General features: G+C 60.3%; 42 protein-coding genes, 2 tRNA genes, 1 other RNA gene and 1 riboswitch (1 of these 46 running past the window's edge). Of the genes, 29 read left to right on the top strand and 16 right to left on the bottom strand.

The annotated features are described in order from the left end of the window. The 5 genes from RWZ58_RS04805 to RWZ58_RS04785 all read right to left on the bottom strand — a co-directional run. On the bottom strand, positions 1 to 2,742 hold the 5' portion of the coding sequence (locus tag RWZ58_RS04805) for an S-layer homology domain-containing protein (RefSeq protein ID WP_314657807.1). It extends 600 nt beyond the left edge of the window; the window shows 2,742 of its 3,342 coding nt (coding positions 1–2,742); it begins with the start codon at positions 2,740 to 2,742; the stop codon falls past the left edge of the window. 239 nt (positions 2,743 to 2,981) lie between these two features. Further along, positions 2,982 to 6,254, bottom strand: a complete 3,273-nt coding sequence (locus RWZ58_RS04800) for an S-layer homology domain-containing protein (protein WP_314657805.1) — start codon at positions 6,252 to 6,254, stop codon at positions 2,982 to 2,984. 236 nt (positions 6,255 to 6,490) lie between these two features. Continuing rightward, positions 6,491 to 8,482 (bottom strand): S-layer homology domain-containing protein, encoded by a 1,992-nt coding sequence (locus tag RWZ58_RS04795; protein WP_314657803.1) that lies wholly within the window; start codon positions 8,480 to 8,482, stop codon positions 6,491 to 6,493. 473 nt (positions 8,483 to 8,955) lie between these two features. Then, positions 8,956 to 10,023 carry an S-layer homology domain-containing protein gene (locus RWZ58_RS04790; RefSeq protein WP_314657801.1) on the bottom strand — a complete coding sequence of 356 codons (1,068 nt, stop codon included), beginning with the start codon at positions 10,021 to 10,023 and terminating at the stop codon, positions 8,956 to 8,958. A 377-nt stretch (positions 10,024 to 10,400) separates the two neighbouring features. Further along, positions 10,401 to 11,192 carry a peroxide stress protein YaaA gene (locus tag RWZ58_RS04785; protein WP_314657799.1) on the bottom strand — a complete coding sequence of 264 codons (792 nt, stop codon included), beginning with the start codon at positions 11,190 to 11,192 and terminating at the stop codon, positions 10,401 to 10,403. 132 nt (positions 11,193 to 11,324) lie between these two features. Here RWZ58_RS04785 and rnpB point away from each other — a divergent pair. Continuing rightward, an RNA gene (gene rnpB / locus RWZ58_RS04780) (RNase P RNA component class A) lies at positions 11,325 to 11,717 on the top strand. 133 nt (positions 11,718 to 11,850) lie between these two features. Here the strand turns inward: rnpB and def are convergent. The 3 genes from def to orn form a co-directional block, all read right to left on the bottom strand. Then, positions 11,851 to 12,423 (bottom strand): peptide deformylase, encoded by a 573-nt coding sequence (gene def, locus RWZ58_RS04775; RefSeq protein WP_314657798.1) that lies wholly within the window; start codon positions 12,421 to 12,423, stop codon positions 11,851 to 11,853. A gap of 225 nt (positions 12,424 to 12,648) precedes the next feature. Continuing rightward, positions 12,649 to 12,721 (bottom strand) — tRNA-His (locus RWZ58_RS04770). Between the two features lie 106 nt (positions 12,722 to 12,827). Then, positions 12,828 to 13,514: an oligoribonuclease gene (gene orn, locus RWZ58_RS04765; protein WP_303947705.1), complete on the bottom strand. Its 687-nt coding sequence runs from the start codon at positions 13,512 to 13,514 to the stop codon at positions 12,828 to 12,830. 229 nt (positions 13,515 to 13,743) lie between these two features. Between orn and mptB the strand changes: the two genes are divergently transcribed. Together mptB and RWZ58_RS04755 are read left to right on the top strand one after the other, a co-directional pair. Beyond that, positions 13,744 to 15,417 carry a polyprenol phosphomannose-dependent alpha 1,6 mannosyltransferase MptB gene (gene mptB / locus RWZ58_RS04760; protein WP_314657795.1) on the top strand — a complete coding sequence of 558 codons (1,674 nt, stop codon included), beginning with the start codon at positions 13,744 to 13,746 and terminating at the stop codon, positions 15,415 to 15,417. 120 nt (positions 15,418 to 15,537) lie between these two features. Then, positions 15,538 to 15,613: transfer RNA gene (locus RWZ58_RS04755), tRNA-Arg, on the top strand. Positions 15,614 to 15,727: 114 nt separating this feature from the next. On the opposite strand, the gene RWZ58_RS04750 is transcribed toward RWZ58_RS04755, so the two are convergent. Continuing rightward, a complete protein-coding gene (locus RWZ58_RS04750) occupies positions 15,728 to 16,627 on the bottom strand; it encodes an HNH endonuclease family protein (RefSeq protein ID WP_314657794.1) in 900 nt (299 codons plus the stop codon). Between the two features lie 398 nt (positions 16,628 to 17,025). Between RWZ58_RS04750 and RWZ58_RS04745 the strand changes: the two genes are divergently transcribed. The 21 genes from RWZ58_RS04745 (at position 17,026) to RWZ58_RS04645 (ending at position 41,682) form a co-directional block, all read left to right on the top strand. Then, positions 17,026 to 17,547, top strand: a complete 522-nt coding sequence (locus RWZ58_RS04745; RefSeq protein WP_314657792.1) for a single-stranded DNA-binding protein — start codon at positions 17,026 to 17,028, stop codon at positions 17,545 to 17,547. Between the two features lie 217 nt (positions 17,548 to 17,764). Then, positions 17,765 to 18,112: a 50S ribosomal protein L19 gene (gene rplS, locus RWZ58_RS04740; RefSeq protein WP_005507488.1), complete on the top strand. Its 348-nt coding sequence runs from the start codon at positions 17,765 to 17,767 to the stop codon at positions 18,110 to 18,112. A gap of 194 nt (positions 18,113 to 18,306) precedes the next feature. Next, entirely contained in the window at positions 18,307 to 19,440 is a 1,134-nt protein-coding gene (gene lepB, locus RWZ58_RS04735) for a signal peptidase I (protein WP_314657791.1), read from the top strand. Between the two features lie 15 nt (positions 19,441 to 19,455). Continuing rightward, positions 19,456 to 20,283, top strand: coding sequence for a ribonuclease HII (locus tag RWZ58_RS04730; RefSeq protein ID WP_399549514.1), 828 nt, complete (start codon positions 19,456 to 19,458; stop codon positions 20,281 to 20,283). Positions 20,284 to 20,362: 79 nt separating this feature from the next. Then, positions 20,363 to 20,689, top strand: coding sequence for a DUF2469 domain-containing protein (locus RWZ58_RS04725; RefSeq protein WP_314657788.1), 327 nt, complete (start codon positions 20,363 to 20,365; stop codon positions 20,687 to 20,689). Between the two features lie 307 nt (positions 20,690 to 20,996). Beyond that, positions 20,997 to 21,467 carry a YraN family protein gene (locus tag RWZ58_RS04720; RefSeq protein ID WP_314657785.1) on the top strand — a complete coding sequence of 157 codons (471 nt, stop codon included), beginning with the start codon at positions 20,997 to 20,999 and terminating at the stop codon, positions 21,465 to 21,467. Then, positions 21,467 to 23,005: a YifB family Mg chelatase-like AAA ATPase gene (locus tag RWZ58_RS04715; protein WP_314657783.1), complete on the top strand. Its 1,539-nt coding sequence runs from the start codon at positions 21,467 to 21,469 to the stop codon at positions 23,003 to 23,005. Before RWZ58_RS04720 ends, RWZ58_RS04715 begins: the two co-directional genes overlap by 1 nt. A 105-nt stretch (positions 23,006 to 23,110) precedes the next feature. After that, positions 23,111 to 24,757 (top strand): DNA-processing protein DprA, encoded by a 1,647-nt coding sequence (dprA, locus tag RWZ58_RS04710; protein ID WP_314657781.1) that lies wholly within the window; start codon positions 23,111 to 23,113, stop codon positions 24,755 to 24,757. Positions 24,758 to 24,898: 141 nt separating this feature from the next. Continuing rightward, positions 24,899 to 26,014 (top strand): tyrosine recombinase XerC, encoded by a 1,116-nt coding sequence (locus RWZ58_RS04705; RefSeq protein WP_314657779.1) that lies wholly within the window; start codon positions 24,899 to 24,901, stop codon positions 26,012 to 26,014. A 341-nt stretch (positions 26,015 to 26,355) separates the two neighbouring features. Continuing rightward, positions 26,356 to 27,255, top strand: coding sequence for an ACP S-malonyltransferase (locus RWZ58_RS04700; RefSeq protein WP_005507477.1), 900 nt, complete (start codon positions 26,356 to 26,358; stop codon positions 27,253 to 27,255). A gap of 116 nt (positions 27,256 to 27,371) precedes the next feature. Continuing rightward, positions 27,372 to 28,397 (top strand): beta-ketoacyl-ACP synthase III, encoded by a 1,026-nt coding sequence (locus RWZ58_RS04695; RefSeq protein ID WP_314657777.1) that lies wholly within the window; start codon positions 27,372 to 27,374, stop codon positions 28,395 to 28,397. A gap of 204 nt (positions 28,398 to 28,601) precedes the next feature. Further along, positions 28,602 to 28,844: an acyl carrier protein gene (locus RWZ58_RS04690; RefSeq protein WP_005507475.1), complete on the top strand. Its 243-nt coding sequence runs from the start codon at positions 28,602 to 28,604 to the stop codon at positions 28,842 to 28,844. Positions 28,845 to 29,099: 255 nt separating this feature from the next. After that, complete coding sequence (gene fabF / locus RWZ58_RS04685) at positions 29,100 to 30,371, top strand: beta-ketoacyl-ACP synthase II (RefSeq protein WP_303936819.1); 1,272 nt, start codon at positions 29,100 to 29,102, stop codon at positions 30,369 to 30,371. A 1,098-nt stretch (positions 30,372 to 31,469) separates the two neighbouring features. Then, positions 31,470 to 31,669, top strand: a riboswitch (FMN riboswitch). 433 nt (positions 31,670 to 32,102) lie between these two features. Further along, a complete protein-coding gene (gene pnuC, locus RWZ58_RS04680; protein WP_314074750.1) occupies positions 32,103 to 32,834 on the top strand; it encodes a nicotinamide riboside transporter PnuC in 732 nt (243 codons plus the stop codon). A gap of 1 nt (position 32,835) precedes the next feature. Next, on the top strand, positions 32,836 to 34,146 hold the full coding sequence (gene ribD, locus RWZ58_RS04675) for a bifunctional diaminohydroxyphosphoribosylaminopyrimidine deaminase/5-amino-6-(5-phosphoribosylamino)uracil reductase RibD (RefSeq protein ID WP_314657773.1): 1,311 nt from the start codon (positions 32,836 to 32,838) through the stop codon (positions 34,144 to 34,146). Between the two features lie 196 nt (positions 34,147 to 34,342). Then, on the top strand, positions 34,343 to 35,626 hold the full coding sequence (gene ribB, locus RWZ58_RS04670) for a 3,4-dihydroxy-2-butanone-4-phosphate synthase (protein ID WP_314657772.1): 1,284 nt from the start codon (positions 34,343 to 34,345) through the stop codon (positions 35,624 to 35,626). A gap of 8 nt (positions 35,627 to 35,634) precedes the next feature. Beyond that, positions 35,635 to 36,387, top strand: coding sequence for a GTP cyclohydrolase II (locus RWZ58_RS04665; protein WP_314657770.1), 753 nt, complete (start codon positions 35,635 to 35,637; stop codon positions 36,385 to 36,387). Between the two features lie 67 nt (positions 36,388 to 36,454). Continuing rightward, entirely contained in the window at positions 36,455 to 36,931 is a 477-nt protein-coding gene (gene ribH / locus RWZ58_RS04660; protein ID WP_005506244.1) for a 6,7-dimethyl-8-ribityllumazine synthase, read from the top strand. 165 nt (positions 36,932 to 37,096) lie between these two features. Then, positions 37,097 to 38,707: an anthranilate synthase component I gene (locus RWZ58_RS04655; protein WP_314657768.1), complete on the top strand. Its 1,611-nt coding sequence runs from the start codon at positions 37,097 to 37,099 to the stop codon at positions 38,705 to 38,707. Between the two features lie 14 nt (positions 38,708 to 38,721). Further along, positions 38,722 to 39,537 (top strand): indole-3-glycerol phosphate synthase TrpC, encoded by an 816-nt coding sequence (gene trpC / locus RWZ58_RS04650; protein ID WP_314657766.1) that lies wholly within the window; start codon positions 38,722 to 38,724, stop codon positions 39,535 to 39,537. A 711-nt stretch (positions 39,538 to 40,248) separates the two neighbouring features. Then, the gene (locus RWZ58_RS04645; RefSeq protein WP_314657763.1) at positions 40,249 to 41,682 is read left to right on the top strand and encodes a hypothetical protein; all 1,434 of its coding nucleotides are present in this window, start codon (positions 40,249 to 40,251) and stop codon (positions 41,680 to 41,682) included. Between the two features lie 366 nt (positions 41,683 to 42,048). On the opposite strand, the gene RWZ58_RS04640 is transcribed toward RWZ58_RS04645, so the two are convergent. Continuing rightward, complete coding sequence (locus tag RWZ58_RS04640; protein ID WP_314657761.1) at positions 42,049 to 43,455, bottom strand: MFS transporter; 1,407 nt, start codon at positions 43,453 to 43,455, stop codon at positions 42,049 to 42,051. Positions 43,456 to 43,635: 180 nt separating this feature from the next. On the opposite strand from RWZ58_RS04640, the gene ftsY reads away from it, so the two are divergent. Further along, a complete protein-coding gene (gene ftsY / locus RWZ58_RS04635; protein ID WP_314657759.1) occupies positions 43,636 to 44,745 on the top strand; it encodes a signal recognition particle-docking protein FtsY in 1,110 nt (369 codons plus the stop codon). Positions 44,746 to 44,886: 141 nt separating this feature from the next. Here the strand turns inward: ftsY and RWZ58_RS04630 are convergent, their stop codons facing one another. Further along, positions 44,887 to 45,987: an XRE family transcriptional regulator gene (locus tag RWZ58_RS04630; protein WP_049354758.1), complete on the bottom strand. Its 1,101-nt coding sequence runs from the start codon at positions 45,985 to 45,987 to the stop codon at positions 44,887 to 44,889. A gap of 46 nt (positions 45,988 to 46,033) precedes the next feature. Then, positions 46,034 to 46,825, bottom strand: coding sequence for a hypothetical protein (locus RWZ58_RS04625; RefSeq protein ID WP_314657757.1), 792 nt, complete (start codon positions 46,823 to 46,825; stop codon positions 46,034 to 46,036). 269 nt (positions 46,826 to 47,094) lie between these two features. Here RWZ58_RS04625 and RWZ58_RS04620 point away from each other — a divergent pair, with 269 nt between their 5' ends. Then, positions 47,095 to 48,135 carry a glycosyltransferase gene (locus RWZ58_RS04620; RefSeq protein WP_314657755.1) on the top strand — a complete coding sequence of 347 codons (1,041 nt, stop codon included), beginning with the start codon at positions 47,095 to 47,097 and terminating at the stop codon, positions 48,133 to 48,135. Positions 48,136 to 48,293: 158 nt separating this feature from the next. On the opposite strand, the gene RWZ58_RS04615 is transcribed toward RWZ58_RS04620, so the two are convergent. After that, the gene (locus RWZ58_RS04615) at positions 48,294 to 49,196 is read right to left on the bottom strand and encodes a PIN-like domain-containing protein (RefSeq protein ID WP_314657753.1); all 903 of its coding nucleotides are present in this window, start codon (positions 49,194 to 49,196) and stop codon (positions 48,294 to 48,296) included. A gap of 441 nt (positions 49,197 to 49,637) precedes the next feature. On the opposite strand from RWZ58_RS04615, the gene RWZ58_RS04610 reads away from it, so the two are divergent. Further along, on the top strand, positions 49,638 to 50,249 hold the full coding sequence (locus RWZ58_RS04610; protein WP_049327112.1) for an ANTAR domain-containing response regulator: 612 nt from the start codon (positions 49,638 to 49,640) through the stop codon (positions 50,247 to 50,249). Between the two features lie 271 nt (positions 50,250 to 50,520). On the opposite strand, the gene RWZ58_RS04605 is transcribed toward RWZ58_RS04610, so the two are convergent. The 3 genes from RWZ58_RS04605 to RWZ58_RS04595 form a co-directional block, all read right to left on the bottom strand. Next, positions 50,521 to 50,769 (bottom strand): hypothetical protein, encoded by a 249-nt coding sequence (locus RWZ58_RS04605; RefSeq protein WP_049341350.1) that lies wholly within the window; start codon positions 50,767 to 50,769, stop codon positions 50,521 to 50,523. A gap of 54 nt (positions 50,770 to 50,823) precedes the next feature. Beyond that, positions 50,824 to 51,330: a hotdog fold thioesterase gene (locus RWZ58_RS04600; RefSeq protein WP_314657751.1), complete on the bottom strand. Its 507-nt coding sequence runs from the start codon at positions 51,328 to 51,330 to the stop codon at positions 50,824 to 50,826. Between the two features lie 121 nt (positions 51,331 to 51,451). Further along, positions 51,452 to 52,729 (bottom strand): dicarboxylate/amino acid:cation symporter, encoded by a 1,278-nt coding sequence (locus RWZ58_RS04595; RefSeq protein ID WP_314657749.1) that lies wholly within the window; start codon positions 52,727 to 52,729, stop codon positions 51,452 to 51,454. Between the two features lie 443 nt (positions 52,730 to 53,172). On the opposite strand from RWZ58_RS04595, the gene polA reads away from it, so the two are divergent. Continuing rightward, positions 53,173 to 56,184, top strand: coding sequence for a DNA polymerase I (gene polA / locus RWZ58_RS04590; RefSeq protein WP_314657747.1), 3,012 nt, complete (start codon positions 53,173 to 53,175; stop codon positions 56,182 to 56,184). Positions 56,185 to 56,914: 730 nt separating this feature from the next. Continuing rightward, positions 56,915 to 57,671 (top strand): S1 RNA-binding domain-containing protein (locus tag RWZ58_RS04585; RefSeq protein WP_314657746.1); only part of this gene is annotated, 757 nt, incomplete at its 3' end.

Raw genomic sequence — 57,671 nt, 5'->3', positions numbered from 1 at the left:
ATTCGCCAAGAGGTCAAGATCCTCAGAAGCTACCGGCTCGACTGCATCCGCGGTACCGTTCTTGCCGGGGGTTACCTTCTCCAGAACAACCCTGTACGATCCCTCATAATTCAGCGCGCTACCGGGGACGTTCAGCGTCTCCTCAGCGGCACCATCGTGGATGCGCTCAGCGGGAATAACCTGCTCCAGAGCCTTCTCGCCGGTCAGCTCGCCGAAAATATCCGTTGCCTGAACCGAGAAACGGTAATAGCCCTCGGTAAGCTTCGGAAGATTCGAGACACGCGCGGTGAGAGTATTCATCTCCTGATACGGGTTGACGCGCTTATACGGAATGTACAAATCCGGACGCGCTACAGGCTGATCAGGGTTCGGCTGGTTATCGCTCGGCTGCCCCGACCGCACCGGAAGGAACTGCGCAACACTGGTCAGCAGACTACCGCTATAATCCTCCTCACCCGGGTGAGGCAGATTAGAACCGTAGATACCAATCATGTAGAGCCTACCCGGCTTCAACGTACCTGCCGGAATCGTCATCTTCGTGCCGAAATAGTTATTGCGGAAACCCGTACAGTGATGCAGGCAGTTGCCCGTCAACGGAACAACATGGGAGAAAACAGGGCGTCCCATAATCTTTCCGGTAGCCGGGTCTGCCTCGTATAGAGTGACGTACGCCTGGCTGTCGTATCCACCTACGATATTCGGGGGAAGAATATGGTAGCCCTCAACCGTCAGAGTCGTATCCTGCCACGGCTTATCAATCGCCGAAAGACTGTAGCGGTACGTCGGCTGGTCAGGCTCAGGGTCGCGCACCGTGGGCAAAGGAATTCGTGCCGTAAGACGGTAATCTTCATACGGATAGTCGTGCGGGTCAGGCTTATCGGACGGGTAGTAGGTCAGCACCACATCGAAGAGCGTACCCTCCGGAACCATCATCCACTGCTTCGGAATATCAAGAGTGAACGTGACGCTCCCATCGGGATTATCGTGGGCCTTACCCTCAGCGCGGAGGTCGGCAACCTTGCTGCCGTACTGCGCCTCAGGAAGGGGATTGCCGTAATGTGACTGAAGGTAATTCTCACCGCGCTCCACAATGCCGAACTCATACAGCGTGTACTTCGCACGGAACTCGGCACTCAGCGGCGCGGTGGTCACAGAGACAGTACCGCCCTCAGAAATATTGAGGGTGCCCGAGGTGAGCCTCATGCCAACCGGGTTGTCAGGTTTCTTATCCTCAGCAGGGGTGGGAGGGGTCAACGGGGTAGGGGAATCCGCCAGCCGAACTGGTGCAGTAACCGTAAAATTATGAATCTCTGAACCGTAGTAAGGACTATCTGAGAAATAGACCCTCAGTTCCGCATCGGAACCCAAATACACGCCCTGTAGCTCTTTAATATCCTCAGCATTAATTTCAAGTTCTACGGTTTGAGTGCCGTCGGGGTTACGGACCACAATTTTGTCACGTTCATAGTAATGTTCACTATTAATGCTGAGGTTGGCAATAGTTTTTTGAGCGGTTTTACTATAAACACTGATTGACCCAATGTAGTACCCCAAATCAACTTCCGGGGAAATGTTAGAAATAGTAACTATATATTTCCCTGCATGGTACGGGTCAACCGTCTGAGGAGACAGTGAAACCTTCGGAAGGGTATTGCGGTACGTATTACTCTGGTAAGGCATTTTCATGGGGTTCTTGCCCACAGGAACGAAGGGGAAGGCACGCCTCATAGCAATCGGGCCTGAAGGAGAGTCTCCCTGTACCGACAGATAATAACCCTTGCCTGATTTCAAAAGACCGGCAGGAATCGTAATTTTATGCTGAAAATGACCGTTAGGAATTAGGCCATGAAAAACACGCTTAAAGTACGGAGAATCTGAAGGGTCAAAAGGCTCCAGCTCCTTGAGATATTTATGGGTAACATTTGCAGTCGGGTCGTATTCAACGAGAGTAAAACTTAGCTTATTCATCCCGTCAAAACCCGAACCCGTCATATTGATTTCAATTGGTTTTCCGGAATTAATCTGTTCCTCAGAAATAGAATCCACATCATAGGTAATAGAAGGCAGAACAGATGCCGGAAAATCATTCGTCACAGGGAGCACCGTACGAATATGATCCTCAGTATTCCACTGATAGGGGTGTGCATCATCCAGCGGGCGGTAGGTCAAAATAACTTCGTACTCCATGCCCGCAGGGATGCCGTTGGAGGATACTTCCAAGTCGGCGCTGAAAGTCCCGTCTGCGGCAGGCGCCGGAACGTCAAAGCGCGGCCCCTGGTATGTGGGCTCCTGGTGAGGGCCCACGTAGGTAGAGGAACCCTTGGGGGCAATAACGAGGCTACGTAGCTCGTGATGCGCCAAGAATTCGGGAGTGAAGCCGGTACCCTCAACATGCACCGTGCCTCCGGCATAAATTCTTAGTGCTCCGCTAGTGACGCGCAGAGTCGGTAGCGAACTGGTCTGCTCGCCCTGAGCCGCAGGATTTTGCTGGTTGTCTGCTTGCTTCTGAACTAAAGCTGCGGCGGGGGAGGCGGGGGTCGCCTGTTCCGGGTCTGCCTGAGCAGGCGCAACCTGTGCCGGTTGCACCGGGTTTTCGGGCGCAGCCAGTGCCGCCGGGGTGATACCGGCAAGCGGGCTCAAACCCAACAGTAGCGACAGGCTGAGCACACGGGCGCTCGCCGGGTGGCGCGGAGACGTGGAACAGCGCCGGGCGCCTCGTGGTGTGAAGAATGAAGACATCATTATCCCTTCTACAAAAAACTGTGCGGTGAATGAAGCGAGCGAGTATATGAAGCGAGCGAAGAAGTTGAGCGGATATAGTCTGAAAAGCCAGGCTAGGGGAGAAGAAGCCCCGTAAAGTCTGGTATCAGGCAAGAGAAGCCGCTGAGGAGGGGAGGAACAGAGGCTGCACCGGCGGGCTGAAAAGCCGAACTGCGTCGAGCATCCCAGCCCACCGGTTACCTCCTCACCACGATCGGGCGCTACCTGAGGTGGCTACCGCCGTGCTCCAAGCGGTACAGCATCAACGCAAAATCACCAGAGGAAATGGAAGAATTATCAAAGCCCTCATAGGCGTATTCCCCGTCAACGCTGTAACCCCACATGCGGTAATCAACAGCCCACTGGGCCTCACGCCAGAAAGCGCTACCCTGACGAACCTTATGCTGCCAGCCGCCGGAACTCTGGGGCGCATCCTGGTTACCCGGCAGCGAAGAAGAGGTCGGCGCCTTCGGCGTGACCTGACCCACCGCCTTCTGATACCTGTACAGGAAAGCCACCGTCGACGGGGTCGAAAGGGGCGCATCCGGGTGGAACTTGCCGTCCGCCCAACCGAACGTAATACCCTTCTGACGAGCCCAAATGAACGCGGCGTAGTCCGGGTCGCTCGTTGCCACATCCGCATACGGGCTAAAAGCAGGTAGCTCAACCTTTGGGGAACCAGCCAATCGGTACAGCGCCACCGTCACATCGCGGCGCGTCAGATTGCTATTCCAGGACATCGGCGAAGGACCAGGCAGAATCTCACGATCAGCAAACCAGCGTTCAGCAGCCTGCAACTCACCCTCACGCGTCAGCTTCAGAGGAATATCCTCGACAGCAAGCTGCTCCACCGACTCGCCGGCACCGTCCTTACCGGGGGTGACCTTCTCCAAGACCAGACGATAAGCACCCGAATAGCTCAGCTGCTGAGCGATCGTCAGGTCCATCTCCACCCTGCCATTCTGGATGCGATCGGCGGGAATCGCCTGCTGGAGTACCGTCTGACCGGTCAAACGTCCCTGCTCATCAACATGTTGCACCGAGAGACGGTACGATCCTTCACCCGGCGCAGAGAGCCCGGTAGCGCGTGCCGTAAACGAGTTCGTCTTCGCGTACGGGCTCAGGCCCACCGACCCAAGGTGCAGTGCGGGCCCCGTGGACTCGTGCTCGGGAGAATGCACCGGAAGGAACTCAGCAACATCATTCAGCATAGAACCCGGAGAATCTTCCATGCCGGGGTAAGGCAGCCCGTCCCCATACATGCCAATAAAGTAGAGCTTGCCCGGCTTCAACGTACCCGCAGGAATCTTCATCTCCGTGCTGAAATAGTTATTGCGGAACCACCTGGAGTTAACCCCGTAGTACGTGTAGTCCACCCGCTGAGTGAACACAGGCTCACCCACCATCTTTCCCGTTGCAGGGTCAGCCTCATAGATAGCGATGACCGGAGAATCATTAGAAATCAGTTCCCTGGCCTGCACGAGGACATGGCGTCCCTCAACCCGCAGCGTCGTATCCTTCCACGGGTCATTGATAGCTGATTGACTGAAGGTGTAGGTTCCACGGGTCGGCTGCGCATCCTTAACCACATCAATATGGGCGCGGGCATACAAACGGTCCGCCAGACTCCAAGGCTCCGGCTCAGTTATATCCGACTGGTAGTACGTCATCACAACGTCGAAGAGCTCACCGTCGGCAGCCTCAATGTACTGCGGAGGAACCTCAAACGTGTAGGTGAGGCTACCGTCCGGGTTCTCACGCACCTGATGCTTCAAATCCTTGAGAAACCCGCCGTACTCGTCGAGAGGCGCATAACTATTGTGCTCCGCATACGCGTACAACGATCCGCGCTGCACCAGAACCAGCTCGTAGAAAGTGTACTTCTTACGGAATTCAGCGCTCAACGGAGAAGTCGTCACCGATACCGTGCCACCCTGAGAAATATTGAGGGTTCCCGAATCGACCTTCAACTGAACATTTGCCGGGTTCACCCAATCAAAAGCATCAGCGGCAAGAGGCGCCATCGGAAGCTGGGTGCTCACCGTGAACTTATGGTGATCGTACAAATACTCATAGTCCGAGAACACCACACGCACTTCAGCCACTGAACCGCGAGAAGTCGGCCTATAGCTGGAATAACCGTCAACCTTATACTCAACCTCCACGGTCAGAGTACCGTCAGCATTGCGGGTTACCAGCTCGTCACGCTTATAGTATTGCTCCGCTACATTATTCACCGCAAAAGGTGCCTTCTCACCAGAGGTAGCGTTATAAATCGCCACAGACTCAAGGTAGTACCCCAGGTCCACCTCGGGGGAAATATTAGAAATAGTCACCTTATAGACGCGGTCCTGACCGGGATCAAAATCCTGCGCAGCAACAGATACCTTCGGCAGGGTATTCCTGAACGAATTATCCTGATATGCCATGCGCGCAGGGTTATTGCCCACAGGAACGAAGGGGAACTTACGCGACAGCTTCTTCCACCCGTTCCCCCCGTGGGTTTCTACACCGGAAACATCCAGGGAATACCCCTTACCGGACTTCAGGACTCCCGCAGGGATAGTAACCTTCTTCTGGAAATAGCCGTTAGGAATCAGACCCTTGAAAATGCGCTGATTCTCCTCCGTATCCGGTGCCTTCAGCTCACCAAGCGAAGCCACATCAGAGTTCGTGACCTTTCCCTGCTCATCATGCTCGGATAGGGTGAAGTCCACGGAGCTGACATCCTGAAAACCGGTACCCGTCAGCGTCACCTCAACCGGCTGACCGGAGGCAATTTGCTCCTCAGAAATAGCCGAAACATCATAGGTGATGGAGGGGAGCACCGCCTCCGGAAGGTTATGCTCCACCGGCAACGCCACACGGACGCGATCCTCAGTGTTCCACGCATAGGGGTGCGCATCGTCTACGGGGCGGTAGGTCAGAATGACCTCATACTCCAGATTTGCCGGCAGGCTATTCGCCGGGACCGTCAGGTCAGCGCTGAAACTGCCGTCAGCAGCCGGTTTTGGGGCATCAAAGACGAGGCCGCGGTGATCGATCTTCTGGTAGGGGTTAGCGTAGGTCGAAGAGCCCTTCGGCGCGACCGTGAGGCTACGTAGCTCGTGATGCGCCAAGAACTCGGGGGTCAACCCGGTACCCTCCACGTGGACGGTACCGCCGTGAAGAATGTCGAGGGTTCCGCTGGTCACGCGCAGGGTCGGCAGGGATGCATCCTGCTGATCACCCTGAGCTACGTTCTGGGCGGGTGCCTGCTGCGCGGGCACATTCTGTGCGGTCGTTTCTTGAGGTGCCGGCTGCTGGTTTCCTGCCTGTTGTGTACCTGCCTGCTGGGCGGGGGAGGCGGGCGCCGCCAGTGCCGCCGGGGTGATACCCGCAAGCGGGCTCAAGCCCAGCAGCAGTGACAGGCTGAGTGCGCGGGCGCTCGCCGGGTGGCGCGGGGTATCAGAATGGTGCGGGGCACCTCGTGGGGCGAAAAATGAAGACATCATAATCCCATCTACAAAATTTATACGGTGATTGAAGTGAGTGAGTAGATGAAGTGAGTGAAGAAGTTGAGCGGATATAGTCTGAAAAGCCAGGCTAGGGGAGAAGAAGCCCCATAAAGCCTGGTGTCAGGCAAGAGAGATCGCTGGTGAGGGGAGGAACAGAGGCTGCACCGGCGGGCTGAAAGCCGAACTAGTCCGAGCATTCCAGCCCACCGGTCACCCCTCACCACGATTGGGCGTTACCTGAGGTGGCTGCCGCCGTGCTCCATACGGTATAGCATCACAGCCACCTGACGGTACGACATCTTGAAGCCCTCAAAGCTCTCATAGAAGTAACCTTGATCAGGCATGTAACCCCAGATACGTCGCTCAATAGCCCAACGAGACTCACGTGAAAAAGCAGTCTCCGGGCTGATCCAGAGCCGCCAATGAGAGCTATACGGGAAATGCGTCTGTTTCTTCGGGGTAGAGTCCGGTAGCGAAGGAGACGTCGGCAAGCTTGGCGACACCTCCCCCTGGGATCGTTGATACCTGTAGAGGAACGCAGCCGTGGAACGGTCCGAAAGCGGCTCATTCGGGTGGAAGCGACCATCAACCCAGCCGAACGTAATACCCCGCTGACGAGCCCAAATAATCGCGGTATAGTCAGGGTCATCCGGCGTAATATCCGTGTAAGGGCTGACTGCCGGAAGCTCAACCTGCGGCGCACCCGCTAACCGGTACAGTGCCACCGTCACAGAACGGCGGTTCACTGATTCCCAATCGCGATCAGTGGGGTAGCCCGGCAGAATTTGACGGTTCACAATCCATTTCCTGGCAGCCTCCATTTCCCGTTCCTGGCTGATATCCAAGTCCAGATCTTTGGAAGCAACCTGCTCAACCGAATCGACAGCGTCACCCTGATTTGGGGTTACCTTCTCCACAAAGAGCCTATAGGCCACCTCAAAATTCAGGGCATAGCCGGGAAGAGAAAGCGTCTGCGCCGTACGACCCTTCTGAATGCTCTCGGCAGGAATCACTTTCTCCCAAGACTTCTGCCCGGTCGGACGGCCATGATCATCAATCGGCTGCAAGGAGAAACGGTAGTAGCCCTTGGTCAGCGGCGGCAGACCCAAAACAGTCACCTTCAAAGTATTATTCTCGCGATAAGGGCTCATCTTATCTCCCGAGACGTAGATGCTGGTGGGAGCTGCATCTTGCTCCGGGGTACCTACCGGGATGAAATCTGCCACATCGGTCATCCATGCACCGGGGTATTCCTCGGAACCCGGGCCAGGATAACCACCGCCGTAGAAACCAATCCTGTACAGCCTGCCCGCTTTGAGAGTACCCCCGGGAATCGTGATAGCCGTACTGAAATGGTCGTTCAAGAAACTATCACAGTACTGATCGCACCTGGTGTAATTCAGATTCTGAGTAAACACAGGCGAACCAATACCCTGCCCGGTCACCGGATCAACCTCATAGAGGGTCAGGACCGCCGGGCCTTCTGGACCCCAAAAGGTGCTTTTCGAGAGGATATGGAAACCCTCAACCGTCAGGGTTGTATCCTCTTCCGGATGCTCGATAGAAGATGAACTGAAAAGGTAGGTGGTCTTCGTAGGTTTAGCGTCCTGCACCACATCGGTAGGAGTGCGGACTACCCGGCGATTCGACCACGTCAACGGATCCGGCGCATACTCATTCGACGGGTAATACGTCAGTACCGTATCGAAGAGAGTCCCCTCTTTAGCCTCAACAATATGGGCGGGAACAACGAGCGTGAAAGTGAGGCTACCATCCGGGTTCTCTCGCACATTACCCTGCTGCTTGAGGTCCTCAACCATCCCACCGTACTGAGTGAGGGGAACATAATTATGATGCCCGACATGGACGTACGTGGAACCACGTTCCACCAACGCGAGCTCGTGGAACGTGTACTTCTGCCTAAACTCGGCGCTCAACGGAGAGGTTGTCACCGACACAATACCGCCCTGAGAAATGTTGAGGGGGCCTGTCGTGACCTTCAAATCAATGTTCTCCAGCTCAGAGGCAGGACCGCCACCCTGCACTTGAGGCATCTGACGGGCCGGTGTTTCTTGAGTAGTTGCCTGCTGCGTGTTCACAGGGGAGGCGGGCGCCGGCTGAGCCGCCACCGGCGTCAAAGCCAGCAGCGGAGACAAACCCAAAACCAGGGAAGCACCAACAGCTTTTCGGTGCGCACCGCGAGGCGGCTTAAAGAACGAGGACATCATTATCCAATCTGATTTTTCTGCATGAATAAGGGTGAGTGAGAAAAGAAGTTGAGAGGATTAATGAGTGACAGTCCACCGCGCTGAGCCTACACCGAATCCACATCGTAGAGGACCTGTAGCGGCAGCATGCTGAAGTGCAATCTCAGCCTACCAACCCGTACCTTAAACATTCAATGAAAACACGAGAAAAACATGCCAAAGAGAGACATAAAACAGGGGAAAACCCTAAAACTAAAAACACTCCACCACGGAAAATGCGTGTAAAAAATATACTCCCCAAAATCTGCCCACAGAATTCAGTCGACAGAACACATCGCAAAGGATAAAAGATATATCCGGGCACAGAAAAAGGGGCGGTAAGAAAAACTCTCACCGCCCCTTCCGCAGGTCGCTATCTTCAGCTGTTATTCTCAGCGGCTAACCCTCGCAATATCGGGCTCAACCGCCCGGTTCACGGCACCAGCCGAATCTTAATCATCGAGATAAGGACTACGGCTGATGTCAGTCATGCCCAGCATCGACAGGACACGAGCCAGCTCCTCGCGGGTAGCAGTCTTGGTCGGGCGGAAATCCTTGCTCTTATAGATAAAGCTCACATCAACATTCACCGACGAGTGCAGCCACACCGACTCGGTGTAGAACGGGGCACCCGGCTTCATATCCTGCGGGATAGTGAGATTGAACCACGAAGGACGGCGGCCGGGGGTCAGCATAAAGTAACGGTAGAAGAACGCAGCCATCGTAGCGCGGCTAGCCACCGCCTCCGGGTGCATCTTACCGTCAGACCAGCCCGAAGTCAGACCATTCTGGTACGCCCAAATGTACGCCGCGTAACGCTCATCCTTCGGGGACAGATCCGGGAACGGGGAACGTGCCGGAAGCTTAACCTTCGGCGAGTGGGCGCCTCGGTAGATTGCATCCATCAGATCGCCACGGGTCACCGCACGCTGGGGGTGGAAACAACGGTCCTTATCAATCAGCAGAATCTTTGCGCGGCATGCCCTGTAGATATCGGGGGCGTACTCGCCATCCAGATCAATGTCCACAATGAACGGTGCCCACGCGAACTCAGTGTTAATCGTCGGGCGAACCTCAATAGTACGCAGGATGGTGTACTGCTGACGGCGCGGACGAAGAGACAGGCGAATCCCGTAGTCCGCATTCGGGCCGCCGGTGACCTCGCGAGAAACAACGTGGTGCCTCACGTAGACGTCATTTTCAATGCGCTTCTTCGGCTCAAGAGAGAAGAAATAGAACTGCTTGAAGCCCTTCTCCTTGGTGTAGTAGCCAGCCTCAATGTACGGGGTGTACAGGCCAGTATCAAGCACAGCCTGCAGGCCGGTAATCTCGTAGCTGAGGTTGAAGCCGCTAATATCAAACGACGCCTCGGTAATCTTGAACGTCAGCGGGGTGGTCTTAACGTCCAAGGTGGCAGCCTGGGCGTTCTGCTCGCTGGCGTGGTATGCGCCCAAAGCGCCAGCGACTGTTAGTGCTGCTGCACCCTTAAAAAGGGCGCGACGAGAGGAAAAAGTAGACATAACGTTGTCCCATCGATGTGTTTCTGAGTGGTTATTTTTACGCTAGCAAACCTATAGCCAGGGGAGTGAACCGCTGACTATCTGCTTTACGTATGTGGTGTTTCGTGTTCCATGTGTGTTGAGTTGCAAGTGTGAATGGTAGTGAGTGAATCGCCCGCCACCAGTGGCGAGTCATTAAATACTATAAGCACTTCTGTGCATAAAAAGAAGGCGGATAGATAGACACCATCCGCCTTCTTGATGCGTTAAAACTAGCCCAAAAAATGTGGGAAAAAGTGGTTTTACAGGGGGAAATACATTAAAAATCCCCGAAAAAATAGTTAAAAAATCTTCACTCTGACACATAAAAAATAGGCAGAAATACCAAGAAACAGCCGCTACTGCTCATGCACCAGTAGGGTCAAAACACCCGCCTTACGAGCCGTCGGCAGGGTGCACTCCACCGACCAGTCCTCGCTGACCGCCTCCAAAAATTCGGCAATACCAGCCGTGGAACCGTCAATAGGACGAGCCGCCAAGCCCGACTGAATCAGGTAGCGTGCAAACAGGCCGCGGTAATGCTTCGCCATGTGCGAGACGACCTTACGCGAACCATCAGCCGCCACACGCTCCACCCGAACCGCCAGAGTCTGCGACGGGGGAGTCACCCACGACTTCGCGTAGGCAGCGGAACGGCAATCCAGAATCAGCTGGTCCTTCGCAGTTGCCTCCAGGGCGGTGCCCAGCGCACCCTTCCAGAAGGAGGCGAGCGCACCAATCGACCCCAGCTTCACGCCCATGGACAGGCGGTAGGCGGGGATTGCGTCCTCGGGGCGAAGCACGCCCCACAGTGCCGAAGAAATCAGTAGCGACCAGTGTGCGGCGTCGCGTTCGGCGGGGGAGAAGCTTGCATAATCCAGCGCCTCAAAGAGAACACCCGTGTAGGTGCGGATTGCCGGCTGTGCAGGTTCGGTGAGCAGGCGCGTGTTGCGTTCCACCTCTGCTTCGAGGGATGCGCCCACCTTGAGCTCTGCCAGGGCGTCGGGTCCCGAGCTGACCGCGGTCAGCTCCTCCAGGACGCTCTCACGCTCGGAAGTGAGCTCAGGGAACGAGAGGTCAGCGAAAGAAACCGGCGCATTGCCAGCCGGGGCGGGGGTCTTACCTTCGGAAGGGGGAAGAAGAATCAGCATCTCTCCAGTGTACCCGCGAGGCCGCTAGGACATCCGCGAGACGCAGCGTAGCTACGAGGCCCCGGCATGCCCGCGAGACGAACCCGCGAAATAGCCACCGCCAGGGGTATGCGTATAATGGGTGAGGTGAAACGGGCCGTCCGGGCAATCGCGAGGCACACATGCTTCGAGGAAAGTCCGGGCTCCACAGCACAGGATGGTGGATAACATCCACTCGGGGTAACCCGCAGGCCAGTGCCACAGAAAGTAAACCGCCGCGGTTCGCCGCGGTAAGGGTGAAAGGGTGGTGTAAGAGACCACCAGCGGGCGCGGTGACGTGCCCGGCTAGGTAAACCCCATTCGGAGCAAGGTCAAACAGAATACGCCATGGTAGGGTAGTGCGCCCGATCCCCGCTTTATCGGGGTGCGTATTCGGGTAGGCTGCTTGAGACGTGCGGCAACGTACGTTCTAGATAGATGATTGCCTCGAAACGCCCTTTCGGGCGGCGTTTTAGACAGAACCCGGCTCATAGGATGACCCGTTTCACGCTACCGTTGGCTGATGGAAAACATCATTGGCTGATGGGAAAACGAAGACCGCGAATGCGCTCGAGAGTGCATTCGCGGTCTTCGTTTTAAGTTCTCGGGAGGTCGGTCCGACCTTCAGAAGAGCTCATGATTAGTGGCCGAACGGATCCGGATCCACGCCGGGCATCCACAAGTTACCGTCGACGGTCCAGCCTTCCTTCTTCACGACCTTCTTCATCTTGCTGGTCCACTTCTTGTTCAGACGGTTCACGTACAGCTTGCCGTCCAGGTGGTCGGTTTCGTGCTGCATGCAGCGTGCGAACCAGCCGGTCGCCTCAAAGTGGACGGGGTTGCCGTGCTCATCAAGACCGTTCACGGTGACCCACTCGGCGCGCTTGAGGGGGAAGCCGTAACCGGGGAAAGACAGGCAGCCCTCTTCCTCCTCGTACGGGTCCGGGTCAGCGGTAGAAATCTTGCCCAGGGTCAGCACCGGGTTGATGATGCAGCCGCGCGGGGGCACGCCGTCCTCGTTCTCCATCTTGTAGGTGAAGATGCGCAGGCCCACACCAATCTGCGGTGCCGCCAGGCCCACACCGTTGGATGCGTCCATGGTCTCGTACATGTCAGCCACGAGTTCCTTGAGCTCATCATTAAACTCGGTGACGGGTGCCGCGGGGCGGTGCAGAACGGGGTTGCCGTGAATAACGATGGGGCGAATAGCCACGGAATTATCCTTTGCTTGTGTTGAACGGGAACTTACCGGATGCGCCTGCCTCGTGAAGATATACCCGTGAAGATGTACCTCGTGAAGATGCGGTGCGCCCTGTTCCCGCTCGCTGGTTAAAGTGCGGGTGTAAAAGCTCTGATCCGGTAAACCTCGTATGAGGTAACCGAATCGAGGGTAAGCGAAAGGGCCGTTACGGATAACCATAACGACCCTTTCCATCGGGGTGATCGACGGGGGTTGAACCCGCGACCTCCTGGACCACAACCAGGCGCTCTGCCAACTGAGCTACGACCACCATGTGCTTCGCTTGGTTTCCCTTGCGATATGCAACGGATACTACTGTACAGGAGATTCAGAAACCTGCCAAGTTGAAAAGCCGTGATGCTCGTTACATGCTGTGCTTACGCCTTGGATGCCTCAGTCGCCTCAGAAGCGGACGACTCAGCCTCACGCTCAGCCGCCTCGCGTGCGGCACGCTCCGCCTCCACCTCACGCGCAATCTGCGCCGAAGCAATCGCATCCGGGCCCTGCGGCACAAAAATGGCGCGGCGGTAATACTTCAACTCATCAATCGAGTCCTTGATATCGCCCAGTGCACGGTGGTTACCGGTCTTCGCCGGGGCACTGTGACGAGCCGCCGGGTACCAGCGCGCCGCCAGCTCCTTAATGGTCGACACATCAATCACACGGTAGTGAAGGTGCGCCATGACCTCGGGCATGTAACGCTCCAAGAAACGCTTATCCATGCCCACCGAGTTGCCGCCCAGCTGCGCCTTGCCCGCCACCGGAACATACTTCTTGATGTAGCGAAGCACCTGCTCCTGCGCGTAATCCATCGATACGCCGTGATCAATATCGGGCAGCAGACCCGACGCCTCATGCATCGAACGGACAAAGTCATTCATGTTCTCCAGGGCACCCGCAGGAGACTCATCACCGGGCTTAATGACGAACTCAACGCCAGAACCCAGAATGTTCAAATCGGCATCCGTGACCAGAACACCCACCTCGACGAGAGCGTCATTCTCCACGTCCAGGCCGGTCATCTCGCAGTCAATCCATACAATACGTTCACTAGAAATACTCACCCTCCCACTCTACCCCCAAACGCCGCCGACCAGCCTCCCCGCCTGTCATAAAAGCACACGCAGTATGCTCAGTCGACCAGAAATAAGGGAACGGATACGCCCACCGATGTACCCACCGATGCGCTCGCCGCCTGTCCGTCAGTTCTACCGCAACAGTGAATCCGCCGGGTGCTCAGAGCCGCTCGGGTATGATAAAAACCAGAACGACGATGCAGACAGAAAGGGAGTTATGCGCGCACCAAAGGAGCTAGCACACCGGCTCACCACCCCCGGCGCACACGACGCACCTCTCTCACCCAAACTCTTGGACTACGTCAATAATCACCGTCTGCGCACGCTGATTATCGGCACCATCGGCTCCATCATGGTCACCCTCGGCTCCTACGCCGTCGGCTGGCTCGCCGACAGCTCCAACTTCTGGCGTTACGAAATTATTCGCGCCATCCGATTCGAAGCCGCATGGGTCATCACCGGCATTATCATGCTCGCCCTAGGCGCCATGATCATGTGCCGCGAATGGCTGCGCATCTACCAGAAAATGGGCGACTGGAACGAACCCAACACCATGCGGTGGATGATTGCCGTCACCGTCAGCTGGTCCCTGCCACAGGTCTTCGCGTTCACCATCTACAGCCGCGACATGTTCTCCTACTACGGTCAGGGCATGGTCATGGCGCACGGCCTCAACCCGTACAAGCACGGTGTCTCCGAAATCTCGAACTTCATGCAGAACGGTGCGGACCCCATGTGGGCGGAATCCCCGCCCCCGTACGGACCGGTCTCCCTCAAGTTTGAAGAGTGGATTGTGCGCCTGGCGGGGGAGAACATCGACCTCTCCCTCTTCTACTTCCGCCTACTCTCCGTGCTCGCGGTCATCGGTATCCTCTTCTACGTGGCAAAACTCGCCCAGGCGCACGGCTTCAACCAGGTCCGCGCTCTCTGGCAGATTGGCCCGAACCCGCTGTTCATCGCATCGTTCATTGCCAGCGGCCACAACGACTCGCTCATGACCATGTTCATGCTCGGCGGCCTCTACTACGCCAAGCGCTACCGCGACACCCGATGGGGCGGCCCGCTCGGCGTGACCTTCGTAGCCCTCGGCGTTGCCGTCAAGCCGCTCGCCCTCGTGGTACTGCCCTTCGTGGGTCTGCTCTGGGCGGGTAAGAACGCCTCCTGGCCGCGCAAGTTCATCTTCTGGGCGCTCTCCGGCGTGCTGCTGCTCGCCGAAATGGCGCTCATGGGCTGGGCAACCGGACTGGAATTCGGCTGGATCAAGGCACTGTCCACCACCGGCGGCCAGTACATCTGGTACACCCCCTTCGGCCTGGTCATCGGCGCCGCTTCCCTGTTCGTTCAGGGAGACGCCTTCGAGGTCATCCGCAAGCTCATCGAGACCGTCGGCAAGGGCATCGGTATGCTCGGCGCGGTAGCCATGGCATTCGTCGGACGCGACCGCAACATCGTACGCCACGCCGGCCTCGCCATCCTGTTCATGCTCCTGTGCAGCCCCATGATTCAGCCCTGGTACCTGCTCTGGGCAATTCCGATGCTCGCCGCAACCGGCCTGCGCTCACACTTCCAGCTCATGTGGTACTTCATCACCACGCTGTTCTTCATGGCGTACGGCGTGAGCGACCAGCTGAACGTTTCGCCCTACCTGCGTGACTTCAACCAGGACATGGGTCGACTCATCGCGACCGTCATCTGCCTGGGCTACATCATCTACCTGGTCGCCCTCGACCCGGCAACCCGCCGCCTGGTGTACGTGAGCCTGCACCCCACGCAGATTCGCCGCACCTCGATTCGCCTGTGGTGGCAGCTATTCCCCGGCGCATCCAGCCGCCGTGCACGCCGCCGCGAGGTGAAGAAGGCAGAACGCGAAGCCGCCAAGGTAGGTTCCTAGCGCGAACTCCTAACGTGCCCGCCTGGTTGGGTAGCCCGATGGTGCAACCTAGCGGAACAGCCTCCACCCGTAGAGGCGCGGTGCATGAGAGGCTCAAAATCTCATGTACCCTAGAGGAAGGCCTCAGTAGCTCAGAGGATAGAGCAGGAGCCTTCTAATCTCTTGGTCGGGGGTTCGATTCCCTCCTGGGGCGCCACAAACAAAAACCGCCCCGCACCCTAAACTCAGGGTGCGGGGCGGTTTTCTGTATGCATTTACGTTTTGCGCCGCCGCAAGGAGGCGGTGCCGGGAGACTACTTCTTGGTCGGGGCTACTTCTTAGTGGGGTTCGTGTCCTTGCAGGAGTTAAGGACGCGCTCCATAACCTTCTTCTCGTCCGCGGTCACCCACAGCTTGTACTTCGCCTTCACGTGCACCTGACGAGCCACGTAGGTGCAGCGGTAGGCGGTGTTGCTCGGCAGCCACTCGGAGGCGTCCGCATCGGACTTCTGCTGGTTCGCCGGGCCGTCCGCGGCGAGCAGGTTCTCCGGGTCGTTTGCCAGCTGGCGGCGCTGCTCGGCGGTCAAATCCTGAGCGCCGGTCTGCCATGCGTTCGATAGTGCCACCACGTGGTCAATCTGCACAGCCGAGGAGGTCTTCTTACCGCGCTTGAACTCGATAGTCTTGCCGGTGTACGGGTCATCCAGAGTGCCGGTAATGACGGTGCATGCGTGGGTCCTGACCTTGAAACGAACATTGGTCAGGTCGCGGCGCAGAATGTCGTCGCGGGTGTTGCACTTGTTGCCGTCAACGTCATCCCAGGCGGGACCGAACTGATCACGAGAGTAACCGTTCTTCGACGCGCGATCCTTCACCTGCAGGGACGCCAGCTCGCTCTTCGCGGTCGCCAGATCCGGTGCGAGCGCGGTCGCGGGGTCAACCGCCTTGTAGGGGTTCTTGACCTCGGCGAGGGTTTCGGTTGCGACGTTCGCTTCTTCGTCATCTGCGGTGGAGGAGGTGCTCTTATCGGTGCCGAGCAGCCCATCCACGCCGTTCTTGCTCACGTAGACCAGACCAATAATCAACACGATCACGGCAAACAGGGCGAGCAGACCGTAAATGAGGCGCTTCTTCTGCGGGTCCATCGAATCGGGCAGCTTGGGCAGGTTGCGCTGCAGCTGCTGAAGTTCCTGCAGGGAAGGCAGGTTGTTGTTCGCGGGCTTTTTGCTCACGGGTTCTCCAAGACGGGTAGACGGGACGCGGCTGAGTGCACCGCATCATCAAGGATAGAGGGCGCGGGGCTGAAATAGTGAACTGGAGGGCAAAAATAGCCGCCCCGACGCTGAGATACCTGTCACCATGCCGGGTGGGGTAGGGGTTGCGGAGGTATTGGTGAGTGGGGATGGGGGTCTTAGCCGTGGGGGAGCGGTCGTCATATTTCTGTGGGGAGCGCGCTACTTGCGGGCGATTTTTGAAAAAACGGGGTGAAAAGTTCAAAAACTCTATCCACAGGCGGCACTCAAAACCGCAAAACGCGAGGTTATCCACAGAACCGGTAACCGCCGGGTGCAGATGTATGCCACAGCTGGCAGGGTGAAGGGACCCATCCACTAGTTTCTAAGGAGAAACCATGAGCGACACCATCCTGATCCGCGGATTCACCGCCTCCGACCCGGCACTGAGCACCCTGCCCAACGGGGTGCCGGTCGTGAACTTTCGCCTCGCCAGCACCCCGCGCTGGCAGGATGCCACCGGCACCTGGAAAGAAGGCACCACCAACTGGTACACCGTGAAAGCCTACCGCCGCCTCGCGCAGAACATCGCCACCTCCATTGAGAAGGGGCAGCCGCTGGTCGTGAGCGGTCGCCAGCGCATTAGCCGCTGGAACCGTGAAGACGGCACGCAGGGCACTACCGTAGAGGTGGATGCCCTCGGCATCGGTCACGACCTGAACTACGGCACGAGCACCTTCGCCCGCACCGTGGAGAAGCGAACGGTCAACGAGGGAGCCATGCAGGGCACGCCGTTGCAGACCTCGCTGCCTCAGAACTCGGTGCAGCAGGACGCACCGCAGAACCTGGCGCCGCAGAACTCGGTGCAGCAGGATGCACCGCAGAACGGGGGAGCACAGAGTGACGAACCCCCCTTCTAAAAGTACTCCCCGGATGCTTGCATAAACGCGGGTGCATTGGGATAATGGGACATTGTGTTGACATCGGGCACGCCCCTGCCGCAGGGGGGAGAGCGACCAACGGTGTCAGCCTTCGGGCACCAATCCTGTCCGAAGCATCAAGTTTTCTGTCCCGCAGTGGGGCAGAGCAATCTGAGTCTATTTGACCTGCGGCAGATGGCTCTGGAGATCTACAACTATGCAGACTCTTGACTTCCTCGACAAGAAGTCCCTCCGTGACGACGTCCCCGCATTCGGCCCCGGTGACACCCTGAACGTTCACGTTAAGATCGTTGAAGGTAAGAACCATCGTATCCAGGTCTTCAAGGGCTTCGTCGTTGGCCGCCAGGGTGCAGGCGTTCGCGAGACCTTCACCGTCCGCAAGGTTTCCTTCGGCGTTGGTGTTGAGCGTACCTTCCCCGTTCACTCTCCCTCCATCGAGAAGATCGAGGTTGTGACCCGCGGTGACGTCCGTCGTGCAAAGCTGTACTACATGCGCGACCGCCACGGTAAGGCTGCTCGTATCCGCGAGAAGCGCGAGTTCTAATCTTTATAGATACAGAATTCTGTTGCAAACCGCTCCCCAACCGCATTCCGCGGGAGAGGAGCGGTTTTTGCATATTCTGAGAACCTTGCCGCTCTCAGGAAACAAAAGCCCAAGAGCGCAAACACTCTCGATACAATAGCTAGGTACCGTTTCACTCGAGCTAGGTATCTCTCAAACGAAAGGCTCACTCCAGCATGGCAGACGACAAGAACACTGCGAACACCAGCCCCTTCCCTGAGGGATACCAGCCTCAAAGCCGCCGCGAACGCCGCGAAATGGAAGAATACTTTGCGCGCCTCGCCGCCGAAAAGGCAGCAGCTGAGAAGGCTGCCGCAGAGAATGATGGCGCTGAAAAAGTCGCGACCGAGAAGGCGACCCCCTGGAGTGCTACCTCTTCCACCGAAAGTGACGCCAAGGGCGCCTCCGAGCGCGACCACGAGGTGGTCGCCAGCGCCGAGGCGAGCGCCGCCTCCGCAGGTGCCGCCGCGAAGGACGCGAAGAAGAATACTAAGCGCGAAGAAGCCACCGACGAGGAGACTACCGCAGACGTGGAACCCACCAAGGACTTCTCCGAAATGACTCCCAGGGAACGTCGCAAGGCAAAGCGCGCCGAACAGGCGGAGCTGACCTACTCCCAGGCGCAGGAAGAAGGCCGCCTCGGCGAATGGTTCTGGGTGCAGGCACGCGAGGGTGGCACCGTCATCCTCTACGCGCTGGTCATCGCGTTCCTGGTGAAGACCTTCCTGCTGCGCGGCTTCTACATTCCTTCCGGCTCCATGGAGCAGACCCTGCAGGTCAACGACCGCGTGTTCATCAACGTGGCGGGCTCCTACTTTAGCGAGCCCAAGCGCGGCGACGTCATCGTCTTCAAGGACTCTCAGGGCTGGATTCCCTCCACCCAGAAGACCAGTAGCCCGCTCAAGGACGCCCTGTCCTTCGCCGGTATTCTGCCGGATACTTCCTCGAACTTCCTAGTCAAGCGCGTTATCGGCACCCCCGGTGACGTGGTCGAAAGCGACGGCAACGGCAAGATCAAGGTCAACGGCGTAGAGATTAACGAACCCTACCTGTACCCGGGCAACCCGCCCTCTGAGCTGGCGTTCAAGGTGACCGTGCCCGCCGGTAAGTACTTCGTGATGGGTGACCACCGCAGCAACTCTGCAGACTCCCGCTACCACATTAGTGACGGCACCGCGTTCATTTCCAAGGATGACGTGCAGGGTAACGTGTTCGTCGTGGCGTGGCCGCTGAACCACTTCGGCCTGCTGACTGACGAGAGCTCCGTATTCTCCTCGGTTCCTGCGCCGACCTCCACCCCGTCCGAGTAAGCGAGCCCGAGTATGATGGCGAGCGCCCAGAAGAGCGCAACGAAACCCGCGAAGACTAAGCCTGCGAAGGCAACCCCGCCCGCAGCCGACCTCGAATACGAGCAGCAGCTCTTTGCCTCTGGTGCCCGCACGGTTGCCGGAATCGACGAGGTGGGCCGCGGCTCCATGGCGGGCCCGGTCACCGTGGGCGTCGTAATCCTCACCCCGGACGCCACCCTCGAGGTGGGTGGGCTGATTGACTCCAAGGCGCTCTCACCGGCACGCCGCGAATCCATGGTTCCCGAAATTCGCCAGTGGTGCGCCGTGGCGGTCGGGCACGTGGAATCGGCGGATATTGACCGGCTCGGCATGACCCTCTCGCTGAGGCTTGCCGCCCAGCGTGCGCTCGCCGAACTGGCGCGCCGCGGATACCGTGCCGACGCCGCCCTGCTGGACGGTAAGCACGACTGGTTCACGCCTCCGCAGGAGGACCTGTTCAGTGCGCTGGCACCGGACCCGGCGCAGGCACACTACAACGCTCTGCTCGCACAGGCGTGGGACGGCGTGGGCGAGGGCGGTGCAGGTGAGCCCGCGCAGATGCCGGTGACCATGGTTATCAAGGGTGACTACAAGTGTGCCTCCATCGCCGCCGCCTCGGTGGTTGCGAAGGTCGAACGTGACGAGCTGATGGTCCAGCTGGATGCCCGCTACCCGGGGTACGGCTGGGCAAAGAACAAGGGTTACGGATCCGCCGCTCACCGCGAGGCGATTAGCGTGCAGGGTCCCAGCCCGCAGCATCGACTGTCATGGTCGCTTCCGGCGACCGCCGAGCAGATTGAGGCTGCCGCGGCACAGCGCGGCTAGGATGCAGGAGGCGGCACCGTCGGGAGCCCCCCATGCCACCGCTGAATCAGTACTAAGAAAGCCCAGGAAAGGAAGAGTAGTGAGCGCAGAAGACCTCGAAAACTACGAGACCGACGCCCAAATGGCGCTCTACCGCGAATACAAAGACGTCATGTCGCTCTTTAGCTACGCGGTAGAAACCGACCGACGCTTCTACCTGGCTAACCAGGTGGACGTCACCCCGCACGTGCAGGAGGGCACCCTCTACTTTGAGGTGAGCATGAGCGATGTATGGGTGTGGGACGTGTTCCGCTCCAACCGCTTTGTGAAGAAGGTGCACGCCTACTCGGTGCGCGATGTGAACGTGGAGGAGCGCCTGCCCAACCAGGAGTTCACCGTGCCGGAAATGCCGGACTTCAACGCCTAGCGCACGCCCGATTTACCGCCTTTGCCGGGGGTAAGCACGGGGCTGCCGAGCTGCTGGGTGGCAGAATCAGGTGTTGGAACCGCGTGATGAAACTGAGTGATGAACTCGCACGAATATGACGCGCCGAATCGGCGCACGGGCGGCGTTTTTGAAAAATATGCCCAAAAATTTCAAATAAACGACTGTGGATAACCTCTAATTCTCTCCGGGAGCCGAGGTTATCCACAGTTTTTCGTTAACCGCATCCGGGCACGCGCGCGGCGGGCACAGTAGAAGCACAACCGCTATCTACTTAGGGGAGAGACCCATGACACCAGCCCGAATAACAGCCCGCGCCGCAACCCGAAGCGCACCCAACAGAACCCAGCTCCAGGGAACCAGGTCTCAGCGAACCCAGCCCCGCGCCCACAGCGTCGGGCGGTGGGGTGAGGAGCTGACCGCCCGCATCCTTGAGGCGAACGGCTACCGAATCTTGGAGAGGAACTGGCGACCGCCCGCCGGACTGGAACACGAACAGATTCGCGGGGAGCTCGACCTAATCGCCATTGACCCCGAGGACGAGCTGGTGTTCGTTGAGGTCAAGACCCGCAGCAGTGAAGACTTCGGGCACCCGTTCGCCTCCATTGACCGCGATAAGGCGCGCCGTACCCGCTCTCTGGCGATTCTCTGGTGCCGCCTGCGCGAGAACCTGGATTTTCCGCGCTTTCGCATTGACGCAATAGCGGTGACCGGAACCTGCGAAACCTTCACCTTCGAGCACCTGAAGGCGGTGGCGTAATGGGATTCGCACGCACCTATTCCGTGGCGCTGGTTGGCCTGCGCGGGCACATTGTTGATGTTGAGGCGGATATTTCGCAGGGCCTGCCCGGCTTCGTGCTGCTGGGTCTGCCCGATACCGCGCTCAACGAGTCCAAAGAACGTGTGCGCTCCGCGGCGAAGAACACCGGCATCACCCTCACCCAGCACCGGCTCACCGTCAACCTGACCCCGGCGACCCTGCCCAAACGCGGCTCGGCGTTTGACCTTGCCATCGTTGTGGCGGCGCTGCAAGCGGAGAAGAAACTGCACCCCAGCGGCGATAGCGTCTTCCTGGGCGAGCTGGGCCTGGACGGAACCCTACGCCCCGTGCCGGGCATCCTGCCCGCGGTCAAAGCCGCCGTGGACGCCGGTCACCACCGCGTGATTGTGCCCGCCGAAAATGCTGAGGAGGCGGCACTCATCCCCGGCGCGCAGGTGAGCGGTTTCCGCTGCTTGGCGGAGGTTTTTGCCGCTCTCGGCGCGGAGAGCCAGAAGCTGACCTACCCGCCCGTCCCGCAGACGGAGGTGAGCGCACCGACGGTGAAACCGGCTGAAATTCCCTCGGATATGAGCGATGTTGCCGGCCAGTCGCAGGGGCGTTTCGCCCTGGAAATTGCCGCTGCGGGCGGCCACCACATGTTGCTGACCGGCCCGCCCGGTTCGGGTAAAACCATGCTGGCGGAGCGCCTGCCGAGCATCCTTCCGACCCTCGACAATGATGCCGCGATGGAGGTGACCGCGATTCGGTCCCTCTGCTCGGCGGGGGAGCACCTGAGCGAGCTGGTGCGTCAGCCGCCGTTTGAGGCGCCGCATCATAGCGCCTCCGCGCCGGCGATTCTGGGTGGCGGCAGCGGCATTCCCCGCCCGGGCTGTGTCTCGAAAGCGCACCGCGGCGTGCTTTTTCTCGACGAGGCGCCGGAGTTCAAACGCACTGTGCTTGATTCACTCCGCCAGCCCCTGGAGTCGGGGACCGTGACCCTGGACCGTTCGAGCGCATCGGCGACGTATCCTGCGCGTTTTCAGCTGATTCTGGCGGCGAACCCGTGCCCCTGCGGTATGAACGTGGGCACCGGTACGGAGTGCACGTGTGCCCCGCGTGAGCGTCGCGCCTATTTTGGGCGGCTGTCCGGTCCGCTGGTGGACCGTATTGATGTGAATGTGACGGTTCCGAAGGTGTCGTCCACGGAGCTTGCGGGCGGTCAGGTAAACGAGAGTTCGGCGCAGATTCGCGAGCGCGTCATGGCGGCGCGCGGTGCCCAGCGCGAGCGTCTGGAACCGTACGGGTTGAAGACGAACGCGGAGATGAACGGCAAGATTCTTCGCGGTCCGTTGCGTCTGGATGCGAAGCTCACCGGCGAGCTGAACGCCGCCGTGGATCGCGGAACGCTGACGGCTCGCGGCTACGACCGGGTGCTGCGTATCGCCTGGACTCTCGCCGATTTGGAGGGTGCCGCCTACCCGAGCCGGGAGCACCTGGACGTGGCGCTCTTTTTGAGGCAGCAGGGGCAGTTGAAATAGCGTGCCGGAACTTTGATGGGAATGAATCACTGACGAAAGGAGAAGAATGTCATGAGTGAGAAGAAAAAGCGGAAACAAGTCAGAGATGCCGAGCTGAGAAACGCTGTGCCAGAAGAAAGCACGGCGGAGGATTTTGTGCAGGAGGAACTGCAGATCCGCCTGCCAGGCCGTACCCTGGATGCGCACGCCCTGGTGCGTGAGAGGGTGGCGCATATTCTGTCGCTGGGGCAGGAGCCTTCGCCGAGCCCGTATAACGCGGCGCGCCTGCCGGGGTTCCTCGCTTCCTGCCTGAACCCGGTGTATCTGGAAGAGATGAACCAGCAGGAACAGCCGGGGGAGGAGCAGGGCGAGCGCCCCGAACCCGCGGCGGGCACAGCCTCCACCAGCTCTGAGCCCGCGCCCCTGTTCAACCCCTCCCTCAGTGCGGAGGAGCTTGAGGCGGCGTGCCGCGAGTACATCCGCTGCTGCACCGCCCAGCTGATGCGCTACGCTGAGCCCGCCGATGAGCTCGTGGTCGAATCCCTCACCACCTTGGGCGCGCCGCTGACCCTGCACTACCTGATGATTGGGCACATCCCCGATGAGCACACCTGGGAGCACGGCGAACCGGACGAGCAGCTGAGCGAATTTCTGCACTCGGTGGGTGCTCCCACCGAGGGGGAGTCCGCCCTGTTTTCCACCGCGAATGGCTACTACACGCCGGGTGAGCATCAGATGAGCCGCGATAAGTTTGGCAAGGCGCTCGCGACCCGCCGCCTGCGCTGGAACCGCCGCATGGAACGTACCCTGAACGCGGAGGCGCACATGGCGGCAACCTGCGGGGCGTGGCTGGTCACTCCCGCCGATCCGCTGTGGCCGCCGCAGCTGAACGATTTGGGGCCCGCCCGCCCGTACGGGCTGTGGTGTCGAGGCGATTCGCGGCACCTGCTGGATGTGGCGTCTGCCCCGAGCGTGGCGCTGGTCGGTTCGCGCGACCCGAGCATCTACGGTACGGAGGCGACGACCCACCTCGCCGCCGAGCTGGCGCGCCGCGGGTACACGGTGATTTCTGGCGGTGCGATGGGCATTGATATTGCGGCGCATCGGGCGGCGTTGACTCAGCAGGGTAGCGACCTGCCAACCATCGCCTTCATGGCGGGTGGGCTGGACCGGCTGTACCCGGCGCAGAACTCGGACGCGTTGAACATGATTGTTGACCGCGGGCTCATCATGAGCGAGGTGAGCGTGGGTAACACCCCCACGCGTTGGCGTTTTCTGGAGCGTAACCGTTTGATTGCGGCGTTGGCGCGGCACACTATTGTGGTGGAGGCGCGCTGGCGTTCCGGTGCCCTGAATACGGCTCGTCACGCGATGGAGATTGGGCGTACCCTCTGGGCGGTTCCGGGGCAGATTAATTCGCCGAACTCGGTGGGCACGAACCGTCTGCTACGCGATGGACTAGCGCAAACACTCACCGAGGCCGCCGACATCCTCGAGTACGATGCTGCCGCGGGGTTCGAGCTGGGCACCGAGCACGAGAGCGAGTGGGATCAGGCTGCCTCCTCCAGCGCGCTGGATGAGCTGACCGAACGACAGGGCAGGGTCTGGGATGATTTGAGCCCACGCTCCTACCGCGGCGTGGACGAGATTGCCGCAGCCCTCGGGTTGAGCGCTCGCGACGTGATGGCTGACCTGTTCCACCTGGGTCGCTGCGGTCTGGCGGAGAGCAGCGGAACGAGCTGGAGGAAGGTCCGCCCGGCTGTCGCGGCGTAGGGTTCTTCCTGATGACGGGGCGGCACGTGGAGAGCTCGGAACCTCTCTACAATTGGGGTAGGCCTGCGCGCACTGGCCCAGAGCCTACCCCGCCGCCGCATCGTCGATAGGCGCATCGAGAATACACGAAAGGAGGGACGCATGACCCCCGCCCGCCAGCCCGAAAACCGAGCTGAAAACCAGGCGGAGAACCGGAACGAGAACCGGGAGGAATACCGGGACGAGGCTCCCTCCACGACCCTGCCGGTGACCTACACCCGCACGCTTGCGCCGGAGTATGTAGAGAGCTCCGCCCTACCCGGCTCTGTTCTACCTGATTCTGCGCTGGGTGTTTCCGGCGAGGTGTTCCGCCCCGTTCTGGACCGTTTTGAGCGTTTTCTGCGCTATGAGAAGCACCGTTCCGAAGAGACGATCCGCTCCTATATTTCCGATTTGGAGGGTTTCTTCGGCTATATGGCGCGCCGCGGTGTGCGGCACCTGGACAGCATTGATGCGTCCCTGATTCGTGAGTGGTTGGGTTCGTTGCATCTGCGGCAGGCGGCTCGTTCTACGGTGGCGCGCCGCGGTTCGACCCTGCGCACGTTCTTCACCTGGGCTCAGGAGGAAGAGCTGGTGCACGCCAACCCGACCCGCGGTATGCGCACCCCCAAGCGGGAGAATCACCTGCCGCCGGTGTTGAGCCGCGAGCAGATGAACCAGTTGCTGACCACTCTGCAGGAGCGTCGGGCGCAGGATCCTCGTGATGCGCGTCTGCTGCGCCTGGAGGCGGTGGTTGAGGTGCTGTACGCCTCGGGTATGCGTATTTCTGAGTTGACCGGCCTGGATTTGCAGAGCGTGGACCGGGCGAATAAGACGGTGCGCGTGCTGGGTAAGGGCAATAAGGAGCGCGTGGTGCCGCTGGGTACCCCGGCGCTCAAGGCGTTGAATCGTTGGGTGTCCTATGGTCGTCCGCAGTGGATTCCGGAAGGTGCGCAGGGCGTGACGGCGCTGTTTATTGGTCCTCGCGGTGGGCGTGCGAATGCCCGTCAGATTCGTGAGGATCTGACCCGCCTGTTGCGCACGGTGGAGAACACTCAGGCGTCGGGTGCGCACGTTTTGCGTCATTCGGCGGCGACTCACCTGGTGGATGGTGGTGCCGATATTCGTTCGGTGCAGGAGCTGCTGGGACATTCGTCGTTGGCGACCACGCAGATTTACACGCACGTGTCGATGAAGCGTCTGGCGGAGACGTACGCGCGGGCGCATCCGCGAGCGTAGGACGTTCGTGTGTCTAGGGGTTTATGCACAGGTGCGGGGGAGTGCGCTGGACTGTGCCTTGAATAGAGCTCTGGGCAGCGCTTTGAAGGGTGCTCTGAACGCCGCCGTTTAATGTCTCTCTATTTGAACCTTGTGCGGCTGAACTGTACGAATGGAGGAAATCGTTCTAAGCTATACACTGTTCAACCTCTGTCTAGGCTCCCAGCGCAGCCCAAAGTTTCTGCACAGTGATGTTTATACAGGGCGGCTGAACAAGGTAGCATAGGTAACAGACTAACCGTGGTCTCCGTCTCTATAATGGCACCGCGTACGAGTACTAAAAACCAGAAAGGTCGCACCGCATGCGCGCACTCGTTTGCCCTGGACAGGGCTCCCAGAAGAAGGGCTTCCTGAGCCCCTGGCTCGAGATTGAAGGTGTGCGTGAGCACCTGGAACGACTCTCTGAAGCGGCAGGCATCGACCTGATTCACTACGGCACCGAAGCCGAAGAAGAAACCATCAAGGACACCGCAATCGCCCAGCCCCTCATCGTGGCTGCAGGCATCGTCACCGGTCGACTCGCACTGCGCGAACTCGACGGTGAAGAACTCATCTTCGCGGGCCACTCCGTCGGCGAAATCACCGCAGCAGCCCTCGCGGGCGTACTCAGTGACGAAGACGCAATGCGTTTCGTGCGCGTGCGCGCCAACGGCATGGCGGAGGCGGCAGCCGCCTCCCCGACCGGTATGGCTGCAGTACTCGGCGGCGTTGAAGAAAACGTCCGCGAAGCCATCGACGCAGCAGGCCTCGTCGCAGCAAACTCCAACGGCGGCGGCCAGATCGTAGCCGCAGGCCCCATCCCCGCCATCGAGGCATTCGCCGCGAACCCGCCCGCACGCGCTCGCGTCATCCCCCTAAAGGTCGCTGGCGCATTCCACACCGAGGCAATGGCACCCGCCGTGCCCGCCCTGGAAGAGTTCGCCGCATCCCTGCAGGTCTCCGACCCGACCTCCGCACTGCTGACCAACCGCGACGGTTCCGCCGTGGCATCCGGTGAAGAGTTCGTCAAGACCCTCGTCTCCCAGGTCACCAGCCCCGTCCGCTGGGATCTGTGCATGGCAACCCTGCTTGAACGTGAGGTCGCCGGCATTATCGAGGTCGCCCCCGCAGGCACCCTGGTCGGCCTGGCAAAGCGTGCGATGCGCGGCGTGCCCGGCACCTCCATCAACACTCCCGAGGACCTCGCCTCGCTGAAGGGCTAAACGCCGGGGGAGAGCACCCCGCCCTCCCCGCACTGGGAACCCTTCACACTAGACATGCACTTTAGACCTGCGAGGCACACAGTGTCTTGCGAGCATCAGCACTAAGGATTGAATACGTGACTACCCTCAAGCAGTACGAAATCAACCGCTACTCCCGCATCCTCGGTTACGGCGCAGCCCGCGGTGAGGTCATCGTCCCCAACGACGACATCGTTGAGGCAATCGACTCCTCCGACGAGTGGATCAAGCAGCGCACCGGCATCGCAACTCGCCACCGCGCCAGCGGAAACCAGTCGGTAACCGACCTTGCCATCGGTGCCGCCAAGGACGCCCTCGAAGCATCCGGTGTAGCCGGTGAGGACATTGAGGCGGTCATCATCTCGACCATCTCGCACCCCTACGCAACCCCCTCCCTGGCAACCCTGGTCGCCGACGCAATCGGCTCCAAGTGCCCCGCATACGACATCTCCGCAGCGTGCGCAGGTTTCTGCTACGGCATCGCCCAGGCAGACGCCCTCGTCCGCGCGGGCACCGCAAAGCACGTGCTGGTCATCGGCGTTGAGAAGCTCTCCGACTTCATCGACAACACCGAACGCACCATCTCCTTCCTGCTCGGTGACGGCGCAGGCGCAGCAGTCGTAGGCGTATCCGACGAACCTGGCATCGCCCCCACGGTATGGGGTTCGGACGGCTCCCGCTGGGGCACCGTCGGCATGACCCACTCCCTGCTGGATATCCGCAACCGCGACTTCGCCGCAAACCCCGTCGAAGAAGGCGAAAAGATCTGGCCCACCCTGCGTCAGGACGGCCCCTCCGTCTTCCGCTGGGCAGTATGGGAAATGGCGAAGGTCGCCAAGCAGGCACTCGAAACCGCCGGTATCACCCCCGACGAGCTCGGCGCGCTCATCCCGCACCAGGCAAACGCCCGCATCATTGACCAGATGGTCAAGACCCTCAAGCTTCCCGACACGGTGGCAGTGGCACGCGACATCGTCGATGCCGGTAACACCTCCGCCGCATCGGTCCCCCTCGCCGCGCACCGCCTGCTCAAGGAGAACCCGGAACTCTCCGGCAAGTTCGCCCTGCAGATCGGTTTCGGTGCCGGCCTGGCATTCGCAGCTCAGGTAGTCGTCCTTCCCTAAGGAAAACCACCGGAGCCCGATGCTCCCCGCCCCTCACGACCGGCACAGCGCCGGTGCGCGAGAAAGAAAATAAAGCGGGAAAGCATCCCCACAAACTCCGAGTTGACGCATGCGTACACCACGCAGACACGATAAACTCGGTAATGCACGCGTACCCCCACCCGGCGGGTGCGATGACCATCGAAACAACAAAGGAGCCCCTGAATGGCTAACAAGGAAGAGATCCTCGCAGGTCTGGCAGAAATCGTTAACGAAGAGACCGGCGTTGAGGTTGAGGACGTTCAGCTGGACAAGTCCTTCACCGAGGACCTGGACATCGACTCCATCTCGATGATGACCATCGTCGTGAACGCTGAGGAGAAGTTCGAGGTGACCATCCCGGACGAAGAGGTCAAGAACCTCAAGACCGTTGGCGACGCAGTCGAGTTCATCGCGAACGCTGCCTAAGCTATAACCAATAACGAGGCGGCGCGGGCTCTCACCGGCCCGCGCCGCATCGCTATTCACTCAGCTTTCAATCCAACACACCCCGGGAACACAAAGCGGAACCCCCGCGGAACATACCGCGCGGAACAGACAGGGTGCAACGACAGCGCCCTCACCGCGTGAAAACGTGCACCGCTTACCCCCGGGCCCTACAGGTTTTTATCCACACACCACCGGATAAACCACCAAATCGACCACCGAAGAGAAAGTGCCACAATGTCTCGAAAAGTGCTGGTGACCGGCCTCGGCGCGACCACCCCCATTGGCGGCGACGTCCCCACCACCTGGGAAAACGCAACCAAGGGCGTATCTGGTGTATCCACCCTCGACTACCCCTGGGTCAAGGAATACGACCTGCCCGTATACATTGCAGGCCAGCTCGCCGTGCCCGCCCTCGAATCCGGCCGCCTCACCAAGGTAGAAGCAAAGCGCCTGGATCCCTCGGGCCAGCTCGCCCTCATCGCCGCACGCGAAGCATGGGAAGACGCAGGATTCTCCGGCCCCGACGCCGAATCCGCAGAAGAAGTCGACCCCGAACGCACCGGCGTAGCCTTCGGCACCGGTATCGGCGGCGTGTGGACCCTTCTCGACGCATGGGACACCCTCCGCGAAAAGGGCCCCCGCCGCGTCCTCCCCATGACCGTTCCCATGCTCATGCCCAACGGCAACGCAGCAGCCGTCTCCATGAACCTCAAGGCACGCGCCGCAGCACAGACCGTCGTCTCCGCATGCGCATCCTCCACCGAAGCCATGCAGCTCGGTGCTGAAATGATCCGCAGTGGCAAGGCAGACGTCGTTATCGTCGGCGGTGCTGAAGCAGCAATCCACCCGCTTCCCATGGCAGCATTCGCCAAGATGCAGGCACTCTCCTCCCGCAACGACGAACCCGAAAAGGCATCCCGCCCCTACGACGTCGACCGCGACGGCTTCGTCATGGGTGAAGGCGCAGCAGCGCTCATCCTCGAATCCGAAGAGCACGCCAAGGCACGCGGCGCACGCGTCTACGTGGAACTGGCAGGCACCGGCGTCTCCGCCGACTCCTACCACATCACCGCACCCGACCCCGCAGCACTCGGTGCAACCCGCGCACTGCGCGAAGCCCTCGAAGACGGCAACATCGACCCGAAGACCGTCGTGCACATCAACGCGCACGCCACCAGCACCCCCGCCGGTGACCTGCCCGAAGCAACCGCAATGCACGAAACCTTCGGCGACCACACCAAGAACATCGCCGTCTCCGCAACCAAGTCCATGACCGGCCACCTGCTCGGCGGCGCGGGTGCCCTCGAGGCAGTGCTGACCGTACTGGCGCTGCACCACCGCACCGCACCCTGCACCATCAACCTGGACAACAAGGACCCCCAGATTGACCTGGACGTGGTGACCGACGCACGCGAGCTGCCCGCCGGTGAGATTGTGGCGCTGTCGAACTCCTTCGGTTTCGGCGGTCACAACGCTGTTGTGGCATTCCGCTCCGTAGAGGACTAAAACCTCAGGGCTTCTAGCCTCATAAAGACATAACGCTCCCTCAACTACCGCGTGTAGCTGGGGGAGCGTTATGTTTTGGATGCGTTTGTGGGGGAGGCCGTACCGGACAACGCTTGCGGGGGAGTGCCCCCTCTGCGGCGCTGGGGCGCCTTGAGGACGGAGCCCCCGCTTCGCGTGCCCGGTACGCCTTCTAGGCTCGCCCGAGTTTGGGGTGCCCCCGTTTTAGACGTTAAAAACGGGTGGCGTATCCGCTCCGGCACTGCGAATACGCCACCCAAACACACCACACTCCACAAGACAATGCAGAGCGCGCGGGATCAACCATCCCGCAAGGTTCCCGTAACCTCCATCGCGCACCACGGTAGGCGACGACAGAAGAACGGGAGCTTATGACCGTTTGACACACACAACGCCCCCTCGTACAGATATACAAAGGCGCACGCCATGCGATCTTCCGGAAGTTTATTCGGAAGAGCTCCCACGCCGGTTCCGTTGAGAAAACAATTCGGTGTGGTTGCCTCCCGATGGTGAAGCACATCAACATCGTGTGCCGCAATACTGCGCAATCCAGTACGCGCAGATGTTGCGTGAAAACCATCCTCAGGAATGCAGTCCGCGGGCCAGTTTTCCAGCTTCAAATGGCAGAAGCTTAAGGGTTTGATGTGAGTGCTCGGATGGTCCGAATCATGTTGCTCTCAACGGAACCGGTTTATCGGTGATGGGAGCTCCTGTAGATAAGAATAACCTTAAATCACCCCTGGAGTAAACCTTAAACCAATAATTTAACCTTATTGTTATAATTCCTTGTCATAAAGGTATTGACGAGTGTTCAATATGCTCTGAGTAACCCCCTGGAGGCCCTCATAACTCTTTGGTCTGTTTGGCGCTCTCCACCGTTATGAAACCGTGATAAATCGCTCCCGAAAAATGAAGAATCAGGTTCCGAAGCGGCCCAGTGAGTGGTTGCAGAGAGGAGTTGCGTAGTGGGGCTTGAAGACGCGCTCAGAACGCAGTCACAAAACGTCATCTTGTCACGGAAGTTATCCCAGAGAAAACAAATTAAACCCCCGGCGTGCGCTGTGGCATAATCAGTATCAACATCGTGCTCCGGGGTCGGTGAAATTCCGAACCGGCGGTCACAGCCCGCGAACCGCTCTCGCAGGCAGGCAAAAAATCGTACGAATCTTCGCATCCGCACAGGACGCCAAGACTCCGCTAGAGACGCCCGCCCGCAAGAGAGGCCGAACCGGTGAAAATCCGGTGCCGACAGTACAGTCTGGATGGAAGGTAGCACGAGCAGAAAAAGGCAGGAGCGTACTCCGCCGAATCTCCCGAGGCCCCTCGGGATAGCGTGCAGGGTGCACCGACGCAGTTGCTTCAGAGAGTTGCTGCTTCAGAAAACTGTTGCTTAGAGTGCGGTTCGTTGAGAGAGCCGTTGCTTAGGGAACGGTTTCTTGGCAGAGCATCAGCTTTCGATGTAGCAGGGGAGAGGCACCTTTCGTAGGTGCCGGTACGTTAATCCCCTCGGTCGCAGTCGGCTGGTTTCAGCTGCGGTTTTCAACTGCGGTTCTCAGCTACGGTTGGCTGATTCGCCACTCCCGCCTCACCATGGATACCGGGCACCCCTAAGGTGCCCACGGTAGCCGCCCTTTCTGTTCCTCTCCCCGGAGCCGCCGCAGATGCGCACCCCGCGCATCCGAAACACGGTCCAACTCAGAGAGGAAAGAAACAATGGACATCCTGCGGTGGCTCTTCGACGCACAAATTCACGTGGGGGACCAGTCCCTCCTCGTGCGCGAAGTTCTCGGAAACGCATTCGGCCTAGCATCGGCGCTGGGCGGCATGCGACGCAAAGTATGGGCGTGGCCCGTCGGCATTCTAGGCAACCTGCTACTCCTCACCGTCTTCCTGGGCGCCCTCGTCGGTAGCCCGCACCCCGTGACCATGCTCGGCCAGGCAGGCCGCCAAATTATGTTTATTGCCGTGTCCATTTGGGGCTGGCACCGCTGGCGCGCAACCCGAGCCGCCGGTGGTAACGCCTCCGAAGGTGCCGCGGTGATCCCCAAGTGGGCCACCAACACCGAACGCGCAGGCCTGGTTGTTGCCATGGTTGCAGGCACCCTGCTGCTCACCCCCATCTTCCGTGCCCTCGGCTCCTACGAACCGGTCTGGTCCGACGCCTGGATCTTCACCGGCTCGCTGCTCGCCACCTACGGCATGGCGCGCGGCTGGGTTGAATTCTGGCTCATCTGGGTTGCCGTCGACCTGGTCGGCGTGCCGCTGCTGTGGAGCGCAGGCTACTACGCGACCTCCCTCATGTACGTGTTCTATGGATGCTTCACTCTGGTCGGCTTCTTCGTCTGGTGGCGCACCCGCAACCTGGAGGCGCAGAAGACCCAGGTGCAGACCCAGTTCCCCGACGTGACCGTTGAAGTAACTGACGTGAAGAAGGGTCGTGCATAAGATGCCGCAGAATCCCTCTCAGGAGGTGCTGGCGGGCGCGCACCTGCCCGCAACCCTTACCCCCAGCACGCACCTGCCGCACAACGACCTGGATTACTCCGCCGCGGAGTACGGGCACCTCGCTGGGCTGCCCACCGCACGCACCCTCCAGCTGCCCGACCCCGAGCAGATCCTCAGCCACGACGAGGCGATGAGCCTGGCACTGCAGGCAGCACGCCAGGGTATCCGCGGTGCGAACCCGCTTGTCGGCGCCGTCATCACCGACCGTGACGGGCACCTGCTGCACGTGGGCTACCACCGAGGCGCAGGCACCCCGCACGCCGAAGCCGACGCACTCGCCGCCGCCCGTGCCGCGGGAACCGACCTTACCGGCGCCCGCATGTACGTGAGCCTCGAGCCCTGCAACCACACCGGACGCACCGGTCCCTGCTCCCACGCCGTCGCCGAGGCGGGCATCAGCGAACTCTACTACGCCTACAGTGACGACACCGAAAACGCTGCAGGAGGCGCCGCATACCTGCGCTCGCAGGGCGTCACCGTGCACGCCATGGAGGAGTTCGCGAACGCCTCCTACCAGCTGAACGAGCGCTGGTTCATTGCCGCCGCCGAACGTCGCCCCTTCATCACCGCAAAGAGCGCATCCACCCTGGACGGGTTCATTGCGGCTGCTGACGGCACGAGCAAGTGGATTACCGGCCCCGCCGCGCGCATTGACGGGCACCTGATTCGTCACCGCGCCGACGCCGTCATGATTGGCACCCGAACCACCCTCATGGACGACCCGACCCTGGATGCGCGCGACGCCAACGGTGAACGCTTCGAGAAGCAGCCGCTGCGCGTGGTCATGGGCAAGACCGAGATTACCGAAAACTACCGGATTCGCGGCCTGAACCCGCCCGAAGGTGTGGAGGCGGACCCGCAGAACTTCCTGCAGATTTTCACCCACGACCCGCGCGAACTGCTCGACGAGCTGTATGCCCGCGGGGTGCGGCACCTTATGATTGAGGGCGGCCCCGGCATGGTCGGCCTCTTCGCCGGTGAAGACCTCATCGACGAGATGGTCTGGTACCGCGCTCCCATGATTATGGGTCGAGGCAAGAGCGCCGTGTACCGTCTGCTCGTGGACACCCTCGCGCAGGCACCGCGCCTGCAACTGGATGACCTGGGCATGTTCCCGGCGGTGCGCGTGCTCGGTCAGGACACCTCAACGCACCTGGTGCCGGCACCTCGCGGAACGGTGCAGGAGCCGGGCGAACGGCGCACCCTGCCGAAGCTGGACGCCTGCCACGCGCCGGAACCGCGACTGGATTAGACCCAGAATCTGTCACGCCGCGATGCGGGCTCGGTAGCTTCACTGAACGCTACCGGGTTCGCATGCTGGCACAAAAACGCCCCGTCACGGGGAATATTCGAAAAATACGTATAGTTATACCGACGAACAAACCATCGCCGCCCGTCGCCCTCAACGACGACGACCCGGCGGACACGGCGAGAAAAGGAAAGCACACATGTTTACCGGAATCATTGGCGCCCTCGGCACCGTAGAATCCATCACCCCCATCGAAGGTAGCGACGCAGCCTACCTGACCCTCAACGCCGGAGACATCGTCGCCGACCTCGAACACGGCGGCTCCCTCGCCGTCAACGGTGTATGCCTCACCGCTATCGACCTCGACCAGCTGCAGCCCGGCCAGTTCCGCGCCTACGCCATGGGCGAGACCCTGCGCCGCACCAACCTCGGCAACCTGAACCCCGGCGACACCGTCAACCTGGAGCGTTGCCTGCCCGCCGGTGGTCGCCTCGACGGTCACGTCGTGCAGGGCCATGTGGATGCGGTGGGTACCCTCGCGTCCATCACCGCGCACGAGGCGTGGAGCACCCTGCGTTTCAACCTGCCCGCCGAGCTGGCACCCCTGCTCGCGGAGAAGGGCTCCATCGCTGTGTCTGGCGTGTCCCTGACCGTCACCGCGGTTTCTGAGCCCGGCGAAACCCCCGCCTGGTTCGAGGTCGGCCTGATTCCCGAAACCCTGAAGGCAACCAACCTCGGTGCGCTCAAGGTCGGCGATAGCGTGAACCTTGAGACCGATGCGCTCGCTAAGTACGTGCAGCGCCTGACCGCGTTCGCTGGCGTGCCGCAGACTGCTTCTGAGCAGGTTGCACCCCGCCGCGCCGACGCCGCAACCGTGCTCGACAGCGTGCAGACCGCAGTGGACGCTATCGCCGCAGGTCGCGCCGTGGTCGTCGTTGACGATGAAGACCGCGAGAACGAAGGCGACATCATCTTCGCCGCCGAGCACGCAACCGCCGAGCTGATGGGCTTCATGATTCGCTACACCTCCGGCGTAGTGTGCGCACCCATGCCCAATAAGCGCGCAGACGAGATGAACCTGCCGCCCATGGTCACCAACAACGAGGACCCCAAGGGCACCGCCTACACCGTCTCTTGCGATGCGGCATCCAGCGTGAGCACCGGCATTTCCGCGGCGGACCGCGCACGCACCGTGCAGATCCTCGCGGACGCTGCCTCCACTCCGGCGGATATTACCCGCCCCGGCCACATCTTCCCGTTGCGCGCCGTTGATGGCGGCGTGGCGGAACGCCCCGGCCACACCGAAGCCGCAGTGGAACTCTCCCGCGCGGCGGGCCTGTCCGGCGTGGGCGTTATCGCCGAGGTCGTGCACGATGACGGCTCCATGATGCGTTTTGATGCCCTGCGCGCCTTCGCAACCGAGCACAACCTGCCTATGATCTCTATCGAAGACCTCATCAAGTACGTAGCCGAGGCGGCATAGGAGAACGCATGAGCGAAACCCCTAACACCCCCGCAGAGCCGGTTGAAGCGCAGGCTGAAGAGCTCAGCGCCGAATCCCTGCGCATCGCCTCCGAGCTCGCTGAAGGCTACCGAGTCAGCCCCCTCGACATGGTGCCCAACCCCAGCCCGCTGCTGGTCGAAAGCACCGAAGAGGTCGCCGTACCCACCCCGCAGGGCGTGTTCGGCCTGCGTGCCTGGCGATTCGCAGACGGTGCCGAGCACATCAGCGCCCGCGCCCTCGACCGTGACGGCACCCCCGTACCCACCGAGGACGGGGGAGCGCCCGCGGTACGCATCCACTCCGAATGCGCCACCGGCGACATTTTCGGTTCCTTCCGATGCGATTGCGGGCCCCAGCTGGAGAACGGTCTGCGCATCCTCAGCCGCACCGGCGGGTACCTCATCTACGTGCGCAACCACGAAGGACGCGGCATCGGCCTGGTCAACAAGCTCCGCGCCTACGCGCTGCAGGATGCCGGGCTCGACACCCTCGACGCGAACCTGGCGCTCGGTCTGGACGGCGACATGCGCGACTACTCGCAGGCGGCACTGATCCTGCAGGAACTCGGCGTGCACGAGCTGAGGCTCGTCACCAATAACCCCGCCAAGCAGGAGGCGCTCGAAAGCCTCGGCCTGCAGGTCACCGAACTCATCCCGGACGAAATTCCCGCCCGAGTTGAGAACGCCCACTACCTGCAAACCAAGCGTGAGCGTATGCGCCACGTGCTCAAAAGCGCGTAGCGGCACCCCGGCAAACAACCCCGGCACACTAAACTTTTCAAAACCCAAAACCCACAAGGAGAACACTATGAGCGGCGTAGGCGCAGCAGACACCACCCTCAACCCCGAAGACTACAAGGGCTTCAAGCTCGCAATCGTAGCGGCAAGCTGGCACACCCAGGTCATGGACGGCCTCATCGACGGTGCACAGCGCGCAGCACGCGACGCAGGCATCGAGCCGACCCTCGTGCGCGTACCCGGCACCTTCGAGCTGCCCGTCGCAGCAACCCGCCTCGCTGAGAAGTTCGACGCAATCGTCGCACTCGGCGTGGTCATCCGCGGCGGCACCCCCCACTTCGACTACGTCTGCCAGGGCGCAACCAACGGCCTGACCGACGTGTCCGTGCTGACCGGCCGCCCCATCGGCTTCGGCGTGCTCACCTGCGACAACGAGCAGCAGGCACTCGACCGTGCAGGCCTGGAAGGCTCCAACGAAGACAAGGGCTACGAGGCGACCGCGGCGGCACTGCAGACCGCAGCAACCCTCAAGCAGTTCAGCAACTAACACGGCTGAACGGTACGCGGCTCAGTTTCACGAAGAGAACTCATGGATCTTCACCGTGGAACTGGGCCGCAGCACCGGTTAAACTGAAACAACGCGCGGCACTAGAGCCACATCGAGTTACAGCGCGCCGACGCGCTCCCCAACCCAACACCAAGGAGTACAGCAATGCAGGATTTGGGCACCATCACCCCCAGCCTCGAAGAATTCCGCGCCCGCGCCGCCGGCACCCGCGTCATTCCCGTACACATCAAAATCCTCGCCGACTCACTCACCCCCATCGGCATCTACCGATCCCTCGTACTCCAAAACGACCAGGGCGAACCCGTCGAAGCAGCCCACGGTACCTTCCTGCTCGAATCCGCAAAAATCTCCGCAGAAGGCGAATCCGCAGCCTGGGACCGCTACTCCTTCATCGGCGCGTCCTCCCGCTCCACCCTCACCACCGTTGACGGCGCAGTCCACTGGCAGGGACGCACCCCCGCCGGCGCACCCGTCGACGGCGACCCCGTAGAAGCCATCGCCAAGACCCTGCAGATGCTCTACACCGAACCCGACCCGACCCTGCCGCCGCTCACCTCCGGACTGGTCGGCTACCTCGGCTGGGACGTCGTGCGCCACTGGGAGCACCTGCCGTACCCGCCCGCCGATGACGTGAACCTGCCCGAATTCGCGCTCAACATGGTCTCCGACATGGCAATCCACGACAACAAGGACGGCACCGTCCTGCTCGTCGCCAACGCCATCAACTTCAACGGCACCAGCGAAAACGTAGACGGCGCCTACGAGGACGCCGTCGCGCGCCTGCACAGCATGCTCCGCCGCCTGCAGCGCGGCGCCGCAGCAACCACCTCCATTCTCTCCGGCGTGGCAGACGTAGACCGTAAGGTCCGCGAAGACGTCACCCTCACCTGGAGCGAACAGGGCTTCAAGGACGCCATCGACCGCTCCAAGAAGAACATCATCGACGGCGACGTCTTCCAGATCGTGCTCTCACGCCGATTCGAAGCCGAAACCAACGCCAAGGCACTCGACGTGTACCGCGTGCTGCGCCAGTCCAACCCCTCGCCGTACATGTACCTCTTCAACTTCGAAGACAGCAACGGCACCCCCTTCCACATTGTCGGCTCCTCCCCGGAGGCGCTCGTCACCCTCAAGGACGGTATTGCCAGCACCCACCCCATCGCCGGTTCCCGCCCGCGCGGCGCAACCCGCGAAGAGGACCTCGCACTCGCCGAGGAGCTGCTCGCCGACCAGAAGGAACGCTCCGAGCACCTCATGCTCGTCGACCTGGCACGCAACGACCTCTCGCGTATCGCCAAGCCCGGCACCGTGTCCGTTGACCAGTTCATGATCATTGAGCGTTTCAGCCACATCATGCACATTTCCTCCGCCGTCAGCGCCGAACTCGACCCGCAGTTCAGCGCCTACGACGTGCTGCGCGTCGCCTTCCCGGCAGGCACCCTCTCCGGTGCACCCAAGCCCCGCGCCATGCAGCTCATCGACGAATACGAACCCACCCGCCGCGGCGTCTACGGCGGCGTATGCGGCTACTTCGACTTCGCCGGCAACATGGACATGGCAATCGCCATCCGCACCGCCGTACTCAAGGAAGGCACCGCCTACGTACAGGCAGGCGCGGGCCTCGTCATGGACTCCAACCCGGACTCCGAAACCCTCGAAACCGTCAACAAGTCCGCCGCCCCGCTGCGCGCCGTGCTGACCGCCTCCGGCCTGGCACCCCTCGACGCAGACGCAGCCGCCAACGCCACCAAGTAACCCAAGGAGACACCATGAGCACCGTTCTCGACGAGATTATTGTCGGCGTCCGCGAAGACCTCGCCGCCCGCGTACAGCAGGTTCCCCTCGAAGAAATGAAGAAGCGCGCCCTCGTAGCCGCACCCGCCCGCGATGCGCTCGCCTCCCTGCGCGGTGAAGTGCCCGGCGGCGGCAACGGCGCAACCGCACGCATTATCTCCGAGGTGAAGCGCTCCTCGCCCTCCAAGGGTGCCCTCGGCGAGATTCCGGACCCCGCCGCGCTTGCCGCACACTACGAGGCAGGTGGTGCAGCAGCAATCTCCGTGCTCACCGAACAGCGCCGCTTCAACGGCTCCCTCGCCGACCTGGACGCAGTACGCGCCGCCGTGAACATCCCCGTGCTGCGCAAGGACTTCACCGTCGACGAATACCAGATTTGGGAGGCACGCGCACACGGCGCCGACCTGGTCCTGCTCATCGTCGCGGCACTCGACGAACAGACCCTCCGCGAGTTCCTCGAACTCACCGAATCACTCGGCATGAACGCCCTCGTCGAAACCCACACCCCCGAAGAAATCGAGGTCGCCCAGCGCATCGGCGCCAAGATTGTGGGCATCAACGTGCGCAACCTCAAGACCCTCGAAGTCAACAACGAGCACTACGCATCCCTCGCCGCGCACCTGCCCAACTCGGTCATCAAGGTCGCCGAATCCGGCGTTGCCGGTATCGAAGATGTGCGCGCCTACGCCGGCGCCGGCGCCGATGCGGTCCTCATCGGTGAAGCACTGGTACGCTCCGGCGACCCCGAAGGTACAGTGCGCGAATTCTCCAAGGTGCCTGTGACCCGATAAGGGTTGCTAAGAGAGGGCGTGCCAGACGCCGCTCGCGGGGGAGTACGGCTTCCGTGGGTTAGTTGTTTGAGATGGCATACCGGACAACGCTCGCGGGGGAGTGCGGCTTCCGTGGCTTAGTTGTTTGAGAGGTCGTACCGGACAACGCTTGCGGGGGAGTGCCCCCTCTGCGGCGCTGGGGCGCCTTGAGGACGGAGCCCCCGCTTCGCGTGTCCGGTATGCCCTCTAGGTCGCCTATCCCTCGGGTTGGTTGATATAGATGCTTGGTACGGGGTTTCTTTCTCGGGCTAGCTCGCCTCAGTCTGGGGTATATGAGGATGGTTTGAGGTTGGGTTTCAGAGGTAGCACGCCAATCCTTTGGGGTGGGGATTATAGGTGGCTTGGTCCGGGGTTGGGTGTTGCTGTTAGCTCACCTGATTCTTGGGCTCCAAGTTATTGGTTTGTTCTGACAACTTGCCTCTCGTACATGTGAAGCCGGTGTCTGCTATTCAGCAGGCGCCGGCTTTATGCGTCTCTTTCGTCATAATCAGCAGGAATAGCGCGTTCGCATTGAGACGCCGTCAGTTCGTTGATAGTCTACACATGGATATTTCACCAAACTGCACCACCCATCTTGGCTGGCTAGCACCCGCCACATCTAATAGACACGGTCCAACAGGTGCAGCGCCGGAATATCCATCATGCGTCCACACTACACTCGCGAGAATACTTATGGCTCAATCTCCAGGAAAATCTACGTCCTTCATCGAACGCGACCTCTCGTCCGGTTCCGTACCCACCCTCGAAGCGCAGCGCCCCTCCACGAAAACTAAGATGCGTAATACCGAACCCGCCGCCAACCCCCAGAAGCTGGCTGCTTGGCGCACCTGGATGCCCGCCCTCCTCATCTGGGTGTTAGCCTGCGCAACCCACTTCGTCACCTTCGCCTACTCGCTTGCCGAAGACCAGCGAAACCCCCTCAGCAACGAAAACAAAAACCATAACGGCTTCCTCTCCTACCTCAACATATGGGACGCCGGCTGGTACCAGGGCATCTACAAAGAGTGGTACCCCACCGAACTGCCCCTGCGCGCCGACGGGTCCGTATCCTTCAACTCCTGGGCATTCATGCCCCTCCACTCAATGGTTAGCGGTAAAGTCGCTGATATTTTCGGTATCGAGTACCGCCTTGCCGCAGTCGGAGTCAGCCTCGCCGCCGGCCTCGCCCTGGCCGTTGTGCTCTACCGCCTCTTCATCGGTAGCCTGAACTGGCGTGCCCGAGGTATCTTTGATACCCGCCCGCAGGTGGGGGATGAGTCCCGTAATCGCCTGGCGCTGTGGGCGCTCGCGGTGTATGCGTTCAGCCCGGCAAGCCCCATCTTCGTCACCGGTTACGCTGAGGCTCTTTCCACTCTGCTCCTTGCCTTGAGTGTGTGGTGTGTGATGCGTGGCCGCTACATTCTGTTACTGCCCGTGGCGCTTCTGGCGGCGCTGTCTCGCCCGCTGGGTGTGCCGCTCGGCGCATTTGTGGGCCTGTGGTGGCTGTGGTGCACGGTCTCTGACTACCTCGCCCGCCGCAGCGAAGAACCCTCACAATCCGCACTGTCGGATGCGTGGGCTGCGTTTCGTGGACGCTTCGCCCAGCTCCTCGGTGCCCTACTGGTCTGTAGCTTCGCCTTCGTGCACCCCCTGCACGCGGCTCTGCGCACCGGACGTATGGACGCGTACCTCGCCACGGAACTCGGCTGGAGCTTCCGCAAGGTCGAAGACGGTCACCAGTACTTCGCCCAGTGGGTCCACCAATTCAACCTTTACTACGCGGGCTCCGTACCCGCCATCATCATGTGGGCCGCCCTGGTGCTCCTCATCCTGAGCTTCTACTGGTGGATGTCGCAGAAATTCACCCGCACCCTACTGCACCCCGCCCTGTGGCTGTGGACCGCCTGCTACGCCGGATACCTGTTCATCTTCTGGCTCCCGACCTCGTCCACCGTACGTATTCTGCTGCCGCTGTTCCCCCTGTCGCTGCTGGTCGCCGCGTACCTGCCGAAGAGCCGCATGTACCGCCTCCTGCTGGTGCTGATGGGCCTGCTCGGCTCCGCCCTGTGGATGCGTCTACTCTGGGGCGGCCCGGACGTGATTGGTCCCGTCTGGCTGCTGCCCTAGAAGGGTTAGTTGTTTGAGATGGCGTATCGGATGCCGCTCGCGGGGGAGTGAGGCTTCCGTGGGCTAGTTGTTTGAGAGGGCGTACCGGATGCCGCTCGCGGGGGAGTGCCCCCTCTGCGGCGCGGGGGCGCCTTGAGGACGGAGCCCCCGCTTCGTGTGTCCGGTACGCTCTCTAGGTCGCCTATCCCTCGGGGAAGGATATAAGGGGTTGGCAGGTGGGTACCTTCTCCGGTTAGCTTGCCTGCATCTGGGGTTCCATGTTGTTGGCTTGCTCTGCCAGCTCACCTTTCGTACACATAAAGCCGGTGCCCGGTTCCTGCCACCTCACAGGAACCGGGCACCGGCTTTTCACTTATTAGAGAGCTTTTAACGGCCCGTATAGTCCGCGTCCGCAATATCCTTCGGCCAGCGCGCCTTACGGAACGGCGCCCACGTAAACGCCGCCGCCACCAGCAACAAACCACTGATAATGAACGCCGGCACAAAGCCCCACGCATCCGCAATCAAACCAGCTACCAGCGGACCCAAAATCATACCGAAATCGCTACACATCTGATACACCGCCAACACCTGGCCACCACTGCGGCGAGTACCAATCACATCAGACACCGCAGCCTGAATCGACGGACCCATAAACGCCGCACCAATACCCAGACACGCCGTCAACGACACAAACACCCACGCCACCGGCGCAAAACCCATAAACGTCACCGCAGAACCCGCCAACAGCAGACCCGAAAACGCCATCACACGGCGACCAAAACGATCCGAAAAACGACCCGAGAACGTCTGCGTCAACGCATTACCAAACGAGTTTGTCGCCATCGCCAAAGACGCCAACAGGGTAGCCGCCACCGAATTCGACATATCGCCACCAGTCGCCAAATACGCCGCCGCCAACGGAATAATCGACGACTGCACACCAAACACCGACCAGCCAATCGCCCAATTCGAAACCAACGCAGAACGGTAATTCGAGAACTTCAACGCGTCACGAACCGTCATCGCAGGCAGGTCGCTCTTACCCGCAGCGCCGCCGGATGCAGCAGGCTTAGCGCCCTTACCGGATGCGCCAGCAGGGGAAGGCGCCGCCGACGGCAACACCCCGGTACCCTTACCCTCAGCCAGCAGCGCCGCCTCCATAATCGCGTCGCGCTCCGCCTCCAGCGCCGCCTGCGACGGCATCAAGAACCACACAATCAGGCCCGCCGCCGCCAGCGAAAAACCATACACAATGAACGGCGCACGCATACCAAACGGCGCCAGCGCGCTCGCAATCACCGGGCCCAGCAGATTACCCAGCAGGAACGCCGTCGCATAATAGCCCGAAATACGTCCACGCATATGCGCCGGGGACAGGCGCACCAGCAGACCCATCGCAGAGACGGTGAACATGACCGAGCCGATACCCGCCACCGCACGCGAACCCAGCAGAACCCAATAATCCCAAGCGAACGCAATCATAAACGACGTCACCGACACAATCAGCATGCCAATCGTGTACACCGGACGCTCACCCCAGCGGGTAATCAGCTGACCCGCCGACGGCGCAAAAATCAGGCGCGTAATCGCCAACGCAGAAACCACCATCGTCGCCATCGTGACCGTCGCATTAAAATTCTGCGCATAGTTCGGCAGCACCGGTGCCACCAAACCAAAACCTACCGCAATCATGAACGACGCAGCAATCAGAACCTTCAAACCGGTCGGCACACGGTTCGGATCAATCGTGCGCGGGTCAAAAACAGGCGGTGTTTTGGCAGGGTTCCTCATGTTCATCCTCGAAATCGTGCGGTGCTGTGCGGCAGCCGCAGGCCCCACCCGCAACCGCCAACCATGTGTTCGGCTAAAAAACTTAACAGTGTCTAGTCTACTCCGCCGACAGCCGGGCATGCGCGTAACCTCGACCAGCCAAACCGTCCAAACCGGTAAGCTAGTAGTGTGAACGAAACGATGATGATAATCTGCGCAATCGTGCTGGGTGTACTGGTTATCGCCGGTGTACTTTTCGCCGTTCTGCGCCGACCCAAGAAGACCGCGGACCTGCAGTCTTTGCGCCAGGAGGCGGCTAAGGCCTCCGGCGGATCGGCGGAAGAACCCAAAAGCTCGGCACCTCGCGCTATTGAACTTGATATGCCTGACCCGTCCGCGGGTCGCCTGGTGCGCCTGCGCGCCCGCCTGGCACGCTCCAACAACATGCTCGGCAAGGGCCTGCTGGCTCTGCTCTCCCGCGACCGCATCGACCAGGACGTCTGGGACGAAGTTGAGGAAACTCTGCTGCTCGCCGACCTCGGCTCCGAGCCGACCACCCGCCTGGTGGAGGCGCTGCAGCAGCGCGTGCGCGTTGAGGGTACGAGCAACCCCGCCGCCGTGAAGAAGATGCTCCGCGAAGAGCTCGTGAAGATTGTTCGCCCCGACATGGACCGCGAACTGAAGACCGCCGGCAGCGACGGCAACCCCGGCGTGGTGCTGGTCGTTGGCGTGAACGGCGTGGGTAAGACCACGACCGTCGGCAAGATTGCCCGCGTGATGGTCGCTGACGGTCAGTCCCTGATTCTGGGTGCCGCGGATACCTTCCGTGCCGCTGCGTCTGAGCAGTTGACCACCTGGGGTGACCGCGTGGGCGTGAAGACCGTGCGTTCTGAGAAGGAAGGCGCCGACCCCGCATCCGTCGCGTTTGATGCTGTGAAGGCTGGTAAGGAGCAGGGCGTTGACACCGTGCTCGTGGACACTGCGGGCCGCCTGCAGAACAAGTCCGGTCTGATGGACCAGCTCGGCAAGATCAAGCGCGTGATTGAGAAGGAAGCTCCGGTCACCGAGGTTCTGCTCGTGATTGACGCGACCACCGGCCAGAACGGTATGGTTCAGGCGAAGGTCTTCGGCGATATCGTGGACGTTACCGGTATCGTGCTGACCAAGCTGGACGGCACCGCGAAGGGCGGTATCGTGGTCGCTATTCAGGAGGAGCTTGGCGTTCCCGTCAAGCTCATCGGCCTGGGTGAAGGCCCGGACGACCTGGCGCCGTTCGACCCGGAAGCATTCGTGGACGCGCTGCTGGACTAACATCTTCTGCCTCTACGCCGAGAAGCCACATGTGTTTGGAACACATGTGGCTTCTCTGTTGAATTGGCCTGATATATTTTGGAGACGCACAGAGAAGCCTCGAGGGAGTGTATAAATTACACCCTCTCGAGGCTTTGCCGTTTATACGCTCACTGGTAGAACAGGACGTCGCGCTGTGATGACTTCAAAATAATGTTGAGGTACGCGCGACTTCTCTCTCAATATCTCAGATGAAACGCCTGATTCCTCGATGAGACTAATCGCATGAGGAATTAGGGACGGTTCTTCGAGAGAAGAAATAAGACCTGGTTCCTTAGCACGCCATCCGTTACGAGAAACGGTAACCATGGCGTTTCGGTAGGCATCATCTGAAAGGCGACCCAGTTCTTTAGCCCTATACAGAAGAGCCTGCATACTGATGCCCCAGTATTCCTTAAGCTCCTTCAGCTTCATCCAGCCTTGACCGTTCATGACTGTGGGCAATTCATCCTGGATGCATGCACTTGGTGCCAAAAATTCTGCGGCAAATGCATGAGCCTGAGCCTCAAGAACCTTATGACCAGGATCAGCATCAGCATGCATTACTAGGTGGCCTAGTTCATGGGCGGCATCAAAGCGTTGACGGTAGTAATCACCCTTTGTTGGGTTTAGAACTACTACTGGAGCCTCGCTACCAAAAGTGGAGTATGCATCAATTGCTGCACTATGGAATGGTGCAAAGACAACGACGATACCATGGTTCTCCATAGCACGGACAACATGCTGGACGGGCTTATTTCCTAAACCCCAATCTTTACGAACCTGCTCAGCTGCTAGACGAGGAATCTCAGAACCGGGAAGGTCAGAATCAGTCAAGATACTGGGAAGTACCAGGTCCGGGAAGTCGACGTACTCATTCATTGTATGTACAACATCCTGGACAACTTGCGTATACGCTTGAGCCTGGTTGCGACTAAGCTGAGTTGTCGAGCGTAAAGACCTAAAGTGAGGTGCGCCAGAAATTAACGGGGCTTCTGAGAACTGGCTTTCAAGAAAAGATGGAGCAACGCCAAGAGTCAGAGCTAGTGCGTAGACATTATCTTTAGTTGGGTTTCGGTTACCCGATTCCCAGTGAGTAATAGTGACAGCACTAACTCCAAGACTCCTAGCCAAATCGCTCTTGCGGACACCTTGAAGTTCTCGAGCTAACGTGAGCCTCCTTGGGTCAAAGGAGAGTATGGGGGAAGAATCTTGTACAGACATAATGCTTTCGCGGACAAAGAGTGTGGTGTATGAGTCATAACAGCTCCTACTCAGCTGCCTTCTTCAGCTTAACATGAGCGTCGGGAACTGCCGGGGCCTCAGAACGGTTCGTAGGCTGGACTTCCTGTGCGGAAGAAGCGGCAACGGAGGGGGAGCCAGACGATGCTGCACGAGCGAGCACGTCAATATTCCATACCCAAGGGCTCTGGCTTCGACGTTCGACTGGAGCAGGTAGACCGAGGACAAACTCCTTGAGTTCACCTTCGGGTGAAATATTATACGCTACTACCAAAATGGGGAGACGCAACGGCAAATCTTCGACGAGATCATCCAACCCCGGAATATCGAGAGTGTCCTGAACGTAGTGATTCGTTGCTGAAATAATTCGCTTTTTCGTGCTGCTCTCCCAACGAATCTTGTCAATGCCACCAAAGCGGTTAGCGCTTTGCATTACCAAGGAACAACAGGTGCTGACCTCCCAAAAAGGCATGTTCTTGTACGAATCGCTGCGGTAAAGACCCCGCGGGAGACTCAAATCCCTGAGAAGGGGGTATGCTTCCTGCGGAAGGTCAGTTGCCAAAGCTTCGAGATTCTCAGCGATAGGTTCTTTTTGGAACGTAGCAAACCTATCACCGGTAAGGGTGACACGATTAAGATTTTCGGCAACAAGTTCGTAATGGTTCATGCCCTTGCTGGCATTCCGCGCATGTTCAGGGTAATCCGGGTTGTTCGCCGCAAGCTGGATGATCTTTGCTGCAGTTGCCAGCGTGTCCAAAACTCCGAGGTCTTCGAGCCAGTCCTCCATGACCTTCTTATTGGTATAGGGAGAGTGGGACATTGTTAACTCCTTTAAAAAATATTGTTTGAAAATTAACTAAAGAATATACTGCGATTCTATCATTAACAACTGATGGGTGCTTGTATATGTCGATGGTGCAAGGTGGAACGCGACCAAAAATGCTCTGAAGCCCATAATGACGACGAGCAGTACACGATTCGAAGCTCTGGGATATTCTGAAATTAGAAGACGCGCAGGACCCTCAAACGGCCGGGCGCATCGCACACCATGCAACCCAATTCACCCCGAACCTCAGCGAAGGAGCCACCATGGCAGCCACCCTCCCCGGAACCCTCCCCGACCCCAACTACAAGCCCACCTACCGTTCCAACGGCGCCTGCGACGACCTCGCCGCACTCGTTGCGCCGTACAGCCTCTCGCGCGCCCAGCTCGCTGAGGCTACCGGCATTGCCGACGAGGCGACCGTGAACAGCTGGGTTGCGCAGTGCTGCCCCGACCTTGCCGCGGATGCGCCCGCACCCCTCGAGCCCGTGCTGCGCTACCTGGACGAAACCTACCTGCCCGATTCCGCTAACTGGCCCGGCGAGAACCCCTACGACGAGTTCGTCCTCGAGAACATCGCCGCCCGTATGCTCGCTCGCGTTGTTGCTAACACTTTCGCCGCTGACCGTTCGGGTAGTTACCGCGAACTGCTCGCGCTCATTGCGACCCTCGTGCTGATTGCCCGCTACTGGGATGGCACCGATGAGGCTTTCCTGACCCTGCTCAACGCCGAGCCCACCGCGCAGGCGGAAGAGTCCCTGCAGGAGGCTATCGCGAACGCCCCCGAGTCCCTGCACCCGCTCCTGGCCGAACTTCTGCTGCCCGCCCTGCGTGAGGCGCGCGGCACCTTCACCGCCGACGAGGCACGCCTGCTGACCGGCTATGCGCTCGCCGCCGGATACTACGCGGGCGAGCACCCCTACGAGACCCTGAACAGCATCCACGTTGCGTTTGCCGCGGACCGTACCCTGCCTGACGCCGAGCAGATTCGCCGCGTTGAAGACGTCCTCAAGGCTAACTTCCACGCCGCCCGAGCAGCTGCCGGTGCTGACGAGAACCTGGAGCCGCACCACTTCACCCTGCCCGGCAACCAGGACGGCTACGAAACTGCCGCGCACCTGATTGCCGCCCTGCCCCAGGCACACGACGTTATCGCGTTCAGCACCCAGCCCGGCGAAGGAGCCAGCGCGCTCGCTGATGACCGCCGCGCCGCCTTCACCCTGTACCTGTGCTACCTGATGCTCGGCGATGACGAGTCCGCGGAGGAGCGCGCCGCGGAGCTCTACCGCGCAAGCCGCGAGAACTAGGTTTTCGCGCCCCGTAGATACTCCGGTAGATACTTCAGCCAGACACCCTGCCTGCAGACGCTAAGAAGCCACATGTGTTCGGAACACATGTGGCTTCTTGCGGTTAATTGTGGTCAGTGTGGTGGGATTATTCTCAGCGGTGACTTTATACGGCGAATTTACACAGCTACGGGCTGTTCCGCGCGGATTGCACTGTAGGTTGCGTCGCTGACGGTCACGCCGTACTGCTTGGAGGCGAGTCGCAGAATCTCCTCGACGGTGTAGATGCGGAACACACCGCCTCCGGTTGCCTGCGCGTATTCACGCAGCAGCTGACGGTTTGCGAGCTGGTGTACGGGCTCGTCACCCGATGCGGCGCGTACCTGCGGGCCGTTGCGTAGCCAGGTGTCGCGCACGCCGCCGGTGACGAATACGCAGTCGGTGCCCTTCACGCGGGTGGTGGCTTCGGCGATGCACTGGTTCCAGAGCGCGAAGTCGGCGTCGAAGGAGGTGCTCGCCAGCAGCGGGTGGCCCTGTTCGAGTGCTTCGCGGCACTGCTGTTCGTGGCGTTCGGGGCTGGGGGCTGCGCCTACGTGTCCGGTGAAGATGCGGTTCAGTCGCGGCAGGATCGTGTCGTCTTCGCGGCGCGCCACGTTGATGGATCCGGTGTCGGTGGTGGGTTCGAGAATCCGCATGATCTGCGCGATGGAGTGGTCCAGCTGGTGCGTGACTGAACGCAGTGCACTCCAGGGGGAGTGGCTTTCTTCGGGCAGGGTTTCTTTGAAGGACGCGAGCGCTGAGCGGACGCGTTCTGCGGCGGCGGGCACGGGGGATGCGCCGTCGAGTGCTGCCCAGAATTCTTTGAGTGCCTGGTGGGGGAGAAAGGCGTGTCCGCGGAGCTGGGAGTAGGCGCGGAGGATTTCGTCGCTAATGTGGGTTGGGTAGTTGTAGAGGCTTGCAAGCGCGGTGGAGTCGAAGGCGACGAGAATTCCGGGGTGAATGGAAGTCAGCGGTTCGCGGTCGAGTTCCTTGTACTCGACGAAGTCTGAGTACAGGGTGCGTGCTTGACGGGTGATTGACATGAATCCCCTCCGGGTATCGAGTATGGTCGGTCAAATGCGAGTGCCGGAGAAGTCGAGGAGAATAATCCATTCCAGTGTATCGGCCTTCTTTGGCAGGTGATGGAGTTTCGGTATAAATATTTTGTTTATTACGTTTGTGTCTAACCCGAGGGTGTGTTAGTGCATGTCAGAGTCATTTTCGGGTCTATGTTTTAGCTGTGAATTTCGCCGCGTGACGTCTATGCTGTGCGGTTTTTTCTGGGTTGTTATGAGCAGTATAGAACAAAAACGTGCATTAAGGTGCAAAATCTGAGGGGTGGCGCTCAAAATGACGTCAGAAAACCCCTCCCACCTGCACATAGGACGCATATAACACGCGGGGGACAAGGCGTGAAAGTAGATGAACATTTATTCCCTCCTGTAAACTTTAAGGTGACTGAAATTTGATAAAGGAGAAGAGTAATGTCAGAGCTGACCACTCAGGATCAGGCAGAGGAGCAGGGTCCCGCCCGCACCGTCGTCGTGGCAGAAGACGAGGCATTGATTCGCCTCGACATCGTAGAAATTCTGAAGGACCAGGGTTTCGATGTTGTTGCAGAAACCGATAACGGCAAGACCGCTGTCGAACTGGCGCAGAAGCACCGCCCCGACCTCGTCCTCATGGACGTGAAGATGCCGATTATGGACGGCATCACCGCAGCTGAGGAAATCGCAAAGGAACAGATCGCTCCCGTCGTTCTGCTGACTGCATTCAGCCAGAAGGAACTCGTCGACCGTGCCGTTGAGGCAGGCGCTATGGCGTACGTCGTCAAGCCTTTCTCCCCGAACGACCTGGTTCCCGCAATCGAGGTGGCAATCAGCCGCTACGAGCAGATTCGTGCCCTCGAGAAGGAAGTTGGCACCATCCGCGACCAGTTCGAGACCCGCAAGCTCGTTGACCGCGCAAAGTCGCTGCTCATCACCAAGATGAACCTGACCGAGCCGGAAGCATTCCGCTGGATTCAGAAGACCTCCATGGACCGCCGCCTGTCCATGCGCGAAGTTTCTGACACCATCATCAAGCAGCTCTCCTAAGCACAAGACGTACACAGTACGTGACAGTACAGGTACGAATGCACGCTACGGCGAAGACTAGGATTCGCCGCTGAGTACACACAGCTGGTGCAGTGATGAGCCAGCGCCTTTATTCATGACACACAAACGCCCCACCCCTCACGATGAAGCTGAGGGACGGGGCGTTCGTGTTTAACCGTTCGTTTCTGACCGTTCGCGGGTGCGTGCGGCGAACCGGGCGCCTAACCGGGCGGGAACCTAGTGCTGGTTGGAGCCCTAAGGTAGGCAGAGCCTAACGCAGGTAGCGGTTCAAATCGTCGTCATCATTGTTCGGGCCGCTAATGGGGCGGTCCGTCGGAGAACCAGCCCAGAGCATGCCGCCGGTACCGAGCATCACGCCCAGCCACCAGAAGCTGCCGGGGTTATTAATCGCGGTCACCAGGCACACCAGCATCACACCGATTGCGATGGGCAGGACAATGCGCTTGGCGCGCACAATCTTCGGGTAACGCTTGAAATAGGGGGTGCGCTCGCGGGCCATGGTTGTCCTTTCGTTGGGGGTCGTTCCCTCTACCTTAGCTTAGACGGTGTTGGCTTAAGCGGTGGGGCGGGGGATCAGCATGTTGGTGATGCGTGCGGTGCAGGTGGTGCGGCCGCGCTCATCCACAATGTCGATGGAGTGGATGCACAGGGTGCGTCCGAGCTTGACGGCGGTGCAGGTTGCGGTGACCACGCCGGAGACTGCCGGGCGCACGTGGGTTGCGTTGATGTCCACGCCGACTGCTACGAGGTCTTCGCCGCCGTGTACGCCTGCGGAGAGGGAGCCGAGGGTTTCGGCAAGGACCACGTTAGCGCCGCCGTGCAGCAGGCCGATGGGCTGAGTGTTACCGGCGACGGGCATAGTTGCCACGGTGCGTTCTGCGGTGAGTTCCTGGAACTTAATGCCCATGGCGGGGATGAGCTCGCCCAGGCCGCGGGGGAAGTAGGAGTGCAGGTGTTCGGGGATGCCGCTCTCGGTCAGCTGTGCCTTGATTTCTTCTGGGGTGAGGGTGGTGGGTGCTGCCGCGCGGACGGGTGCGTGCTGTGTGTTGTTTTCAGTCATGACTTCCAGTGTACTCCTCGGTTTTTGGTGCTTTGACCTGCGGGGGAAGCTCCGGGTATGCATCAGCCCCGCCTCCTGAATGGGGAGACGGGGCTGAAAAACGCTGCGGAGGCGGAGAGGATTAGGCGGAAATAGCTTCTGCCTTCTCGATGTCCTCGTCGCGGATTTCCTTATCGGGGTTCACACCGCTTGCCTTGGCGATACGCTCGGTCAAGGCCGCGATGGTCGCGTCACCGGTCACGTTGGTTGCGGTGCCGAAGGAGTCCTGAGCCAGGTACAGGGCAATCATCAGAGCAATCATGGAAGCGTCGAAGCCGAGCATGGACTGCAGCAGACCAATCGCGGTCATCACGCCACCGCCGGGAACACCGGGAGCGGCAACCATCATCACGCCGAGCACCAGAATCATGGGAATCAGGCTACCGAAGTCGGGGTGCTGACCGGTCATGAACAGCACTGCCACCGAGCAGGAGGTAATGGTAATCATGGAGCCGGAGAGGTGAATGGTCGCACACAGCGGAATCGCGAAGTCCACCACGCGGGGCGAGATGCCAGTCTTCTTTGCCGAACGCACGGTCACCGGAATGGTCGCAGCCGAAGACTGGGTACCGATTGCGGTGAAGTATGCCGGGAGCATGGTCTTGAGCATCTGGACGGGGTTGCGGCGAGATACCGCACCAGCCACCGAGTACTGCAGCGCCAGGGTAACCCAGTGCAGAATAATCACCATGACGAACACCAGACCGAAGACCGAGAGAATCTTTGCCACCTGACCGGCGAGGGTCATGTTCGCAAACACGCCCACGATGTGCACGGGCAGCAGGGGAATAATCACGTAACCGAGCATCTTCTCAACGATGACCTGGAAGTCCTCGAAGAGGTTCAGCATCGCACGGGTCTTCAGAGCGGTAATGCCCAGGCCCAGGATGAAGGAGAGAATCAGTGCACTCAGCACGCCCATAATCGGGGTCAGCTCGAAAGAGATGTAACCCTTGGAGAGTGCATTCTCGGGGTTATCGAAGGAGGCGAGCTGCTGACCCTTCAGGATGATGGGGTAGAGCAGCAGAGCGCAGGTCAGCGCCAGGAAACCAGCAAGGATGCTGGAGATGTACGCCAGACCCACGGTGATGCCGAGCATCTTACCCGCACCCTGCGCGAGGGAACCGATACCGGGCACGATGAAGCCGATAATAATCAGCGGAATCGCGAAGCTCAGGAAGGCGCTGAACACGGTAGAGAAGGAGACAAAGATCTGCACAATGAGGTCGGTGGGGATGGCCGCGCCGGTTGCGTCATTGATGCCGCTAATCATTCCGGGGGTCAGCATGCCGATGAGCACACCCGATGCAATCGCGATGATAATCCACGCGAGAAGGGGAAGTTTTTTGAGTGCCTTCATAGTTTCCTAAATGAGGGTTCGTTGTGTGTTAAGCGCGGGATGTGCCCTCACAGTCCGATGAATCCTGCCGGTGAATTCTGGGTAGAGTTCTGCCTATGAATACACGGGGTGTGGGGGGTTCCTACGCTGGAGGCGATAATAAGGTTATATATTATCTGGAAACCGTATTATTATCCACCTCACATAGTGGCTTAGGGCACAGTTTTTGGGAGAAAAACTCACCAAACGCACCCCACCGGCACCTACATATGAGGTAAAACTCTTTCCACACACCCCGTTATTCCGCTATATGGCACAGCGCCGGCACTCAACACAGTACCGGCACTCAACACAGCGCGGGCGCCTCCCCACAGGGCTAACCCGCAGCCACCGAAACTAGCCCCCCGAACCCAGCAGCCACGAAGCCAACCACCGAGCAAACTCAGACTCGATACACTAGAGGAGTGACTACAGAGAACAAAACCCTCCTGCTCATTGACGGACACTCCCTGGCCCTACGCTCCTTCTTCGGCATCTACACCATGGCCGAAAAGACCGGCCAGCACATTTTCGTGCGCAGCGACGGCCAACACACCGAGGCCGTGCACGCCTTCCTCTCCACCCTGCTGAGCATCATCAAAGACAACCAGCCCAGCCACATCGCCGTTGCCTTTGACCTGCCCGGCGGCACCTTCCGCACCGCCGAATACGGCGAATACAAGGGCGGCCGCAACGCCATCCCCGAAGCATTCAACGGCCAAATCGACCTCATTAAAAAGATGCTCGGCGCGCTCAACATCCCCGCGCTCACCTACGAAAACTACGAAGCCGACGACATCGTCGCAACCCTCACCCGCCGCGGCACCGAAGCCGGTTACAAGGTCCTCATCCTCTCCGGCGACCGCGACATCTTCCAGCTTGTCACCGACGACGTCACCCTGCTCTACCCGGTCACCACCGGCCCCTCCAAGGGTATTCAGCGCATGGACCCCGCCGCCGTCGAAAAGAAAACCAAAGTACCCCCGCACATGTACCCCGACCTCGCCGCCCTCACCGGAGAACAGGCGGACAACCTGCCCGGCGTACCCGGCGTAGGCCCCGGCTTCGCCGCTAAATGGCTCGGCGAATACGGCTCCCTGCAGGGTGTGCTCGACAACCGCGACAAGATTGGCGGTAAGAAGGGCGAGGCGCTGCGCGAGAACATTGACAACGTGGTGCGCAACCGCCGCCTCAACCAGCTTGTCAACGACCTCGACCTGGACGTCACCCTCGAAGACACCGCATTCACCCCCGACCTGGATGCACTCAACACCTTCTTCGACGAGGTAGAGTTCCGCACCATCCGCAAGCGCGCCGCCGACACCCTCGGCCCCATCGTGCGCGCCGCCGGATCCGCAGGCGCTACCAGCTCCGCCGCAGAAGCAGGGGAGGAGGGCGCCCCCAAGAAGGCACCCACCGGCCCCGTCTACGCACCCATCAATACCAGCGCACCCACCAAAAACGCAGACGCAGCAGCATTCCGCGCCTTCTGCGCCGCCGCAGCCGAAGAAAACTACGGCAACGACGAACAGGGCGCGCCCATCGCCGTACCCGAACGCCTCGAAGGCGCCGTGACCCTCTACCCGGTCACGAACCTGCCCGTGGCGCGCCCCGCCATCGGCGACGCACCCGCAGTCAAGGTCACCAAAACCAAGATTCGCGCCGCCGAAGAAAACCCCGAACTGCTCGGCGTGCTCCTCACCAGCAAGAGCACCAGCCTCTGGATTGACACCCGCAGTATCGACCCGGAACTCGACGCCGCCCTCGCCGCGTGGCTCTCCGACGAAGCTGCCCGCAAAATCGTCATGGACCTGAAGGTTCAGCGCAAGCTTCTGCGCGCCTACGGCTACGAACTCGCCGGCGCCGTCGAAGACCCCGCACTGTCCTCCTACATGTGCGGCTTCATCCCCACCGCAACCCGCAAGCTCTTCTCTGAACGCATGGAAGACCTCGCCGAACGCTACCTGTGGATCCCCAAGGACCCCTACGCGCAGCTCGTCTTCCAGCCCGAAGAAGAAGAGGCAGAACCCTCCCTCTTCAGCATGCCCGGCGAAGCCGAACCCGTCGAAAACCTGCGCTACTTCACGCAGATTAGCCGCATCATCCACGAACTCGCACGCCTGCTCCACTATGAAATGGAAGAGCACGGCCAGCTGAAGGTCTACGAAGAAATCGAACTGCCGCTGCTCTACGTCCTCGCAGACATGGAACAGGCAGGCATCGCCGTCTCCGACGCGCTCCTTGCCGAACTGCACGACACCTTCTCCGCACGCGCCAACCAGGCGCAGGACGCCGCACGCACCATCATCGGCGACACCGTCCAAACCGACGACGGCGAAGAACCCCTCAACCTCGCCTCCGTCAAACAGCTGCAGACCGTACTCTTCGACAAGCTCGCCCTGCCGCACACCCGCAAAATCAAGTCCGGCTACTCCACCGACGCCGAATCCGTCACCGAACTACTCTCCAAAATCTCCCCGGAGTCCGACGGTGCGGCATTCCTCGGTGCGCTCGCCGCCTACCGCGACAACATCAAGCTCGTACAGACCGTCGAAGGCCTGCAGAAAGCAGCCGCCGACGACGGACGCGTGCACACCACCTTCCAGCAGGGTGCCGCCTCCACCGGTCGACTCTCTTCAACCGCGCCGAACCTGCAGAACATCCCGATCCGCACCGAGGAAGGCCGCCGCATCCGTGGCGCCTTCATCGTCGCACCCGCACCCATCGACGGTGTGGAATACGAGGGCCTGCTCACCGCCGACTACTCGCAGATTGAAATGCGCATCATGGTGCACCTCGCCGCCGACGAGAAGCTCATCGCCGCCTACGAAGCGGGGGAGGACCTGCACCGCTACGTCGGCTCCGAGGTGTTCGGCGTAGCCCCCGAGGACGTCACCCCCGAGCAGCGCTCCAAGGTCAAGGCAATGTCCTACGGCCTGGCGTATGGCCTCTCACGCTTCGGCCTCGCCAAGCAGCTGAACATCAGCTCCGACGAAGCGGGCGAACTGCGCACCAACTACTTCAAGCGCTTCGGACGCGTAGGACGATTCCTGCGCGGCGTGCTCAAGCAGGCACACCAGGACGGCTACACCGAAACCATCTTCGGCCGCCGCCGCGTGCTGCCCGACCTGGATTCGCCCAACCGCGTACGCCGTGAAGCTGCCGAACGCGCCGCCCTCAACGCCCCCATTCAGGGCACCGCCGCGGACATCATCAAGATCGCCATGATCAACATTCACCGCCGCCTGCGCGAAGAGGGTCTGAAGACCCGCATGCTGCTGCAGGTGCACGACGAAATCATCCTCGAAGTCGCCACCGGTGAGCGTGAAGCCGCCGAACGCGTACTCGTCGAGGAGATGAGCGGTGCCGCCAGCCTGCGTGTTCCGCTGGATGTGCAGGTTGGCTGGGGTAAGTCCTGGCAGGAGGCGGGTCACTAGGCTCGTTTCCTTCTCGCGGCTTTCGCTTGGAAGGCGGTGCTCGCCTTGGCTCTGCACGGAAAGCGGTATTCGTCCTCGTTCCTACAGGGCTTGGTGGGTGGGTACGCTATACCCTTCCTCCGCTCCTGCAGGGGCACCCGCCGCACCCGGACGCTCCGCTCTTCCTCGCTTCGCTGCGGAGAGCGTCCGGGGCGGCACCCTGATGTCGCTTCCGGAGGGTATAGCTACCCCGCTCCGGCTAGGCGTCGCGCGTCGTGTGGAGGGGCGGTGTCGTCCGTAGTGACATCAGGGTGCCCGAAGCGAAGCGAGGGCGGGTTCCCTGTAGGAACGAGGACGAACGCCGTCCCGCGAGATTTCCCCCTCCTACCTGCGAAATAGGGGAGCAAAACCGGGCGCGTAACCATTGACGACACGCCCGGGATTCCCGTACACTATTAATCGCGTGTACCAACGTACGGGTTTTCTATGCTCTTTTTCTCCTTAAGAAAACGGGGAGAAAACAGGCACAGACCGCTCGTGCACCCTGCTTAAAGCATTTGCTTCCGGTGGGCGGTACACATTGTAAGTATCCGTCAGCTCGACGTTTCCTCACCTCATTCAAAGGCGTTAGCGGTCCTATGCCGTGCGCGCCGGGGTGAAAAAGTGAGCCGGTCGGCGCCTCCACCCGGGGGTGTTGAGCGGTGAACCGGCAGCGTCGACCTATTAGAAATCCAATTGGAGCCCTCACTACATGAGCACCAACATCCCTCAGGTCGCAATCAACGACATCGGCGACGAGCAGGCATTCCTCGAGGCTGTCGAGCAGACCATTAAGGTCTTCAACGACGGCGATCTCGTCTCCGGCCAGGTCGTTAAGATCGACCACGATGAGGTTCTGCTCGACATCGGTTACAAGACCGAAGGCGTCATCCCCTCCCGCGAGCTGTCCATCAAGCACGACATCGACCCCTCTGAGGTTGTCGAGCTCGGCTCCGAGGTTGAGGCACTCGTCCTCACCAAGGAGGACAAGGAAGGTCGCCTGATCCTCTCCAAGAAGCGCGCACAGTACGAGCGTGCATGGGGCGACATCGAGAAGGTCAAGGAAAACGACGGCGTCGTTACCGGTACCGTTATCGAGGTTGTCAAGGGTGGCCTCATCCTCGACATCGGTCTGCGTGGCTTCCTGCCCGCATCCCTCGTTGAGATGCGCCGCGTCCGCGACCTCGCTCCCTACATCGGTCAGCAGATCGAAGCTAAGATCATCGAGCTGGACAAGAACCGTAACAACGTTGTTCTGTCCCGCCGTGCATACCTGGAAGAGACTCAGTCCGCTGTTCGCTCCTCCTTCCTCAACGAGCTGGAGAAGGGTCAGGTCCGCGAGGGCGTTGTCTCCTCCATCGTCAACTTCGGTGCATTCGTGGACCTGGGTGGCGTGGACGGTCTGGTTCACGTTTCCGAGCTGTCCTGGAAGCACATCGACCACCCGTCCGAGGTTGTCGAGGTTGGCC

The sequence above is a fragment of the uncultured Rothia sp. genome (assembly GCF_963544205.1).
Taxonomy (GTDB): domain Bacteria; phylum Actinomycetota; class Actinomycetes; order Actinomycetales; family Micrococcaceae; genus Rothia.
The sequence above is the reverse complement of the archived record's forward strand: the minus strand, read 5'-3'. Positions and strand labels throughout refer to the sequence as shown.

Coding starts and splice junctions, on each gene's coding strand:
- RWZ58_RS04800 (WP_314657805.1), bottom strand. CDS start 6,254: ATGATGTCTTCATTTTTCGCCCCACGAGGTGCCCCGCACCATTCTGAT.
- RWZ58_RS04795 (WP_314657803.1), bottom strand. CDS start 8,482: ATGTCCTCGTTCTTTAAGCCGCCTCGCGGTGCGCACCGAAAAGCTGTT.
- RWZ58_RS04790 (WP_314657801.1), bottom strand. CDS start 10,023: ATGTCTACTTTTTCCTCTCGTCGCGCCCTTTTTAAGGGTGCAGCAGCA.
- RWZ58_RS04785 (WP_314657799.1), bottom strand. CDS start 11,192: ATGCTGATTCTTCTTCCCCCTTCCGAAGGTAAGACCCCCGCCCCGGCT.
- mptB (WP_314657795.1), top strand. CDS start 13,744: ATGCGCGCACCAAAGGAGCTAGCACACCGGCTCACCACCCCCGGCGCA.
- RWZ58_RS04745 (WP_314657792.1), top strand. CDS start 17,026: ATGAGCGACACCATCCTGATCCGCGGATTCACCGCCTCCGACCCGGCA.
- rplS (WP_005507488.1), top strand. CDS start 17,765: ATGCAGACTCTTGACTTCCTCGACAAGAAGTCCCTCCGTGACGACGTC.
- lepB (WP_314657791.1), top strand. CDS start 18,307: ATGGCAGACGACAAGAACACTGCGAACACCAGCCCCTTCCCTGAGGGA.
- RWZ58_RS04730 (WP_399549514.1), top strand. CDS start 19,456: ATGGCGAGCGCCCAGAAGAGCGCAACGAAACCCGCGAAGACTAAGCCT.
- RWZ58_RS04720 (WP_314657785.1), top strand. CDS start 20,997: ATGACACCAGCCCGAATAACAGCCCGCGCCGCAACCCGAAGCGCACCC.
- RWZ58_RS04715 (WP_314657783.1), top strand. CDS start 21,467: ATGGGATTCGCACGCACCTATTCCGTGGCGCTGGTTGGCCTGCGCGGG.
- RWZ58_RS04705 (WP_314657779.1), top strand. CDS start 24,899: ATGACCCCCGCCCGCCAGCCCGAAAACCGAGCTGAAAACCAGGCGGAG.
- RWZ58_RS04700 (WP_005507477.1), top strand. CDS start 26,356: ATGCGCGCACTCGTTTGCCCTGGACAGGGCTCCCAGAAGAAGGGCTTC.
- RWZ58_RS04690 (WP_005507475.1), top strand. CDS start 28,602: ATGGCTAACAAGGAAGAGATCCTCGCAGGTCTGGCAGAAATCGTTAAC.
- fabF (WP_303936819.1), top strand. CDS start 29,100: ATGTCTCGAAAAGTGCTGGTGACCGGCCTCGGCGCGACCACCCCCATT.
- pnuC (WP_314074750.1), top strand. CDS start 32,103: ATGGACATCCTGCGGTGGCTCTTCGACGCACAAATTCACGTGGGGGAC.
- ribD (WP_314657773.1), top strand. CDS start 32,836: ATGCCGCAGAATCCCTCTCAGGAGGTGCTGGCGGGCGCGCACCTGCCC.
- ribB (WP_314657772.1), top strand. CDS start 34,343: ATGTTTACCGGAATCATTGGCGCCCTCGGCACCGTAGAATCCATCACC.
- RWZ58_RS04665 (WP_314657770.1), top strand. CDS start 35,635: ATGAGCGAAACCCCTAACACCCCCGCAGAGCCGGTTGAAGCGCAGGCT.
- ribH (WP_005506244.1), top strand. CDS start 36,455: ATGAGCGGCGTAGGCGCAGCAGACACCACCCTCAACCCCGAAGACTAC.
- RWZ58_RS04655 (WP_314657768.1), top strand. CDS start 37,097: ATGCAGGATTTGGGCACCATCACCCCCAGCCTCGAAGAATTCCGCGCC.
- trpC (WP_314657766.1), top strand. CDS start 38,722: ATGAGCACCGTTCTCGACGAGATTATTGTCGGCGTCCGCGAAGACCTC.
- RWZ58_RS04645 (WP_314657763.1), top strand. CDS start 40,249: ATGGCTCAATCTCCAGGAAAATCTACGTCCTTCATCGAACGCGACCTC.
- RWZ58_RS04640 (WP_314657761.1), bottom strand. CDS start 43,455: ATGAGGAACCCTGCCAAAACACCGCCTGTTTTTGACCCGCGCACGATT.
- ftsY (WP_314657759.1), top strand. CDS start 43,636: ATGATGATAATCTGCGCAATCGTGCTGGGTGTACTGGTTATCGCCGGT.
- RWZ58_RS04630 (WP_049354758.1), bottom strand. CDS start 45,987: ATGTCTGTACAAGATTCTTCCCCCATACTCTCCTTTGACCCAAGGAGG.
- RWZ58_RS04625 (WP_314657757.1), bottom strand. CDS start 46,825: ATGTCCCACTCTCCCTATACCAATAAGAAGGTCATGGAGGACTGGCTC.
- RWZ58_RS04620 (WP_314657755.1), top strand. CDS start 47,095: ATGGCAGCCACCCTCCCCGGAACCCTCCCCGACCCCAACTACAAGCCC.
- RWZ58_RS04615 (WP_314657753.1), bottom strand. CDS start 49,196: ATGTCAATCACCCGTCAAGCACGCACCCTGTACTCAGACTTCGTCGAG.
- RWZ58_RS04610 (WP_049327112.1), top strand. CDS start 49,638: ATGTCAGAGCTGACCACTCAGGATCAGGCAGAGGAGCAGGGTCCCGCC.
- RWZ58_RS04605 (WP_049341350.1), bottom strand. CDS start 50,769: ATGGCCCGCGAGCGCACCCCCTATTTCAAGCGTTACCCGAAGATTGTG.
- RWZ58_RS04600 (WP_314657751.1), bottom strand. CDS start 51,330: ATGACTGAAAACAACACACAGCACGCACCCGTCCGCGCGGCAGCACCC.
- RWZ58_RS04595 (WP_314657749.1), bottom strand. CDS start 52,729: ATGAAGGCACTCAAAAAACTTCCCCTTCTCGCGTGGATTATCATCGCG.